Source organism: Bartonella sp. HY328, from assembly GCF_025449335.1.
Classification (GTDB): domain Bacteria; phylum Pseudomonadota; class Alphaproteobacteria; order Rhizobiales; family Rhizobiaceae; genus HY038.
In genome coordinates, this window is the sequence record NZ_CP104883.1 from 2,631,001 (window position 1) to 2,688,671 (window position 57,671).

Genomic DNA, 57,671 nt, shown 5'->3' on the forward strand with positions numbered 1-57,671 from the left:
CGCCGCACAATCTACCATTCCGCTTATTTCCGCCGTTGGCCATGAAACCGATTGGACTTTGATTGATTATGTGGCTGATATGCGTGCGCCAACCCCAACGGGAGCCGCAGAATTTGCAGTGCCGGTAAAAAGCGATCTTGAAGCGCATATTGCCACTCTTAATGCACGCCTAGAAAGTATTATGCGGCGTAATTTTGATTATCGCCGCCAAAAATTAACTGGGCTTGCCCGCGCACTACCATCGGTTGACCAATTATTTGCGCTGCCGCGCCGGCGTTTCGATGAAGCAGCACAGCGTCTCAACCGCGCGTTGATAAATAATCTTGCGCAAAAGCAATATCGCTTTGAAACAAGTAAAAAGCGTTTTTCAGCCAATACTATATCGCGCCTCATCGATAATAAAAAACGCGAGTTTGCCCTTATTAGCAAGCGCCTAAACCCAGATATTTTACACCGCCAAAGTAAAATGAGTATTGAGCGACTTGAACACTATCAAAAGCAAATGACCAATGCTTTTAAACGAATTATTGAACGGAAAAAACAAAGACTTGTTGAGCTTAATCGCCTTATGGCAAGCTTATCTTATACGCGCATTTTACAACGTGGCTTTGTGTTGGTTGTTGATGAACATAAAAACCCTATAAAAAGGGCAACTGACACACACGCCAATCAAGCTGTAACCTTGCGCTTTGCAGATGATGAAAGACAAGCAACCATTGGCGGCTTCACAAGTCAAATTCAATCAAATGTTACAAAGGTGCAAAATACAGGCGCTTTAAAACAGGCAGCAATCAAGCAAGAGAAAAAACCAAAAGCCACCAAAGCGGACAAACCTACAAAAATAACCAAAGCTGATAATGACAAGCAAGGTTCACTTTTCTAAAAGCTTAAGTCGAGGATTAATATGAGCGATGATAATGGTCTAGTTCAAGGCTTTGACGGCAAACTCCGTTGTTTTTGGGCAGGCAGCAATGAAGATTATATTGCTTATCATGACCATGAATGGGGCTATCCCATGCATGACGATATTCGCTTATTTGAAAAGATCTGCCTAGAGGGCTTCCAAGCTGGACTATCATGGTACACAATTTTAAAAAAGCGCGAAAACTTTCGCCGTGCCTTTGATGGTTTCGACTTTAACATTATTGCAAATTATGATGACAAAAAAGTTGAAGCACTGCTAAGCGATAGCGGGATTGTGCGCCATCGTGGTAAAATAAATTCCGTTATCAACAATGCCAAATGCGCCTTGAAAATAGTGGAAGACAAAGGTTCCCTTGATAGCTATTTTTGGTCATTCAAACCGCCAAAATCTGAGTTATTTGCCACTTATGATCTTGCGACATTAAAAGCAAATCCAGTCAGCGAAGCATCAAAACGCCTATCAAAAGACCTAAAGAACCGCGGATTTTCATTTGTTGGGCCCACCACAATTTATGCATTTATGCAAGCTATGGGCATGATTAATGATCATATTGATGGATGTTTTTGCCGGCCAATATTGGCTAAGATGCAAAGTCAATAAACTTGCCTATTTTTAATGCATTAGCCTTTTAACAGCTTAAATTTTACGCAAAACTTATTCATCAAACACCAAATAAAACCATAACTCATTAAAAATATTATATTTTTTAAAACTGGCATGAAACTTGTTATAGAAAAGACAAGGGCGCATGCGTCCATTGCTTTCAATGGAGAGGTTTTATGGTGAAATTCAAACAATACATTGCCTTTTTGGCAATTGTTCTTTTTTCAAGCTTTGGGCTTGCATTTATTGGCCCTGCTTTTGGCCAAGAAGTTGCTGCGCAAGTAACTGAGCAAGTGGCTGAGGTAGCAAAACCCACTCTCGATACTGGTGACACAGCTTGGATGCTGGTATCGACTGCCTTTGTACTGCTTATGACAATACCAGGCCTTGCACTGTTTTATGGCGGTATGGTGCGTAAGAAAAACGTACTTTCTACCATGATGCATAGTTTTGCGGTTTGTTGCTTGGTAAGCGTTTTATGGTTTATTATTGGCTATTCGCTTGCCTTTGGTGAAGGCAATGCTTATTGGGGCGATTTAAGTTACCTCTTCCTGCATGGCATTACAATTAATTCGCTATCCAATACTATTCCTCAATATTTATGGGTGGTTTTCCAAATGGCATTTGCCATCATTACCCCTGCCCTTATGACCGGCGCCTTTGCTGAGCGCATGAAATTTTCATCTCTATTAGTTTTTATGGGCGCTTGGTTACTGCTTGTTTATACACCAATTTGCCATTGGGTATGGCAGCCCAACGGCTTTTTAGCCCAAGATGGTGTTTTAGATTTCGCTGGCGGTACAGTTATTCACGTGAACTCTGGTGTTGCAGGTCTTGTTGCAGCCATTATTATTGGCAAGCGCAGTGGCTATGGCACAACCAATATGGCACCGCATAATTTAACCCTTTCTATGATTGGTGCGTCACTATTATGGATAGGCTGGTTTGGATTTAATGCAGGCTCTGCTGGTGGTGCAAATGGACTTGCAGCTGTTGCCTTTATCAACACACAAATTGCAACAGCCGCTGCAGCTCTTGCTTGGATGTTTGTTGAATGGTCCATGTCAAAGCGTCCCAGCGTTCTTGGTATAATTTCAGGTGCCGTTGCTGGTCTTGTTGCCATTACCCCAGCAGCTGGTTTTGTCAATCCAACAGGCGCGTTGATAATCGGCCTTATTGGCGGCGGTGTTTGTTATTTCTCGGCTGTATGGCTAAAACGCTTGCTCGGCTATGACGATTCCCTTGATGCTTTTGGCGTTCATGGTGTGGGTGGTATCGTTGGCGCATTGTTAACGGGTGTTTTTGCTGATGCTGCAATTAACGAAGCCGGTAAAGATGCTAGCGTCTGGATTCAATTTGTTGGCCTTGTTGCCGCAATTGTTTATTCCGCTATTGTCACCGCAATTATTCTTTATGCGATTAAATTTACCATTGGCTTACGTCCTACCAAGCAGCAAGAAATTGAAGGGCTTGATATTTCGCTTCACGGCGAAACAATCCACTAATAAAACCAAATTAAAAGGCCGCAAATGCGGCCTTTTTTTAAATTTTCTTTACGCTAGGCTTATATAGTCAATAGGCACAAAATCGGTTAGCCAAACACCATTTTCCGCTTGCCAAAAAGCAATGCCATTTTCATGCATTTTTGCGGCATCAATATGCAAAATAACGGGTTTACCATGGCGTTGCGCCACTTTAAAAGCGGTTACTTCATCCAAGGATAAGTGTACTTTTTGCCTGTTTCCCGGCTTAATGCCCTCGCTTAAAATTGAACCGACACTCGTTTCAGCCGTGCCATGAAATAAAATTGCAGGCGGCGTTGACGCTTCCAATGCTAAATCAACCGCAATGGAATGGCCCTGGGCGGCACGGATGCGCTTTTTATCATCGGATAAGGTAAAGCGCTTTTTATCGCTATCACGCACCACATCAAACAAGGTTTGGCGATTAAACACCGTGCCATAGACAGCTGCTTTTTCTAGCAGTTCATCAACATTAGCCCAACCGTTTTCATCTAGGGTCAAGCCAATCTTTTGCGGCTCATGGCGCAAAATCAAACTTAAAAATTTACTTATATGTTTATTCATGCCATGGCGTTACATTAAAAAATTGGCGTTTTTTTGACCATCTTTTGGCAAAAAATATAAATATAAAATAAAAGGCCGCTTAAAAGCGGCCTTCAATATAATTATATGAAGCTAAAATTAGCCAATAGCCATCAGTTTAGCATTACCACCGGCGGCAGCAGTATTAACTGAAATTGACAATTCTTCCACCAACCAATCAAGGCAATAAGCGCTATCTTGTGCTTCCATCTCAGCTAAGGTTGCTGCTTGTGTCAAGAGCAATGGACCAGGAAGACCAGCAATGCGCTTCAAGGTTTTGGTGACAAACTCACCTTCACCTTCAATCAAAACGCCAGCAAATGCGCCATCAGCTGCCCAATTATCACTCCACATAATTTGCGAGAAGATTGATTGCGGCAAGTTTGGCAAGCTTTTTTGCAAATTAGAACCTGCATCAATAACCACCTGGTTACCTGTTGCCAGAACTGTTGCAATTTGACGATAAAGCCCTGCTTCACTTTGTGGAACAATCAAAATCTTACCACGTGGGTGCAAGAGATAACGATTTGTTTCACCAACTGGACCTGGCAATTCAATATCAAGACCAAGGCGTGATTTAACGCTAATCAAGCGGGCAAAACCTGCTTCCGCTTTTCTGTTCTGCCCATCAAGCCAAACAGAAAAATCAGTAAGAATAGCGTTAGAATAAGTAGCGCCTGGAAGATTTGGTTCTGGCTGGTTCGCTAATAAGCGGCCAAGATATAGCGCGCCACCAGCTTTTGGACCAGTGCCTGAAAGACCGCGACCACCAAAAGGCTGCGAGCCAACAACCGCACCAATAATATTGCGGTTAACATAAATATTGCCAACCTTAATACGGGAAATAACATCGGCAATGGTGTCATCAAGACGCGTATGCAAACCAAAAGTTAGGCCATAACCCGACGCATTAATATCATCAATAAGCTGATGCAGATTGTCACGCTTATAACGGATAATATGCAAGACAGGACCAAAAACTTCACGCTTTAATTCACTCATCGCGTTTAGTTCAATAATGGTTGGCGCAACATAAGTACCAAATTTGGTTGCTTCTCCCAATGCCAATTGCTCAATCTTATTGCCCATAGCGCGCATGGTTTCAATATGGCGATTAAGATTATCTTTCGCTTCTTGGCTAATAACTGGCCCAACATCAACATTGATCACATCAGTACGACCAACACGCAATTCACTTAATGCGCCTTTTAACATTTCAAGAATGCGGTCTGCTACGTCTTCCTGCAAGCAAAGCACGCGCAATGCCGAACAACGCTGACCAGCACTATCAAAAGCCGATGCAATAACATCAAACACCACTTGCTCAGCAAGAGCTGATGAATCAACGATCATAGCATTTTGACCACCCGTTTCCGCCAAAAGTGGAATTGGTTTGCCATTTGGCAATAAACGCGTCCCAAGTTCAGCCTGAATGAGGCGAGCAACTTCGGTAGAGCCGGTAAACATAACACCAGCAATCTTATCACTTGCAACCAAAGCTGCACCAACATTGCCTTCACCGGGCACAAGTTGAACAACATCTTGCGGAATGCCTGCTTCATGCAAGATACGCACGCTTTCGGCTGCAATCAAAGGTGTTTCTTCTGCAGGCTTTGCCAAAACTGGGTTGCCAGCAACAAGAGCTGCACATACTTGACCAGTAAAAATAGCCAGTGGGAAGTTCCAAGGGCTAATACAGACCACAGGCCCTAAAGGAAGGTGTTTTTCACCAATGGTAGAGCGAGCCTCAGCCGCATAATAGCGCAAGAAGTCAATAGCTTCACGCACTTCAGCAATAGCATTAGGGATCGATTTACCAGCTTCACGGGCAATTAATGCGAGCAAAGTTGGCATACGCTCTTGCAATAAATCTGCGGCTTTTTCAAGCATGGCTGCACGCTCGTTTGTTGGCACCTTATGCCAAGTGCTAACCGCATTTGCTGCACGCTCTACACTTTGCTTAACTTCATCAAGACTGGCTTCAACAACTTCGCCCACAACATCGCGCTGATCAGCAGGGTTAAGCACTGGTTTTGCTTCGTTGCTATGCTTATCACCAAAAGGTGTTGCCACCCATTTTTGCGCCGTACTTACTAAAAAATCCTTGCTTAATGCGCTCAACACATCTTCATTAGAAAGATCAAACCCAGCCGAATTTTTACGGCTTGGTGCAAACATATCCTCTGGTGAGAAAAGTGCATCATTTTGACTGCCAGGATTTGGCATGGCGCGAACGACATCGACAGGGTCAGCAATCATTTCATCAACAGTGACAGACATATCAGCAATGCGATGAACGAATGACGAATTAGCACCATTTTCAAGCAAGCGGCGAACGAGATAAGCAAGCAAGGTTTCATGGGTACCAACTGGGGCATAAATACGGGCTGGACGTTTTAATTTGTCATTGCCAACCACTTCTTCATAAAGTGGCTCCCCCATGCCGTGCAAGCATTGGAACTCATACTTATCATTGGTATAATCAGGACCAGCAATATTATAAATAGTCGCCAAGGTTTGCGCATTATGGGTTGCAAATTGTGGGAATACTGCATCTGGTGCATTTAACAATTTGGTCGCACAAGCAATATAGGAAACATCGGTGTAAACCTTGCGCGTATAAACGGGATAGCTTTCAAGCCCATCCAATTGCGCGCGCTTAATTTCAGAATCCCAATAAGCCCCCTTAACCAAGCGCACCATCATGCGGTGGCCAGAGCGGCGTGCAAGGTCAATTACATAATCAAGCACAAATGGGCAACGGCGGCCATAGGCTTGCACCACAAAGCCAATACCATTCCAACCAGCAAGATCATTATCAAAGCAAAGGCTTTCAAGCAGATCAAGCGAAATTTCCAAGCGATCTGCTTCTTCAGCGTCAATATTAAGGCCAATATTATATTGCTTGCTTAGCAAAGCTAATTTTTTAACCCGCGGCAATAATTCACCCATAACACGATCAGCTTGTGAGCGCGAATAGCGTGGATGAAGCGCAGAAAGCTTAATCGAAATACCAGGGCCTTCATAAACACCCTTGCCGTTGGCAGCTTTGCCAATAGCATGAATAGCAGTTTCATAATCCTTATAATAGCGCTTTGCATCATCTTCAGTAGTTGCTGCTTCACCAAGCATATCATAAGAATAGCGAAAGCCTTTTTCTTCAACAGCTTTTGCGCGCTTTACAGCTTCATCAATGGTTTGACCACGCACAAATTGCTCACCCATCATACGCATGGCCATATCAACGCCTTTACGTACCACTGGCTCACCACAACGCTGAATAAGACGGGTAAGTGACGATGATAGAGTATTTGTATCAACAGTAGAAGTAAGCTTACCCGTTACAACTAAGCCCCAAGTCGCCGCATTAACAAAGAGCGAGCGGCCACCACCAATATGCGATTTCCAATCACCACCGGTGATCTTGTCACGAATAAGCGCATCACGGGTTGCCTTATCAGGAATACGCAATAATGCTTCAGCAAGACACATAAGGGCAATACCCTCTTGGCTTGACAAAGAATATTCATGGATCAAACCTTCAACGCCGCCGCCTTTTTTCTTGGCGCGCAAGGTTTCAATCAATTTTCGTGCTGTTGCAGCAATTTTACCTTTTGTTTCAGCATCAAAAGTTGCTGCTTCCAAAAGCGGAGCCAAGCATTCTTCTTCAGCGCGACGATAGGCGCTTGTAATATCTTCGCGCAAGCTGGTTGGCTTGGCAATTGGCGGAGCATAATGTGCAAAAACAGGCTTAAAATCATCAGCACTCATAAAAATCACCCAAAAAAAGAGGTTAAACCGGGGGAAACCCGTTGATATTTGGATTGGCGGCATATTTACTAAATTTATAAATGGTGCTTAGCCAAAGAATTGCAACGGCCAATAAGTTAGCTTTTAAAGGTATTAGCGACCTTTTAAAACAGCCATATCAGCCAAAATTTGAGCATATATTTTCTGCTTGAATATTGAAAAAGAGCAGAGAAAAAATACCCATTTGTAGAATACTTATAGCACGAGAAAATCATTGCCTTAAACTAAAGATTAGCATATTATTAGGTAAATTCACTAATTTCACAATTTTAATTAGGAAAAATCTTGAGTAAAATCATACATAATGGTGAAATCGACCGGATTGACAATAAGATCATAGATGCTTTAGTTGAAAATGGCCGAATTTCTATAACCGACCTTGCTGAAAAAGTTGGACTTTCAAAAACGCCCTGTCAATTACGTCTAAAAAAACTGACGGATGATGGCGTTATTACCGGCTTTCGCGCTATTTTAAACCCTGAACGCATGGGGCTTGACCATATTGCTTTTGCCGAAGTAAAACTAAGCGACACACGCGAAGCGGCGCTTTTACAATTTAATGCTGCGGTTAAAAAGATTCGCGAAGTTGAAGAATGCCATATGATCGCTAGTAATTTTGACTATTTATTAAAAGTACGCACCAGCGACATTAAACGCTACCGCATTGTGCTTGGCGAAAAAATATCAACACTGCCTTTTGTCGCGTCAACGTCAACCTTTGTTGCCATGCAAAATATTGTTGATGCTGGCTTTAAACGATAAGCATAACATTTAATACCGCCAAAGCGCTGCCGATATAGCAATAGCTGCATAAACGATCATTGCACCTAGCGCGGCTTAACTTTACCCGTTGATTGGCGAATATGTAATTCTGGCTTAATAAGCTCGTGCCCATCAAGCACTTCTTTTCCATTTAATAAATCAAGCAGCGCAAGGGCAGCGCGTCGGCCAACCTCACGCTGGCCGTTCCAAACAGTGGTAAGCGCAGGAGTTGCGATGGCAGCTTCCTCTAAATCATCATAGCCGGTAACCGAAATATCTTCACCAACTTGCAAACCGGCACGGGCAATGCCATTCATCAATCCAATTGCTACAAGATCATTCCAACAAACAGCAGCAGTAGGCCTATCTTTTAGCGCCAAAAATTGCGGTGCAGCTTCAAAGCCTGCTTGCTTAGTACGCGGTCCAGAAATTCGCCATTCCGCCTTGGCTTCAAGGCCAGCTTTTTCCATGGCATTAAGGTAGCCTTGATAACGGTCGCGCCCCGTGGAGGTAAAGTCTGTACCGCCAATCATAGCGATTTTCTCATGACCTAGCGAAATGAGATGATTGGTCGCAAGAGCAATACCAAAAGCATCATCACCGGTAAAAACTGGTGCTTCAATGCCATCAATGCGGCGGGCAACAAAAACGACTGGCAACCCATTTTCTTGCGCGATGAGAATATCTTTTGGCGGCGTACCAATTGCCGGCGACATGATAACACCATCTGCTCCCAATTGCAGCAATGTTTCAATAAAATTACGCTGCTTTTCTAACTGGTCATAATGATTGGATAAAATAAAGGTTTGCCCTGAACGATCAAGCTCGGTTTCGATTGAACGTAGAATTTCCGCAAAAAACGGATTCATAATATCATGGACGACGACGCCAATAATACCAGAGCGTGAAGTTCGTAAACTAGCGGCACGACGATTGTAAATATAGCCGATATCGCGAGCAAAGGTTTTAATGCGATTTCGAGTTTCTTCGGCAACCAAAGGACTATCGCGTAAAGCAAGTGAAACTGTAGCCGTTGAAACATCCAAAGCTTCCGCAATGGTTGACAATTTAATCTTTTGTGCCACTGTTTCATCCTCCACGTGAAAACACTCATCATCTCTATTTTTAGCTATAATCGTTTTTTCAGTGAGTTCCAGTCAAAATTGTTCCCTGCAACGATTGTTTGCTGCTTTTCTTACAAGCTTACTGCAAAATCTTTTTAAAATGCGCGATTTTTTCGCAAATTTGCTGAATGAGTAGTGAATATGATTTGGTATTTTTTTACATTGTGAAATTGAACTGCACATTAACAAGCCAATAAAGCGATAGCGAGACCACTCATTTATCCAATCTGGTGAAAAATCTCTTTATCATTGATACAATCATTGATAAAAAATGCTATAAAATTTCATGGGTTAATTTATAATCATAATTAAAATAGCAAAAGCTCGTAATAGTAGCTTGAAACGGAGCAAAAAATGTCTTTTTTAAAAAAACTTTTCGGTGGTGGTGATAAAACTCCAAAGGAAATCAGCTCTGATCCAATTGATTATAATGGCTTCACCATCAAAGCAACACCCTTTGCCGCCGACGGCCAGTTCCAATCTTGCGGCGTTATCAGCAAAACCATCAATGGTGAAATTAAGGAGCACCGCTTCATTCGTGCCGATAAATTTGCCAGTACGGATGTTGCATTTGATATGATTCTCATCAAAGCACGCCAGATAGTTGATGAACAAGGCGATAATATTTTTAATTAATCGATAAAGCTACCAACGCAATATTAAAATATTTCCTTGCATATTTTATTACCAGCAAAGCTTGCTTTTAATAAAATATAGCCGTTAGCAATTCAAAAAGCTTTTTGTTATAGAATGGGCTTAATAGCTATTTTTTAACATAAGCCGCTTTATCTTGGCGACTTTTGTTGAATTGCATCTATATAGCTGGTCAATGATTGGATTAAGGATAACATGCCTACAATACGCCGCTTATTTTTAATTTTATTGACCATTATCGCTGCATTTTCTGGCGCGATCTACGCACTTGCCTATATGGTAAAGCCCAAAACTGCAGAACTCACTATCACAATACCCAATGACAAATTAAATTTGCGACCATGGGGTGAAACGCGCGCGCAACCTACCCTTGAAAACCCCTCCTTGGAAAATGCTGCTGATAGTTCTTCAGATAGTCCTATTGAACCCTCCCATTAAAGATTGGTTGGCCTTATGACCAATATGCAATCATCGCGGCTAATTGACCGTTTTTTAGAAATGATGAGCGCCGAACGCGGCGCGGCGGATAACACACTTGAAGCCTATAATCGTGATCTTGAATGGGCTGACCAATTGCTTAACGCGATGAATAAACAGCTTTCCAATGCTATGGAAAGCGATATTGAGAAAATTTTGCAAAGCATGAATATTGAAGGTTTCAGCCCAAGTTCTCAAGCGCGCCGTTTATCAACCTTGCGACAGTTTTATCAGTTTCTTTATGCAGAAACTCTGCGCCAAGATGATCCAACAGCCCAAATTGATGCGCCAAGCAAAGCCAAAAATTTGCCCAAAATAATGAGTGAGGCGGAGGTTGGATTATTACTTGATTTGGCAGAGGAAGAAGCAAATTTACAAGATTTAAGCGACGCCGCTCGCTATCGCAATTTTCGCAATTATGTGTTACTTGAAATGCTATATGCAAGCGGCCTTCGTATAACAGAATTGGTGAGCCTAACTTTAAGGTCAGTCGAGGGGAATCCACAATTTATTCTGGTTAAAGGTAAAGGCGCAAAGGAACGCTTAGTACCACTTTCCAACAAAGCCCGCCAAGCAATCGAAAAATGGTTATCTATACGCAAGACAAAAGCACAAGACAAAAGTCCATTTTTATTTCCAGCGCAATCCGACAGCGGTTATATTGCCCGTCAAGTTGTGGCGCGTGAACTTAAGGCGCTGGCAAGCCGCGCCCAGATAGACCCGCAAAAAATGTCGCCGCATGTCCTGCGCCATGCCTTTGCCAGCCACTTACTCCAAAATGGTGCAGATTTGCGTGCAGTCCAACAATTATTAGGACATGCCGATATTTCAACAACCCAGATTTATACCCATGTCTTAGAAGAACGCCTCCAAAAATTGGTCAATAGCTTTCATCCCCTTGCTCAAAATGACAATAAAGGGTAAAAATAATAAAATTTGCCATGGAAAGGGCGTTTTTTTGTTTTCTTTTAGGCTCCATCATTGTTAAAAGAAAACAAAATTGTTTCAAACAGTTTAGCCTTTAACGCTTGCTTCATGAAATAAGCATAGAAGATAGCTCCAAAATTACTCGTGTGGATTAAATAGTTGATGTATAATTACCTTGATTTTGAAAAACCGGTTGCAGATCTAGACGCCCAGATTTTTGAGCTGAAAAAGCTTAGCCAAGAAAAAGATAGCGTTAATATGAGCGACGAGATTGACCGTCTTGAAAAGCGCTCCGCACAGGCTTTGCGTGATCTTTATAAAAAATTGACCCCATGGCAAAAAACACAAATCGCGCGCCATCCTGATCGCCCACATTTTTTGGATTATGCAAATCATTTATTTAGCGATATTACACCTTTAGCAGGTGATCGTAAATTTGGTGAAGATGAAGCATTGCAAGCGGGCTTTGCTCGTTTCCAAGGTGAGGCCATTGCTTATCTTGGCCTTGAAAAAGGTCATGACACCCAAACACGTTTAAAATATAATTTTGGCTCTGCTCGCCCTGAAGGTTATCGTAAAGCCGTTCGTATTATGGAAATGGCCGAACGTTTTAATCTTCCTGTCGTCTCAATCATTGATACTGCTGGTGCTTATCCTGGCGTTAGTGCTGAGGAACGCGGTCAAGCCGAAGCTATTGCCCGTTCAACAGCGGAAATGTTAAATCTTAAAGTTCCGGTTGTTGCTATCGTCATTGGTGAAGGCGGTTCTGGTGGTGCAATTGCTATTGCTGCCGCTAACCGTGTTTATATGCTTGAGCATTCCATTTATTCGGTTATTTCGCCAGAAGGCGCAGCTTCCATTCTTTGGCGTGATGCAACACGGGCAAAAGATGCGGCAACGAATATGCGCATTACCGCCCAAGATCTTTATGAGTTAAAGATTATTGATGGCATTATTCCAGAGCCTTTAGGCGGCGCGCATCGCGACCGTGAGGCGGTAATGGATGCAACAGGTAATATTATTGCTGCAGCCCTTAAAAGCATGGCTGACAAGGATGGTATTACCTTGCGTGAAGAACGTCGTGAAAAATATTTAGCAATTGGGCGCAATCTTTAATCATCGCATGGTTTTGATTATTTAAACAAATACTATAAAAATTTCATAAAAAAAAGCGCAGGAAATATGAACATTTCCAGCGCTTTTTTCATATTAAAATGAATGTAATTTTTGGCTTAATCTTGCTAATCTACAATGTGAAAAATAAATAAATTAGACCAAGTCACTGCCTTAACAATAGCTTATATGGATAAAGAATTCCCATAAATTTCATCGGCGCGTTTTTCAAAAGCCGATGTCATTTTTTGAAAAGCCATATCAAACACTGATCCAACTAAGATCGTTAACATACGGTTTTTAAATTCATAATCCATATAAAAATCAACATCGCACCCTTCCCCACTCTCTTGAGGTGAAAAAGTCCAACGATTTTCAAGATGCTTAAAAGGCCCGTCAATATATTTAACGTCAATAATACCTTGATTGCGGTCAAGCAAAACTTGGCTAGTAAAAGTCTCACGGATGAGCTTATAACCAGCTGTCATATCAGCAACTAACAGCACTTTATCATCTTTTTCGCGCTTTTGTCTAATAACCAGCGCTTCGCACATAGGAACGAATTCAGGATATTTTTCTACATCAGCAACCAGATCAAACATTTGATCTGGCCTATGCGCGACAATCATTTTAGTTGAAATTCTAGGCATTAGCGTTTGGCTGCAAGTTGCGCAGCACGGGCTGCTTTTAACATCTCAAAATCATCACCAGCATGGTGTGATGAACGGGTTAATGGGCTTGATGCCATATGCAAAAAGCCTTTGGTTTTACCAATTGTAGCATAAGACTTAAATTCTTCCGGTGTTATAAACCGAATAACCGGATGATGCTTGCGCGTTGGCTGCAAATATTGGCCAATAGTCATGAAATCAACATCGGCGGAACGTAAATCATCCATCAATTGCAAAATTTCATTACGCTCTTCACCAAAACCAACCATAATGCCAGACTTGGTAAAGATAGACGGATCAAGCTCTTTTACCTTTTGTAACAAACGAATAGATTGGAAGTAACGAGCACCGGGGCGCACCTTCAAATATTTGCTTGGAACAGTTTCCAAATTATGGTTAAACACATCAGGCTTCGCAGCCACCACAATTTCTAGTGCGCCATCCTTATGACGAAAATCAGGGGTTAGCACTTCAATGGTGGTTTGCGGATTGGTGGAACGGATTGCAGTGATGACTTTAGCAAAATGCACAGCACCACCATCAGCAAGATCGTCACGATCCACCGAGGTAATCACCACATGCTTTAAGCCCATTTGTTGAATTGCATCAGCAACACGCTGCGGCTCACCTTCATCAAGCGGCAAAGGAATACCAGTGGTTACATTACAAAATGCGCAAGCGCGAGTACAAATTTCACCCATAATCATGAAGCTGGCATGGCGTTGATGCCAACACTCACCCATATTAGGGCAACCTGCTTCTTCACAAACGGTAACAAGCTTGTTGGTGCGAACAATATCGCGAGTTTCTGCATAAATCTTCGAGGTTGGTGCTTTTACCCGAATCCAATCTGGCTTTTTTAAAACCTCATTATCCGGCTTATGCGCTTTTTCAGGATGCCTTGCCCGTTTTTGAGCAACAGTATTGAGCACCGTAACCATTTTTATTCCTCTTCCGGCAATTGCTTGAGCCAATTTACCAAAGCATTATGCGAAATTAAAGCGAATTTATTTTATCACTTTAAATAGATATAATCTCTGTAAACAACAAGTAGTTGTGCATATATCCCACGTTTTATTGAATGCCAAGACCAAAGCAATGTTAATATCACTGCTTTGGCGTTGATATGATCTATATAACTTTAAGCATTTAAAACCATACCGTATGCGTCCAAAACACTTTCCTTCATTGCTTCAGAAAGGGTTGGATGCGGAAATACTGTATGGATAAGTTCTTCTTCCGTTGTTTCAAGATTCATTGCAATAACAAAACCTTGAACCAGCTCAGTTACTTCTGGACCAACCAAATGAGCGCCTAATAATTCGCCAGTTTTTTTATCAAAAATTGTTTTGACCATGCCTTGATCTTCACCAAGAGCAATGGCTTTACCATTAGCGGCAAAACTAAAGCGCCCAACCCGAATATCGCGCCCAGCTGATTTTGCTTTTGCCTCGGTTAAACCAACTGATGCAACCTGTGGATTGCAATAGGTACAACCAGGGATTTTACCCTTATCAAGCGGATGAACATTTTTAAGACCTGCAATTTTTTCAACGCAGATAACGCCCTCTTCTTCTGCCTTATGGGCAAGCATTGGCGGACCAGCAACATCACCAATAGCATAAATACCTTCAATATTAGTGCGGCTCCATTGATCAATAGCAATACAACCACGATCAGTTTTAACACCAACAGTTTCTAAGCCGATATTTTCAATATTGCCTTGTACGCCAACAGCTGAAATCAACCGGTCTGCTGTAATCGTTTCAACTTTACCATTGGCTTCAACATGCGCGGTAATTGAATTTGCGCTCTTATCAACTTTAGTAACTTTAGCCTCAGTAATAATTCTGATACCGCGTTTTTCAAGCTGCTTACGAGCAATAGTCGAAATTTCCTGATCTTCTACAGGCATGATCTGCGGCATTAATTCAACAACGGTAACCTCCGCCCCCATATCACGATAGAAAGACGCAAATTCAATACCAATCGCACCAGATCCCATAACAACGATGGATTTAGGCATGCTACTTGGCACCATTGCTTCAAAATAGGTCCAAATTAATTTGCCATCAGGTTCAATTCCTGGCAATGCACGCGGACGTGCACCCGTTGCCACAATAATATGCTTCGCCTTATACGTGCCCTCACCCAAAATATTTTTAGGCGCTGCATTTTGCGGCTGGTGGGCAGGTTTTGAAGGCTTGCCAACAATAATTTCAGCAGGTTCTTGCCCTTTTGCACCTTTGGTAAGTTTAGCCTCACCCCAAATAATGTCGATTTTATTCTTTTTCATCAAGAAACCGACACCAGCAGTTAATCGAGCTGAAACACCGCGGGAACGTTTTACAACAGCGTCAATATCAGCACTGATTGTACCATTAAGAGTAAGACCGTAATCTTTAGCGTGTTCGCTTAAATGCTTGACTTCAGCCGAACGCAAAAGTGCCTTGGTTGGAATACAACCCCAATTAAGACAAATTCCACCTAGATGCTCACGCTCAACAATTGCGGTCTTAAAGCCTAATTGGGCAGCGCGGATAGCCGTAACATAACCACCTGGGCCAGAGCCGATAACAATAACATCATAACTTGCTGACACGCTTCTACTCCATCAAAAAAATTAGCCGGAATGCTTTTGATTAAATAAGGCGTGAGTGGAACCCACTCACGCCTAAGATTTTAAACCAGCATACTCATTGGGTTTTCAATCAACCCTTTAAATGTTTGCGCCAATTGTGCAGCCAGAGCACCATCAACCGCGCGATGATCGGTAGAAATTGTTACCGACATGACATTTGCAATCGCTAAAGCACCATCTTTCACCACGGCGCGCTGAATACCTGCACCGATGGCGAATATGGTTGCTTGTGGCGGGTTAACAATTGCCGAGAATGATTTAACACCAAACATTCCCATATTGGAAACGGAGCTAGAACCACCTTGATATTCTTCTGGCTTTAACTTGCGTTCACGCGCACGTTTTGCCAAATCTTTCATTTCATTTGAAATGGCAGAAAGAGATTTTTCATCGGCATGACGAACAATCGGCGTAATTAAACCATTGGGTATAGATACGGCCACACCAATATCGGCATGCTTATGGCGGATCATCCCTTGATCAAGCCAAGAAACATTAGCATCAGGTTGTGCTTTCAATGCCATAGCCACAACCTTAATCACCATATCATTGACGGAAAGCTTATAGGCTGGTGTAGTCCCTGCATCATTTTTAACCATTGGTGCAGCACTATTAAGTTCAGCACGTAGCTTTAACAATGCATCGAGCTCACAATCAACCGTCACATAAAAATGTGGCACAGTGAGCTTTGATTCAACAAGACGGCGCGCGATTGTCTTACGCATCGTATCATGCGGCACAACCTCATACTCGTCTTCTTTAAACAGCTTAAGCACAGCATCGTCTGATGGCGCACTAATAATTGGCGCAGCGCTTGCTGGCGTTTGCGCAGCAGCATTAGCAGCAGCGTTTGAAGCAACTTTGGCTGTGCCCGATTGTAATGCAGCTTCCACATCACGCTTAATGACACGGCCATGGGGGCCAGTACCAGCAACAGTTGCAATATCAAGTCCACCATCTTTTGCTAAGCGCCGTGCCAAAGGTGAAGAAAATACCCGATTGCCTTTGCCTGCATTGCTTTGAGTAGAAATATCTTGAGTGGCATTAGCTTGAGCAACGGAACCTTGTGCGTCTGCAGTCTGCGGTGTTGGTGCTGATTGCTGTATCAATGTTTGATTATCACTTGCAACAGCCACATCTTTTACCACATCACTTGATGTAGAGGCATCAGCTGCCTTTGCTGCGGCCGCAACATCTTCACCATCAGCGGCTAAAATAGCAATGACAGAGTTTACTTTTACGCCTGCACTACCGGCTGGCACTAAAATTTTAGCAACCACGCCTTCGTCCACGGCTTCAACTTCCATTGTTGCCTTATCGGTTTCAATCTCGGCAATAACATCACCCGAAGTAACATTATCACCTTCTTTTACCAACCATTTTGATAGAGTACCCTCTTCCATAGTTGGTGAAAGTGCCGGCATTGTAATTTTTATCGGCATATTACAATCTCCATCAATTGCTATAGGTGACAGCTTTTACAGCTTCAATCACGTCTTCCATGGTTGGTAAGGCAAGCTTTTCAAGATTGGCCGCATAAGGCATTGGCACATCTTTACCGGCAACTGTCATGATTGGCGCATCAAGATAGTCAAAGGCTTGTTGCATCACCCGTGTTGCAATTTCCGTACCAACAGATGATTGCGGGAAACCTTCCTCAACAGTTACCAAACGTCCAGTCTTAATGACCGACTGGATGATGGTTGGTAAATCCATTGGGCGGATAGTACGCAAATCAATTAATTCTGCGTCAATGCCTTGTTTGGCCAATTCATCAACCGCAAGGATTGAGTGTTTCATACCAGCACCGAAAGATACGATCGTTACATCATTACCTTTTTTATGAATGCGAGCCTTACCGATTGGCAAGACAAAATCTTCCATATCAGGAACTTCAAATTGCTGGCCATAAACCAATTCATTTTCAAGGAAAATAACTGGATTTTCATCACGAATTGCAGCTTTTAAAAGCCCTTTAGCATCGGCCGCCGTATAAGGCATAACCACTTTTAAACCAGGAATTTGGCTATACCAAGCAGCATAATCTTGTGAATGCTGCGCACCAACACGAGCCGCTGCTCCATTTGGACCACGAAACACCATCGGAGCCGACATTTGCCCACCAGACATATAACGCGTTTTTGCCGCCGAATTAATGATCTGGTCAATTGCCTGCATGGCAAAATTAAATGTCATAAACTCAACAATTGGCCGCAACCCAGCAAAGGCTGCGCCAACGCCAAGACCTGCAAAACCTTGCTCGGTAATTGGGGTATCAACAACACGCTTTGCACCAAATTCTTCAAGCAAGCCTTGGCTAACCTTATAAGCGCCCTGATATTCGGCAACTTCCTCACCTATAAGGAAAACCCTATCATCGCGGCGCATTTCTTCAGCCATAGCATCGCGTAAAGCATCGCGCACAGTGGTCATAACCATTTGCGTACCAGCAGGAATTTCAGGATCGTTTTCAACTTCAACAGCAATTGGGCTTGCAGCAATTTTTGCTGGTTGCACTGAAGCTTCACTTTGCGCAGCCACTTGATCTGCTGCTGGTGCCTTATTTTTATCTGCAGGATTAACAGCTTTTCCTAAATCAGCCTCAGTTTCACCATCTTCAAGCAAAATCGCGATTGGCGTATTAACTTTAACACCTTCGCTACCCTCGGGTACAAGAATCTTGCCAATAATACCTTCATCGGCAGATTCTACTTCCATTGTGGCTTTATCGGTTTCAATTTCAGCAATGGTATCGCCCGGCTCAACCTTATCGCCTTCTTTTTTCAACCATTTAGAAATTTTGCCCTCTTCCATTGTTGGTGACAATGCAGGCATAAGAATATCAATAGACATGTTAGCAAACCTCCTTAAACCAGAATATCCGTCCAGAGTTCAGAAACATCTGGCTCAGGATCATTCTCAGCAAATTCAGCTGCATCAGCTACAATTGCTCTGACATCTTTATCAATGACTTTTAAATCTTCTTCACTTGCCCAACCATTATCCATAAGGCGTTTTTTCACCTGATCAATTGGATCATGCTCAGAGCGCATTTTTTGCACTTCTTCCTTACTGCGATATTTTGCAGGATCAGACATAGAATGGCCACGATAACGATAAGTTTGCATGTCTAGGATAATTGGCCCATTACCACCGCGCGCCCAAGCCATAGCTTCTTCAGCCGCAGCAGCTACTGCGCGTACATCCATACCATCAACAACGATACCTGGAATTTCAAAAGAAAGACCGCGCTTTGAAAAATCAGTTTCTGCAGAAGCGCGCGAAACAGACGTTCCCATAGCATAGTGATTGTTTTCAATTACATAAATAACTGGCAGCTTCCATAGAGAAGCCATGTTAAAGCTTTCATATACCTGCCCCTGATTGGCTGCACCATCGCCAAAGAAAGTCAATGACACATTGTCATTACCTAAATAGCGATTAGCAAAGGCAAGACCAGTGCCAATTGGTACTTGCGCACCAACGATACCATGACCACCATAAAAATTCTTTTCTTTGGAGAACATATGCATCGAGCCGCCTTTCCCCTTGGAAAAGCCACCTTGACGCCCAGTTAACTCCGCCATCACACCGCGCGCGCTCATGCCAGCTGCTAACATGTGACCGTGATCACGGTAAGAGGTGATAATCTGGTCACCTTCCTTGGAAACCTTAAGCATGCCAACAACGACAGCTTCTTGTCCAATATAGAGATGGCAAAAACCGCCAATCAACCCCATGCCATATAATTGGCCAGCTTTTTCTTCAAAGCGGCGAATCAATAGCATCTCTCGATAAGCGTTTAGCTCTTCTTCTTTGGTAAATTCTGCCGGACTTGGTGTCGGCATGGCATTAGACAAAGCGCTTTCTACAAGCTTGGTAGGCGCCTTTTTTGCTTTTGCGACCATCTTTAACTCCCTGTGATAGGTATTCCTTAAAATACGCTGTCAGAAAGAAAGTTACAAGTCTTTTAAATCAGTTAACAATAGAGATAAGCATTTGTTTTTAAAACAAATTTAAAATTAACCTAATTTCGGTTAATTCGATTTATCACCTTGTGAAGTTATTATTGTCAATTCATTGGGGTTGGAAACACTAAGATTCCTGCGCGCCCATTCATCAAGCATATCTTTTTCAATCTCACCATCGCGCAAGAGAGAAACTTTCAATTCCATCATCTTTCGTTGCGTTTCAAGCTTATGAAGTTCTCCGTCAAGCAAAACAATGTGTTTATCGACATTTTCACGCGAATATAGACCATATTCACCATGGTAAATATGATATGAGAAATAGCACAATACCGCTACGGTAATAATTGGCAAAATAAAGCGACCACGATTGGTTCGGCGTTTTTGTTTCGTCCACATTTAATCATATTACCCTTAACTTGCAAAACTCCAGACAAGAATTCATTGGCATATACTATCATTTGCATAAGCCTTTGACATTTGACTGTTTTTTTAAGCTAGCAGAATATGCTTAACACCTGATTACCAACCGCATAGAAAAAGCATTATTCCGTTAAATGCTTATTTTTCATGCAAAGGATAGAGCGACCAGATAGAGTGCGGATCATTCAACATTTTATCGCAGGTTTTTATATATTCTTCCATTTCGCCAAATGATGCTGGCATGGTTTCGTCATCAAAATCATACCAAAAAGCGCGGCCAAATAGAAAAGCATCGGCAAATTCACCCCAATTGGCATATTGGCTACGCGCTGCTATTAAAGCCGCATTACAAATTGACCATGCATTTTCTTCATTTACATAATTTAACACAACCGCATTACGAGTTACTCCAACAAGACGTGCCATGTCCCAGGCTAAAACAGATTGAACCGGCGCTAACTGCAATTGCCTGATAAAATCGCTATCCAACATCATGATCAATTTTTCATAATAGTTTTCAAGTCCTTCTTCCTCAAAAGTTGAAAAATATTCAACATCTTCATTCATTTTATCAATTGATGGTTGCATGCACATAGCGTTAGCCCGCGGCGCCACCATGTCAAAATAATAGCGGTGACCTTCATTAAGTAGCCAATCAACAATCTCATTAAAGCTATCACTATCAACAATGCCCCAGCCTGCCTTCATACCACTTCTTAGCCTGCGCTTCCCTTCATTGGAAGCAAGTTGCTGATATTGATTAAGACTACCTTCACTATAAGGTGCATCAAGCGCAAGGGCTGTTATTTCTTCTTTTGTCAAACTCGAATTTAATTGTTTAGCGCTAGGGGAAAATAGCGTTTTCAACCTTTAGAAAAAAGAAAGCCTTGCAAAGAATTTGCTTACAAAACAAATTAAATAACTTATCCTATTACTTAATGAAAACACCCTAATAAGCAATAAAAATTAAGACAAGCGCCTAACTTTATCGAAAATCAGGGTTGAATGATACATGCTGGCCGATATTGTGACAAAATCCAATAAGACCCATATTGGGTTGCCTTTGCAAAGCGGTGATGAAAAAAAGTTATAGATAGGTGCTTGCAAGCTGCATCCAAACTATCGGCATACAGCTTGATTTAATAGCGCTTATAGATATTTAAACGCTTAGCTAAAAGCGTCTCTATGACCAACTTATTGGATGCAAAGGGTATTGTTTTGCGCCTTAAAGACAAACCATCTTTAGATGGTTATCAGCCTCGCGCAGCATTGCTACTTGCTTTAGCGGCACAAAGGGCATCAAATTCAGTCAAGACCGAAGATAATTCATTTTCTAAAACTATTGTTGATTGTTCACTAATATAGTCGGCAAGATCCTGCGGTATCCCTGTGTAAGTTATATAACCAACAGTGGAGCGAATGGCATCAAAAATGTTTTTTACAGTTGTTTCGCGGGCTAAGGGCGAACCATCTTGTGCTAAAAGCATGATAAAAAGTGTTTTGCTGATTGCTGAATGGACATTGATTTGGCATTGTTGATAAATTGAATTCTGCCGAAGCACTTCAATTTTTTCGTCTAAGGCTCTTAAGTTTGCAGATATTTCCGCATTTTGCGTATGCATTTCGATTATAAATCCCCGTTATCTATAATAAATAACAAAGATATAATCTATTTATATTGATTTCAAGTAAATAAATTCGATTAAATTATATTTAAATATATTATTTAATTGTTATTTTATTATATTAAAAACGCTAATACAGCTATCTATAAAGTATATTTTTAATAATATATTTATTAATTCAATATTATTATTTATCGTAGCAAAAGCTAAAATTATGAAAACTATAAAATTATATAATGATATTATCTTTGAAAAACTGTTGCTAAAAAATAAGGCCTTAAAATATTGGCAAGTTGCCATAATATTAGGCAAAAAATCGTATGAAATTAGATTCTAGAGCCCCTATTGATCCGCGTCCTCAATTTAAAAAAACTAAGAAACCATAAGACTTTATCTATTACCCACTATGGTTTGTCGATTTATCAATAAACATACACCATGACATTTCCAACTCATCATGGGCAAAATGTGTACAATCGTAAAAATTGGGGGCATCATTTATAAATTTAAAATGGCGATATTCATTGCTGCGCCCATCATTTTCAACATAAATAATATTGCCAAGGACTTTCCAATTTACTTTATTAGAACCCCCTCCCTCAAACATGCCGTACCACCGTGTTAATTTTAGTAAATAGATTTCATCTTTTTTAAAACAAATCGTTACTTGAACTTGGATATAGATATAAAATACAAACGATTAAAATTTGGAAGTATTTCATCTACTTTGTCCCCAAAATATCATTGAAATACATGGCTGCTGTTTAACAAATTTGGCTCTATCGACCCTACCAATCATGCCAAATAGGCTATCAACCAAATTCAACCCTGCATTTTTGGCAACACCTCAAAAAACAAACATGGTTTCAAATTTTCAGAGGTATTCTATTCAAACTGGGCAAAATAATATTTTCGACTTTGTAGCCTCACGGTTGTAGAACAGCCCAATAATTTTTATGAGGCATAAGATAAATGCGCATCTAAATAAAAATCCCAAAACTTACTCATAAGTTTTGGGATTTTAACATTTAAAAAATGAAACCTTTTAAATCGTAAAAACACGCTTTGGCTGGAATTTGCCTTGTGCTATAGCACCAATTGCGAGCACCTTACCTTTAAAAGTAACACAAGCTTCATCTGTTTCAAAAATTGCTTCACGACCACGTAAAATAATTGGATTGCCGGTGCGTATACGCTGTGCTTGGTCTTCACCAATAGCATATTGCGGCAAACAATCTAGTGCAGCACCAGTTTCAATTAAAAGGCTATCAATGGCTGAAAAATCACGGCGCTGGAATGGTTCGCCTTCTTCCCTTGGTTCCGGCTTTGGCGGGCAAGCTGCTTCAAGCTCTTCCAAGGTTACAAAATCTTCATCAGTGAAAGGCGCAACTTCAATACGGCGCAATTCAGCAATATGACCATAGCAACCAAGTTCACGCCCCATATCACGCGCCAATGAGCGCACGTAAGTACCTTTGCCACATTCAATTTCAAACAGAGATGAACCATCTTCATTCATTTCTAAAATAGAAATAGCATCTATTTCAACTTCACGGGCTGGTATTTCGACACTTTCACCATCACGCGCCAAATCATAGGCACGATTTCCATCAATTTTAATAGCAGAAAATTGTGGTGGTGTTTGCAAAATTACGCCGGTGTAATGAGGTAATATTGCTTCAATTTCTTCGCGAGTTGGGCGTTTATCACTTGTTTTAGTAACTTCACCCTCAAGATCATCGGTATTACGCTCGGCTCCCCAAGCAACAGCAAATTGGTAGACCTTGGTACCTTCCATGACATAAGGCACAGTTTTAGTGGCTTCACCCAAAGCAATTGGCAACAGACCTGATGCCAATGGATCAAGCGTACCAGCATGACCGGCCTTTTCGGCGCTAAACAACCATTTTATTTTTGAAACCGCCTCAGTTGATCCCATACCTTTTGGCTTGTCTAAAATTACCCAACCGGAAACCGGCCGACCTTTTCTTTTACGCTGGCGTGCCATTAAATTATTATCCTATGCCAAATTTATTATTTATTATCTTCTTCGTCGTCATCTTGGTGTAAATCGCGCATCACTTCTGGAGAGCGCAATAAAGCATCAATTTTAGAAAAATTATCAAAACTTGTATCAAGTCTAAAGCGAAATTGCGGCATATATTTCATTTGCCGCAAAATACGTGATAACTCGCCACGAATAAAGCGCACATGTGAATTTAATTGCTTAACGACAGCGTCACCGTCAACATCGCCAAGAGGTGCAACATAGCATGTGGCAATTTTTAAATCCGGCGACATCCGCACTTCGCAAACAGAAAGAACCACTTTTTCCAAAAATGGATCACTTAACTCTCCACGTTGTAAAAATTGAGCTACAGCATGACGAACCTCTTCACCAACACGAAGCTGGCGCTGTGTGGGCCCAGAATGTTTCATTGCATTACCTTTCAACCAGCTCATTAAAACCACGAGCTGTAATAGCATTTTTGATTTTAAATTTGCCCAGAGACGAGAGTCAGGACCTATTAATTTAAATGAAATAAAAGCGCTTTACATCATAATAAATGCAAAGCGCTCCCTATTTTATTGTAACTTATTGCTGTTTATAAATTATTACATATGGCAACAGGACAATATTCCAACATGCCATATATATTTTTATATCTTACAAGGTACGGGTGATATGCTCGACGCGGAACGCTTCAATTGTATCACCGGCGCGAATGTCTTCGTAATTTTCAAAGGCCATACCACACTCTTGGCCCATATTAACTTCGCTGACTTCATCTTTGAAGCGCTTAAGGGTCTTAAGCTTGCCTTCATGAATAACAACATTATCACGAATAAGGCGTACACCGGCACCACGTTCAACTTTACCATCAGTAACAAGACAGCCTGCAACCTTACCAACCTTGGTGATATTGAAGACTTCACGAATTTCAGCATTACCAATAAAGGTTTCGCGGCGTTCTGGTGAAAGCATACCAGACATTGCTGATTTAACATCATCAACGAGATCGTAAATGATATTATAGTAGCGAATTTCAATACCTTGGCTTTCAGCAGCATCACGCGCTTGCTTATTGGCACGCACATTGAAACCAAAAATCGCAGCATTGGAAGCAACAGCAAGAGCCACATCGCTTTCAGTGATACCACCAGCCCCCGAATGGACAATGCGAGCACGTACTTCATCGGTACCAAGTTTTTCAAGCGAACTTACAATTGCTTCAATCGAGCCTTGAACATCGCCCTTGATAACCAATGGGAAGTCCTTGATGCCAGTTGTTTGCAATTGGTTCATCATCTGCTCAAGCGATCCACGTGAACCAGCCTGTTTTGCAACGGCCTTATCGCGTGACAAGCGTTGACGATATTCAGAAATCTCGCGTGCTTGCGCTTCATTTTGAACCACAGCAAACCGATCACCAGCTTGAGGTGTACCCTGCATGCCAAGCACTTCAACCGGAGTTGAGGGACCTGCTTCTTTCATATGTTCACCGCGTTCGTTTACGAGCGCGCGAACGCGTCCCCAAACATCACCAGCAACAAATATATCGCCGGGGTGCAGTGAACCTTTTTGTACAAGAACCGTGGCAACAGGACCACGACCACGATCAAGCTTGGCTTCAATAACCACACCTTCAGCGGTACGTTCAGGATCAGCTTTAAGATCAAGCACTTCAGCTTGTAAAAGAATGGCATCAAGTAGTTTGTCAAGATTGGTTCCAGCTTTTGCAGAAACTTCAACTTCCAATACTTCACCGCCCAAACTTTCAACAAAAACGTCGTGTTGAAGCAATGCCATACGCACTTTTTGTGCATCTGCCTCTGGCTTATCAATCTTATTGATAGCAACAATAATTGGAACGCCAGCAGCTTTCGCATGATTGATAGATTCAATCGTTTGCGGCATAACACTATCATCGGCTGCAACAACTAGAATTGCAATATCAGTGGCTTGCGCACCACGGGCACGCATCGCTGTAAAGGCAGCGTGACCAGGTGTATCAATAAAGGTAATTTTATGGCCGTTCTTTTCAACCTGATAAGCACCAATATGCTGGGTAATACCACCAGCTTCGCCTGAAACCACATTAGCATTACGAATAGCATCAAGTAGCGACGTTTTACCATGATCAACGTGACCCATAATCGTTACAACTGGCGGCCTTGATTCAAACTTGCTTGCATCATCTGCCATATTGAAGATACCTTCTTCAACATCAGATTCCGACACGCGCTTAACCGTATGGCCAAATTCTGATGCGATTAACTCAGCAGTATCTGCATCAATAACATCGCCCGGCTTCATCATCTGCCCTTGTTTCATCAAGAACTTGATAACATCAACTGAACGCTCTGCCATACGTTGGGCAAGCTCCTGAAGTGTAATAGTCTCTGGCAAAACAACTTCGCGCGAGATCTTTTCACGAACCTCTTGGGTTTGCGAACGCTTGAATTTTTCTTGACGGCGACGCATTGCTGCCATCGAACGGCCGCGTGTTTGACCAACATCTTCAAGATTGGATGTAAGTGTAAGCTTACCACGACGACGTTCATCCGCACCTTTAACAACTTTCGGTGTGCGAGCGGCTTCCACCTTACTAGGTGCTGCACCACGTTTCACGCCATTACGACGATCATCTTCATCAACTTCAACACGTTTTACCGGTTGGGTACGCGCTTTTGGTGTAAGAATTGGATCGATAACGGTAGAGGCATTATCATCAACTACGCGATTACGAGCCTGCGGCGCACCTTCTTTAATACGAGCACCATCACGACCAATACGTGCAATACCGCCTTCACGCGCTTGTGGTGGCGTATGGCGATTTGGAGTGTTGCCACCACGTGCATTATCGTTACCGCGGCCTTGCGATGCATTGCCCTGAGGACCATTACCGCCACGACGTTGTCCAGAACGATCACTATTGCGATCATTACCACGATCTCCACTGCGGTCACGATCATTATTGCGACCTTGGGCGTTTCTTGGCTGCTCTGTCCGAGCTATATCATTTTTAGGCTGCGGCTTAGCAGCTTCCGCCTTAACAACAGGAGCTTTTGCTTCTTCTGCAGCCTTACGAGCGGCTTCTTCAGCCTTTTGCTTAGCTTCTTCTGCGGCCTTTAGTTTTGCTTCTTCCGCAGCTTTACGCTCAAGCTCAGCATTTTCCAATGCGCGTCTTTTAGCATCAGCCTCAGCTTGGATGCGCTCTTCTTCAGCTCGGATACGTGCGCCTTCTAAAGCGCGCGTACGTGCTGACATTTCAGCTGTAGAAAGCGTATTAGCTTTTTGCTTACCACGTTGAGGGGCCGCAGTTTCAATCGCTGGCTTAGGCCGCGGTGCAATATGCGGCTTAGCTACAACCTGTGTTACGCTTTCGGGGCGTTCATCAGGGCGTGTAACCTTACGCCGTTTAGTTTCAACAACAACAGCTTTCGTACGGCCGTGGCTGAAGTTTTGCTTGACCGTACTATGTTCGACACCAGTACGCTTAAGCGTCAGTGTTTTTTTGTTTGAGCCAACTTGGCCCTGATCATCATCTTTTTTATCGGTCATTCCGTTTCCGCTTCCTTCGCGACATCTGCCGTTTTATCGTCCCAGTTCATCAGGCTATCGCCGCGATAAAGCAGCAATTTTCGCACTTTTTCCATGAACCCCTTCGCTGCCATGCCTTTTAAGACTGCAGCATGCATCACATTATTACCACCAAAAGCTAAACTCATTTCATCGCCGGAGAGAATATCCACTACCGGCACGGCACCCAATCCTTGTCTTTCAGCTGCAAAAATTGCCTGCGCAATTTTCCGCTTTCCATCTTCTGCTGCATCTTGTGCATGCAATATTAATGTGGCATTTCCAGAACGAATGGCACTATCGACTTTCATCGCACCACTTACTATGCAGCCGCCACGTCGGCTTACTGCGAAACTACCAAGAACTGCCTTTTTTAATAATTCATCTACCAAATCCGCCAAGGTTTCTTCAACCACAACATCTTTTTTAAATGCTCTTGAAAATGCTTTGCGTCGCATCGCTTCTTCAAGAGTAGCGCGTGAAGCTAAAACCCATGCACCACGCCCTGGCAAATTGCCCTTGATATCGGGAACAACAATACCATTTAAACCGCTTACAAAGCGAATCATATTTGCGTTGGATCCGCTTTCTCTTGTAACTATACAAGTTCGGTCATTCATAAATATTATAATTTCCCTTATTTATCGATAGGGTTTTCACCCTATCGCTTAAAACATCATTCACTCAAGCTATTCTTTATCCGCCGACTGTAAATTTTCATCGCCTTCAGCTTCATGTTCAGCTTCTTCTGAGATCGCTTCTTCGTCACCAACTTCGGCGGCAATTTCTTCTTCTGTTAGCCAACCAACCATGACGCGAGCAGCAACAATCATTTGCTCAGCCTCAGTGCGACTTACCTCAAAATTAGAGAAAACACCTGGATAATTGACCGTTTCATTGCCCTTACGTTCACGCCAGCCAACAAGATCATCTGCCGCATAACCAGCAAAATCCTCAACAGTCTTAACATCGTCTTCACCAACAGCAACCATCATTGCGGTTGTCATATTGGGAATTTCACGCAAATCATCACTGACGCCAAGCTCTTGACGTTTTGCATCAAGCTCTGACTCAATACGCTCAAGATAATCACGCGCACGTTGTTGAATTTCAACTGCAGTATCTTCGTCAAAACCTTCAATTGAGCTTACTTCATCAGCATCAACATAAGCAATTTCTTCTATCGATTCAAAACCTTCAGAAGCAAGAACCTGTGCGACCATTTCATCAACATCAAGCGCTTCCATAAACAGATTGGAGCGCGTGTTAAATTCTTTTTGGCGCCGTTCAGACTCTTCCTTCTCGGTTAAGATATCAATATCCCAGCCGGTAAGCTGCGAGGCAAGACGTACATTTTGACCGCGACGACCAATTGCAAGACTAAGCTGATCGCTTGGCACAACAACTTCGATGCGTTCTGATTCTTCATCAAGTACAACCTTTGCAACTTCTGCTGGCTGCAACGCGTTAACGATAAAAGAAGCTGGCTCTGGTGACCAAGGTATAATGTCAACTTTTTCACCTTGCAACTCAGTAACAACCGCTTGCACACGACTACCACGCATACCAACGCAAGCACCAACTGGATCAATTGAAGCATCACGAGACACAACGGCAATTTTAGCGCGTGAACCTGGATCACGAGCAACTGATTTAATCTCGATAATACCATCGTAAATTTCAGGTACTTCCATGGTGAATAATTTGGCCATGAATTGTGGATGGGTACGGGATAAGAATACCTGCGGACCACGTTGCTCGCGGCGCACATCATGCACAAATGCACGAATACGATCACCATAACGGAAGGATTCACGCGGAATAAGCTCATCACGACGCAAAATAGCTTCGCCACGACCAAGATCAACAATCACATTGCCATACTCAACGCGCTTAACTGAACCAGAAATAATCTCGCCGATTTTGTCCTTATATTCTTCATATTGATGATCGCGTTCAGCTTCGCGCACCTTTTGTACGATAACTTGTTTTGCAGACTGAGCTGCAATACGACCAAAATCCATAGGAGGCAGAGGATCGGATAAAAACTCGCCGAGCTTTGCATCAGCCTTAACTTTTTGCGCATCTTTCAATGAAATTTGCGTTACAAAATCATCAACCCTATCAACGACTTCAAGCAAACGCTGCAACTTGATTTCACCCGATTTCGAGTTAATCTCGGCGCGAATATTTGTTTCTTGCCCGAACCGTGAACGCGCAGCCTTTTGAATAGCATCGGCCATAGCAGCAATTACAATTTCACGATCGATAGACTTTTCACGAGCGACAGCATCCGCAATTTGCAGAAGTTCAAGTCTGTTAGCACTCACAGCCATCGGGTTCTCTCCTTATCTGGTTGTCGCAACGCCCCCAACAAAGCGAGGCAATTTACGTCATTTTGCTTTTTAAGACTGCTTGGAAGCATCCTTGCCGTCAGCATTTTCTTTATCTGCCACATCATCGCCACCCAATTCATCTTCAGGAATAAGCGATTGACGCAAAGCCTTATCTTTACGCAAAGCATCGCGAATAAGATCATCTGTCAATATAAGTCTTGCATCACTTAAAAGATTAAAACCAATTTTAACCGACAATGCTTCACCATAGGCGGCCTTGTCTGTTCTTATAGTAAAGCCATCACTATCCACTGATTCGATATGACCACGGAATTTGCGGCGCCCATCAACCATTTCACTGGTCTCAACTTTAGCAATATGTCCACGCCAATTAACAAAATCGGATTTACGCACGAGCGCACGATCAATACCAGGGGATGAAACTTCTAAATGGTATTTACGTTCAATAACATCTTCAACATCAAGTACAGGAGAAACCGTACGACTAACAATTTCGCAATCATCAATGGTCATTGTGCCATCGGCGCGCTCTACCATAATTTGCAAAGTAAGACCATTAAGGCCTGAAAGATTAATACGAACGATACGATAGCCAAGTGGCTTCAAAACTGGTGCAATAACAGCATTAACACGTGCTTCAACCCCAATTTCTTCAAACAAACGAGGTTCATTTATATCACTCACAGGCATATTATTGTCCTGTTCATCACTGTGATCATTTACCATGTCACTGGTATTATTTGTCATCAATAAGTCCTGTATCAAGATGTTCCGTTAAAAAGCTTAAAGCTTTTTAAAACAGTAATATTTCAAAAATATAAGATTTCATTCATCAAGCTTTAGATTCACAAATTTAATGATTTAAAAGCTAAACAAAATACTCTCTTACCTTGATTTAGGTAACAAAAAAGAGCGGGTCCAAGATGGCCCACCCTTGTCAACGTGATCAAGAATTTATCCTTATGTACTCTATTTCCCTCTTTATTTCAAGGGGGGATAAGTGATAAGCGCGAAACACCACATATTTCTTTCCAATTACCTCACTATTTTAACCGCGATAATTGTCATAACTTTTGGTGAGTTCCTTAGATGCCATACAATTAAGCCGTTAATCCAGTCCAATTTTTTCCAGCACCATTATCTTACCAAGATGTTTAATATATTGGCTGTTGTCTACCTCCTGACAACTCGTACCAGTAAAATATAAATTAAAGCGTGGTTAATTTTAACCCTGCATGCGAGCGTCTATGGCTTCCCGTTTTATTGCATGGGAAGCAATATCTTAGCTCGCTTTACCTTAAATTAGAAACATGTGACTTTTCAATCAACCATTTTTTTGGGTAAACAAACTAGAGATACAGACAACGAGACAACTGAAGACAACTTATAAGCACAGCGCATGCAAAACACCAAACGCAAAGCAGCAGCTTATATAAGGTTGAGGGTTTTTAAATGGTATCAATTGATATTTTTTTGCAAGGCAACCAAATTAATGCAATTGCTAAGGCAATAAAAACAGCGAAAGCGTCACGCCCTACTATCACAGCCCCACACGGACTATCGTAAGGAATCCAAATAAAACTTAACACAGCCTAGGATAAGCATATTTTAATTAATGACATTAGTATATTTTTATAATATAACTTTTATTTGATAATACCGAAATATATCATAAGAATTTTTATGTTGCAGAGGTAAAACTCTGCAATAGCAAGGTGTTTGGCTTAACGCCCCCCGCTTGAAGCTAAATACCTTGCTCCTCATTTTATTCAGCTGTATTTAATTCAACATATTTGAATTGGGTATGCAGATAAAATGACTGCTTGTTCTTAGCACAGGAACAGCACAGGATATCTGGTTTGTCACCCCGAACGGCCAGGTATCCTGTTGGTTCCGTGACATAATTCTAACCAATTAGATCGATAATATTTATAAAAATCAAAACCAATTTTTTGGCAGTACTCAAGATCAATGCCTATTGATTTTTTATCGCCTGCATTTTATTATGACGCCGCTCATTAAAAATAAGCCAAAGATTTCGAATATAGATAAATAAGCCTGCGCCCTGCCCTAAAATGAACACTGGCTCTTTACGGCTTATGGCGTAAACAAATAAGATTAGACCACCGCCAAGCGAAAAGAACCAAAATGCAACCGGCACTATTGATCGCTTCGCTCGTTCTGATGCCAACCATTGCACAACAAAACGCATGGTAAACATAAGCTGTCCACAATAGCCTATTACTGCCCACCAATCCATTTGCGCCACAAAAACTTCATGGAACCAATCGCCAAGTGCATTAAACATTTTAGTTATTCCCTTTGACTTCGTCTAATTTGGGGGCTTCATCTAATTTTGTCGCTGGGTTTAACTTTATTTCGCTAACCTTTGGTACAATTTTAAATCTACGGCGTAGCCACCATACTCCAAACAGATCAAGAACACCAACTAAGGCGCGATCCAAAATGCCATAATTTGACTTGCCGTGCACCCGCTCGCGATCAATAACATCAAGATGTCCAACTTGATAGCCTTCACGCAGAACAAGGGCGGGCAAATAGCGATGCCAACCATTAAAGTAAGGTAGTTTTTTGAAAATATCAGCACGTACTGCTTTTAACCCGCAGCCAGAATCGCGCGTGTTGTCCTTCAATATAGCTTGGCGCAAACCATTGGCCATACGTGACGAAAATTGCTTTAACTTTGTGTCGGTGCGCTTCAACCTTTGCCCTGCCACCAAACCCAAGCTTTCACCACCAGCAATGAGCTTATCAACAAGTTGCGGTAAGTAAACTGGGTCATTTTGCCCATCACCGTCGAGGCTAACAATAATACTGCCTGATGCAGCATAAACACCTGAACGAAGCGCACAGCTTTGCCCAGATGAGCGATCATGGCGAATATGGCGCAGAGGTTTTCCGTCCTCCATACGCGAGGCCAAAAGCTTTGCTGTTGCATCAGTGGAACCATCATCGACCACCAGCACTTCATAGTTGCGCCCAGTCATTGCAGTGTCAATTTCGTCTAATAAAAAACCTAGGTTTTCAGCTTCATTACGGCAAGGTATGACAACAGAAATTTTCTTATCTGGCAAAGATATTATCCTTGACTTTATAGCATAAAGCCACGAATTCTATCTGGCCTAATGCATTGGGTTAAATAAATTTATAAGCATCTATAAAGCACAATTTGGTAAAGAATAACTTTTAATCCAATCTTTTGCTTATGGCAGTTATCTTTTAACCTAGCGATTTTGCACTCCAATATTATAACAAGACGCATATTTTACATATTATCATAAGCTGAGCTGCATTGGTAAAAACAGTTCCATCTTGGCTATAGGCGTCTTTTTTCAGCATTTCTTCGATTTGTAAAGTTTTTTTAGCAACAATTGATGTTTTCAGCCATTTTTCACTGGTCGAGCCAACAAAACCACCTCAATATCATATGATAATTATTTGATCATCATCTGTTTTTTGCGCGGTGAAGCACTGTAACCACTCACCAATAGTAAGATTTTTAATCATATTATAATGCCCTTGTTGATTGGAAAGGCGCGTTAAAAATGGGCTGGGGACATCTGAGCCCAAACGAAATTTTTCATATAAGAGATGGTATCTAATTAGGCTTTTGCTCAACTTGCTAAAAATAGCAGCTTTATCAACAAATATTTTGGCCGCAGGTGGGATTTTCAAATGTGGCATTGCACTTAACCATGTGCCGATAAGGCCAGGCGCATAAATACAAACGCCATTATTTTCAGGAAGATCTTCGTGTAGAATTTCGCTCTTGCTTAGCGCATAAAAACACGTTGTAAAATTGCTCAGCGAAAGTGGAATTTTTACACCATAAGGTATGAGAAGCACTGCGTCCTTAACGTCAACTAGTTTAAAATCATCCATGTTAATTGCAGTTTAAATCCATTTGGTTAAATTTTATAGCTATTATAAACAAAGAGTTGCGAGCTCACTACAGATTTTCTGAGAAAATTGTTAAATTGAAAAAAAATCAAGCAAACGCAAAAAAATATGAAAAAATACTTGCCGAACAAAAAAAATTGCGACACTATGTGATGTAATTAGCAAATTCAAATCCATAACAGTTTTAGGATTTACACTTTCACGTCTGGCGAATAATTGTAATTTTAAACGCCGTTTTAAATCCTATTCATTTTTGTAAATCTGAAGGTGAGAGACTTTTTCTTTCACCGCATCAGAGGGGAAAACCGGGTGACGGAAATATCCGCACCCGGTTTAAAGTGGTTATTCCCATGATTAAACTTTTTAAGAAATTATGCTTTTTAGGGTGTTTCTGCCAGCGAATAAATTAATTTACGCCGCAAGATAAGCGCATCACTACGACCATCGGGTGAGCGATAATAGCCTGCGCGTCTGCCTACTTCTTCAAAACCAAATCTTTTATAAAGTGTTATTGCAGCAATGTTGTTTTCGTCAACCTCTAAAAAAGCACTTTCAATGCGGTGGTGATAAAAATGACGTAACAAAGCATGCATAAGCTTTCGCCCAACGCCATCACCGCGATGATCTTTATCTACGGCAATTGATAAAATTTCAGCCTCATCCGCAACAAGTCGTGCCAATACAAAGGCTACCATATTATCAGGCTGCTTTATAGGACGGGCGGATAAGCCAAAAATAGTGCTATCTTGCAAAAAATTGTAAAAAGCATTTTCATCCCAAGTCTCAAAAAATGAACCTGCATGCAAACGATGCAAAGCCTCCACATCGTCGAGAATTAAAGGGGCGATGGCCATATTGCGTCTCATAAAGGGTAATCTGGTCATGCTCGTCCTAAATCAAATTTTACTAATATATGCCAACTCAAAAATGCATTTGAATAAATCACCCTTTATCCAAATCTATGAATTTGCGCTTCATATCATAATTGTATATAATTTGCATCCTATTGAATACTGGCTTTAAATTTTTGTAAAATATGCAAGCCTATATCGCTCTATTAGCGCTTCAAACACTTTACAGGCGCGATATTAAGTCGATCAAATAAACTAGCCAATATATAATTATGCAATAAAGTCAAAGCATTATACACTGGACAATAAAAATTGCTCATAAAGCAATAGTTAAAATGTATTTTAAAGGAAAAATAAGTGGTACGGTTGATAGGAGTTGAACCTACGACCTCTGGTGCCACAAACCAGCGCTCTAACCAACTGAGCTACAACCGCACAAAGAATATTAAATTCTGTTTGCGTGACATACGTAAATTCACACTCATTTGCAAGAGCTTTATTCTATTTTTTTTAAATATCCTGTTAAAAATATAAAGATTGGCGGCACCTTGATGGGAAATTTATGCATATAAGCCTTTTAAAACAGCAACAAAAGTCTTTAAACTTAGTCAGTAAAATTGTAAAGAATCGATATAATAATGCGTAGCAATGTCTTTTTATAAGGACGACTTAGGATCACCTACTTCAAATGATATAGCAGCAATATAACCAACTACTTTAAATAATGCTTGTTTTGATTATACGCGAACAGAACCCAATCAACAAAATTTAAGAACGAAGCCTTTAAATAGATATATTACATAGAACTAAAATCATATTTCAGATCCATAACTTAAACTTTAGGGTGACATTTTTTAACTAAGCATCTTTTCGTTTCCCTTTTGTTCACTTATTATGATTACCATGCTATACAAAGAGCAGATAAAGGCATGGTTTAAAAATGATTCGAATTGTTGGCATAGATCCAGGTTTACGCAATACCGGCTGGGGCATAATTGAAAGTGAAGGCAATAAGCTTAGTTTCATTAGTGCTGGCACGGTTAAATCTAATGATAAAAGTGATCTTGCTTCAAGGCTTTGCCAATTGCATGATGGTTTATATGAGGTATTGCGCAAATTTGTGCCGAATGAAGCCGCGGTTGAGCATACTTTTGTTAATAAGGATGCAACCGCAACACTCAAATTGGGTCAAGCACGCGGCATTGCCATGCTGGTGCCTGCTCTTTATGGCTTGCCTGTTAGTGAATATGCGCCTAATGCTGTTAAAAAGGCAGTAATTGGTGTTGGTCATGGCGAAAAACAGCAAATCCACATGATGGTAAAGGTTTTAATGCCCCGCGCAACCTTCGATTCCAGCGATGCGGCAGATGCCTTGGCAATTGCTATTTGTCATTCCCATAATCGCCAAACATTGGCATTAAAAGACCGCATGCGGGTAAGTGCATAAAGGTGAACATATGATTGGTAAGCTAAAAGGTATTATTGACGACATTGGCGATGATCATATCATTCTTGATGTCCATGGTGTGGGCTATGTTGTCTTTTTATCTAACCGCACGCTGGCGACCTTAGGCTCGTTAGGGGAAGCGGTAACGCTTTTTATTGAAACCCATGTACGTGAAGATTTTATTCGTCTTTATGGTTTTACCACCAAGCTTGATCAGGAATGGTTTAAAATTTTGCAAAATGTGCAAGGCGTTGGTGCAAAAGTTGCCCTTGCAGTTATTGCAACCTTGAGTGCTGGCGAACTTGCCAACGCTATTGCCCTGCGCGACATTGCGATGATTTCACGCGCCCCCGGGGTTGGCAAAAAAGTAGCAGAGCGTATGATTACTGAATTACAAGGCAAAGCACCAGCTTTTTCAACCATTAGCAATGAAAATTTTGGCATGCTTGAAGATATTGGCAATGCAAGTGCCCCCTCCTTTGTTGCTGATGCTGTTTCGGCACTTACTAATCTTGGCTATTCACGCGAGCAGGCAGCCAATGCCATCGCAAGCGCCTTGAAGCAAGCTGGAGAAGAAGCTCCGTCTGCCACCCTAATCCGGCTTGGGCTTAAGGAATTATCAAGGTAAATAAATATGGAAAAGCCCGATAGATTGATTGCAGCCGATAAACGCGGTGAAGATGCAGATACAAGTTTACGCCCGCAAACCCTTGATGATTTTGTTGGTCAAGCTGCAGCGCGCGCTAATCTTAAGATTTTTATTGAAGCCGCGAAGGTGCGCAATGAAGCATTGGATCATGTTTTATTTGTTGGCCCTCCCGGTCTTGGTAAAACCACCCTTGCACAAATCATGGCAAAGGAATTAGGCGTTAATTTTCGTTCAACCTCGGGTCCTGTTATCGCTAAGGCTGGCGATCTTGCTGCGCTGTTAACCAATTTAGAAGAACGAGATGTATTGTTTATTGACGAAATACATCGTTTAAGCCCAGCGGTTGAAGAAATTCTGTATCCTGCGATGGAAGATTTCCAGCTGGATCTTATCATTGGTGAAGGACCAGCCGCACGCTCGGTCAAAATTGACTTAGCACGCTTTACTCTTGTTGCCGCCACCACCCGTCTTGGCCTGCTCACTACGCCACTGCGTGACCGCTTTGGTATTCCAGTACGTCTTAACTTCTATACGGTGGATGAATTGGAACTCATAGTACGGCGTGGTGCCCGTATTATGAGTATGCAAATTAGCGATGATGGTGCCCGCGAAATTGCCCGCCGCGCTCGTGGCACGCCGCGTATTGCTGGCCGATTATTGCGCCGCGTGCGTGATTTTGCCTTGGTGGCAAAAACCAATATTATTGATAGTAAAATTGCCGATGAATCCTTATCGAGGCTCGAGGTTGATAATCTTGGGTTAGACCAACTCGACCGCCGCTACCTATTTATGATTGCCCAAAATTTCGGCGGCGGCCCCGTAGGTATTGAAACCATTGCCGCAGGATTATCAGAGCCGCGCGATGCTATTGAAGATATTATCGAACCTTACCTAATCCAACAAGGCTTTATCCAGCGCACACCGCGTGGCCGTGTGTTGACGCAAAATGCATGGCGGCATTTGGGTCTGCGCGCGCCTGAAAATATGATTGGCGCTGCTCAAATTGGACTTTTTGATGATGAAGAAAGCAATTAACCCTGCTTTACGTCATCCGTCAAAAACGCAATAGAACCGCAAAAACAAAAAGAGAAATAACTATGATAGATATCAGCGACACTCAAAAAAATATTGCCTTTTGCGGCGAAATTAAAGACGGTATTCATCAGCTAATGGTGCGGGTTTATTATGCAGATACCGATTTTTCAGGCGTCGTCTATCATGGGCGCTATCTTGAGTTTTTTGAGCGCGGCCGCACGGAATTTTTACGCCTTTCTGATATTCACCATCACATCATGGCAGAAGCTGGCCCCAATGAAGCAGTGGCTTGGATTGTGCGCCGCATGTCGCTTGATTTTGCCTCACCTGCTAAAATCGACGATGTTTTATGTGTTGAAACCACAATCAGCCATGTAAGTGCGGCACGGGTTAAAATGCAGCAGCGAATTTTACGCGGTGATAAATTATTGGTTGGCGCCGAGGTGGAGGCAGCAATTATCAATGCTAATGGCCGCCCTCGCCGCTTACCCCTTGCATGGATAGAGCGCTTTCAATAAACTTGATCTATTTATTGAGCTAATAGCCTCCCTAAGGCTGACGTTGCCGTTGTTTATACCACAAGATACACTGTTAAATGTCCTAAAGAATGGCATTATGGATGCCAAAAAATTAAAAGGATTCTGTGATGTTACCAGAAAAGATGACTGCTATTGAAATCAGTGCTTTTGGCGATCCGTCTGTATTAAAGCCTTGTGAAGTTCCCATCCCCAAACCTAAGGCCAATGAAATATTGGTAAAAATTCATGCTGCTGGCGTTAATCGCCCCGATGTTGCGCAGCGTATGGGCGTTTATCCTGCCCCTGATGGTGCTTCCCCCCTGCCCGGGCTTGAAATTGCTGGCGAGGTGGTCGCCATGGGTAATGAGGCAAAGCGCTTTAAATTGGGGGCACGTGTTTTTGCACTTATTGCCGGTGGTGGCTATGCGCAATATGCCACCGTTGATGAAACTATGGCCTTGCCAATGGCAGACCACATGGACTATGTCACAGCTGCTGCAATTCCTGAAACATTCTTCACTGTTTGGAGCAATGTGTTTGATCGCGGCGGCCTTAAAAATGGTGAGACATTGCTTATTCATGGTGGCAGCTCGGGCATCGGCACAACGGCCATACAACTTGGCAAAGCCTTTGGTGCAACAGTCATTATCACCGCAGGATCCAAGCAAAAATGTGATGCCTGCCTTACGCTTGGTGCAGACCATGCAATAAATTATAAAGAACAAGATTTTGTCACAGAAATAAATCGCATTACGGAAAAAAAGGGCGTTAATCTTATTCTTGATATGGTTGGCGGTGACTATACCGAGCGTAATTATAAGGTTGCTGCCATTGAAGGGCGCATTGTGCAGATTGCGTTTTTAAATGGCCATAAGGCAACTATTAATCTCAATGATCTTATGCGAAAGCGATTGATTCATACAGGCTCAACTTTGCGTGCTCGCGAAATACCCTTTAAAGCAGCAATTGCCCGTGAATTAGAAACCCATGTCCTACCTTTATTGGCAACAGGAGCAATCAAACCATTAATTGATGCAGTCTTTCCGCTAAGCAAAGCAGCAAGTGCCCACAGCCTTATGGAAGAAAGCAGCCATATCGGTAAAATTGTTTTAAAAATTATTGAAGATTAATTAATACATAAAATAAAACGCCGATTTGAAATTTCAAATCGGCGTTTTTCATTCGAAAACACTGCACATTTACACTGTATTCTATCAGTATAAAAATTAGAATTTTTTACATTCGAATATTAATTAATGATTTTATGGGTAAACTTAGCCTATTGAATAAGCCTTTATTTTAAATACCATCCTGCTGTATCTTATTGCCATCTTTGTCAGTAAAATTACCAGTAAGGATTAGGATAAAATCAATTATGGTCCAAATACCAGTAATAAATAAACCAAAAAAAGTACAGGTTAAAACAAGCATCAAAATGCCGGTACCAACTTTACCAACCATAAACCGATGGACACCAAAAACACCAAAGAACCAGCATACAAGGGCTAAAACGAGCTTGGATTTTGCATTACTTGTTTGTAACGGAAAAATGCTTTTCGCCTCATTACCATGCTCAATAAAATCAACTTGCAGACCAGCATAAGGCTCTGAATTACCAGCCCAATCAAGACGTACAAACTCATAACGATTGCCATCTTGGCCGGAAATCATGCCGCGATTTTGTTCAAAACTAAGAATTGTTCCGCGCATAGTAACTCCTTATGCGTCAAAATTTATAATAAGTCTTTATACGAATAGAACAATTCATATGCAATAATAATATATAAAAATTTAATCTTACAGACGATTTCCTATGAATAAAATTTCAAATTTTAATCATTCTAAAATATATAAACAATATTATTGCTTTGAGCTTTCAATAAAATAGCAAATAATTATTTTTAGTAAATGCTAATAAATTATTTTACAAGCAGCTTTCTGCCGCTTCCTCAACCTGTTCCATATCCTTATCGGATAATCCAAAATGATTACCAATTTCGTAAATAAGAATTTGTGTAATAATGTCGCCTAATGTTTCAGGATTTTCTGACCAATAGTCGAGTATCGCACGGCGAAAAATTGTCATCCGATTTTGCTGTTCACCTGTTGGGAAACTAAACCGCTCACCGATGCCATTGCCTTCAAAAAGACCCAGCAATTCAAATGGCGAATCCAACCCCATATCTTCGATAATTTGGTCTTCAGGAAAATCTGTTACATTAATAATTAAATCCCCACATAAAGCGCGGAATTTTTCCGGTAATTGAGCATAAGCCTCAATTGTAAGAGAATCTAGTTCGCCAAGAGACGGGGCAAGCTTTACTTTCCAATCTCGGCTTTGGTCGATACGCGCCATATAATACTTACTTTCAAACCCATCAGGCAATTTTGTTTGATATATCGCGTCGGTTTGAAATTACCAATAGTTTTAATCCAAATCGGTAAAGAAATACGAGGAATATAAACAAGATTACATTTTTTATGACGTATAGATTAACGCCAGCGTGACATCCAATACGGAGCTATACAAAAAATAATTTTCAACGATGATATTGTATAGGATAAATTTAAGCCAGAGCTAAACAAAATCAAGGTACAGAACAACAATATGTTCTGTACCTGTTAAAAAAATTATATATTGCGCATCTATGCCCAGGGATGAATTTGCGCTTCACTTTTTTCAAAGGTATCAATTTCAGACACTTTTTGCAAAGTCAAACCAATATCATCAAGACCATTAAGCATACAATGACGGCGGAATTCATCAATAGAAAATTTAACAACACCGCCATCTGGTCGTCTAATTTCCTGCGTTTCAAGATCAACACTTAATGTTGCATTTGATCCCAGTGTTGCGTCATCAAGCAAAGATTCTAGCTCTTCTTGCGATACCTTAATTGGCAAAATACCGTTTTTGAAACAGTTATTGTAAAAAATATCGGCAAAAGATGTCGAGATAACACAACGAATACCAAAATCTGCAAGTGCCCAAGGCGCATGCTCGCGCGAAGAGCCGCAGCCAAAATTATCACCTGTTACGAGAATTTGCGCATGTTGATAAGCAGGTTGATTAAGCACGAAATCAGGATTATCAGAACCATCCTCATTATAGCGCAGCTCTGCAAAAAGACCTTTTCCAAGCCCAGTGCGTTTAATCGTTTTAAGATAATCCTTTGGAATGATCATATCTGTGTCGATATTGACAATTGGCAAGGCAGCAGCAACGCCAGTGAGCTTTGTAAATTTTTCCATATGTCTACCCTCAATGGCTGGAATTTTAAACTCTTTTACTACTCTTACAGTAACAAGTCAAAATTCTTTGTTTAACAAATGGGATTTTTAGAACAATTCGCAAGAAGTATAAACCCTTTTTTACAAATTATTTTATTTATCCCATTTATCAACCCAACCAGAATTTAATTTCAAGATAGATCAGATATCATCAACCGAAAATTCAAGCGGTGAAGCTGGTTGGCTTTTTGCAATCGGTGTCAACCGCTCAAATGCCCAATAGACTTCATTCACCTTGGCAATATCGCAAGAGATTACAATTTGCCGAGTTTTAGTTGGGCCTTTAAGGCCGCAAAAATAAATAGAGTCTTCCAAGTGATGTGGTGCATCCGTTTGAAAACTCCAAATGTCAGCTCCCATGACCTCTAAGCGCAATGCGCCATTTTCGCGGCGACTAACCTCGACATCTGGATGCAAATGAAAGCGGATGGTGGCTATATTTTTTGACCCCTTAAAAGATTGAGCCTTGTTAGCTTTCAAAAATGAATCGGCACCTTCCAAAACCATGCCATCATTTGACAACATCATGGTGCGTTGATGCAATAGATTAAAGCTGCGAGCATAGCCATCATGAAGCGCAATAAAACCTGCTTGCCCGTCTTGCTCAAGCCGTTTAACAATCACCTTGGAAGGCCCAGAGGTAATAGCGCTATCTGCACGCCCAAGCCGGCGAAACCGACATGAAGAAGTATCATTAATGGTTGCAGTCGAATGAGCAGCAGTTAACCGGCCAAAAAACCGAAAATCTTCCGGTCCATAAGGATCAACACCGCAATTGACAACGAATTTTTTAATGCCTGATGACAATTCAAAAGACAGACACCCTGCATTAGCTGTCTTAGAAATCGCGCCATTTGGGGTCTTACCCGTATCGGCAAGAATTGTTGTACCACCTGTTGCCAAGCGCTGATAACCTGAATGAGGCGCATGACTAAACGGATTGCCTGCTGTTTCATCGGATTGCAAAATAATATCAAGACGATCGGATAGTAAAGGACCAACACCGTTAAAATTGCCAATACTTTGATCGCGATGCTGAAAAAAACGCAAGGCAGGCAGCATACGTTCAACTGCTGCATGTAAAATTTCCGGCACTTCTTCTCCGCCTTGAGCAAAGCAATGACGCAGTGCAATAAGATGCGATAAAAGCATTAATAAAATAGCCGGATTTCGCGAAATATGACCACCATCAGGCAAGATTTGCCTTTGCAATTCACGTTCTAACTTGCCAATTGTACGTTTTGCAACCCTTGGCGAAACAGGTAGAGCTAAAGCCGCCATGGTAAGCGCAACATGGGCAAGCAAACGATGTTCAGTCATATCCATGGTTTTAACAACGGTGCGTAAATAACGCACCTGTAAACCAAGCGATCTTAAAAAACGCTTTTTAAATGCTGCATTGCCGCTTTCATAAAGAATATCGGAATAGGTGAGCCAAGAAATAATACGCCCAGCCGTGACCGCACCATCCCAAATATTGCCTTGTATACGCTTGCCACAAATGTCAATCCAGTCACTTAAAAGCGAGCGTGCATGGGCATTGGCAAGTTCAGTTTGTGCGGCTGCCATATGGCGTAACCAACTAAAATCATGCAAAGCATTTTGCCACTCTCTTGTGGGGGGCACAACGACAAACGGCGAAATCGAACCCGTTTGAACAATGCGGCCAGCAAGCGGAAACCGACCATGATAAAACTCGTGGGCAAGATATGGATCTGCCAAATGTAAATCAATTGGACGATTTAAAATCTGTTGCGGCGTAAAGCCACTAAAACGCCACCGGAAGAACGGGCCAACACTAAGACGGCGCGCCCAACGCTGCACAGCCATAGATGCAGGCGAAGTTTTAAAATCCAAATTGTCCGCGAGCATGGATGTCACAGCTGGATCTCCCGTCATTGGCTGGCCGATAAGGCAAGCAGATTATCAAATCAAATCAGTGGACCATTAGATTGATCCTCTTTCCTTTATAATATCTATAGACTTATGGTGAATGAATAGTTAACAGCATTAACTTTTCAATTAGTTCACAAGGTCTAAAATCTAACTTTGATAGAAAAGCTATGAACATTATTATTGTTGTATGACGGTTTATATTGCAATGGTTTAATGCAATTGGCATTTTTGGATACCAGTAAAAACTAAAAAACGCTATTTAAGGGAGTTGCCTTAAATAGCGTAATATGTGTGATATAAATTTCATGCAAATATGGCCAATAAAGGAGCCTTAAAAAGAAGGCTTAGCAATTGGCACTGGTACTTTCCAATCAGGCACCTGCCCTGCTTTTAAAACAGGTGGTGCGGCAAGCAAACGGACGGGAACTGCAGCAATATTATTTATATCTAATGCTGTCATAAAAGGCGAGGAAAACTGAATTTTCCCATCTTCATCGCGATATTGTAAACGCTCCTGCCAAGCGGTTTCAGTGCAAATCGTCTGGCGCAAATCCGTGGCTTGTGATAATTTGCTGCCATAGGGGCGCAATGTCACCAATGTTAATTGCTGCGAACCTGGGGTCTTAAAGCCATCATTTAATAATTGCGCAGATAAACCTTCTCTTTGATCAATTCGCTCTGCGCCAAGAACGACCGCGACAAGAATCCGCCCTTTTCGGGTTGCGGAAGCTGCAAGGTTAAAGCCAGAGGAACAGATAAAACCTGTCTTCATGCCATCTGCACCATTGAAACGGCCAATCAGATTATTAGTATTAGGCACTAACTTAGCACCATTGCCATAATCGATGGCGGGGATATTGAAATAATGAGCATATTGCGGAAATTCACGGCGGATTTGCGCTGCTAATACCGCTAGATCACGAGCTGTTGAATAATTAGCAGGATCTGGCAAACCACTTGCATTAGCAAAGTGGCTACCGATCATGCCAATTCTTGTTGCTTCCGCATTCATGCGCGCAACAAAAGCTGCATCTGACCCTCCAATTGCGGTACCAATTGATGTGGCTATATCATTGGCTGACTTTACCATCATGATTTTCAAAGCCGTATCAAGAGTTAAGGTTGAGCCGGCCTTATAACCAGACTTACTTGGCGGCAATTGTGCAGCAGTTTGCGTGATACGAATAGGTGTTTCAAGATCGATTTCACCGCGTTGTAAAGCGCGAAATGTCACATAAGCGGTCATTAATTTAGTAAGAGACGCAGGATACCAGCGATCAAAGGCATCTTTATGAGCAAGTACCCGACCGGTCTGTGCATCCACAACAATATATGGATTAGCAAAAGCGGAAGAAAAAGAAAAAGCAGCTAAGCCAAGCGATAAAATTAAAGCTAAAAATCTAAACATTAAACTATTTCCAATTACCTTCAACGCATTTATTATAATTATTTGGTCGAAATGCCACTGACATAAATTTTTTATGTAATTACCTTAAAAACCATTTTAATAATTTATAAGATATTTATGAAACGAATTTTTAAGTAAAATAACAAGAACCATAAGCACCATTTACTGCATTGCTTTACAATCCAACATTTCATCACGCAACAAAACTTTACTTTATCGCGACTATAGGGCAAATGTGGCAATTATCTAACCAAAAGCCAGCAATAATGTATATTTGTTAATTTTTAGCCACCACTTAAGATTTGAAAACGCACAATCAAACAAAAAACAGCAATAGCAATTGATTATAATCAATATTTTAGCAAGGTAAATATATTTGCTCTAAAAACAAGTAAAAAAGGACGCAAATCGAGTGAATTTTTGCATATTTATGCGCAAAATTAGTTGTTTTTTTGATGAAACATGCCAATATCTATAGTGTAAGGGCAGAAAAGTACAATAGCATTTGAGCTATATAATGGGGATGGGAAGCAAAGCTAATCATCACCGTAAGTGGTAAAATGTTATCGACAAAAGATCTGACCATTATTGGTAAGCAGGTAAGGAGTCTTGCAAATGTATGAGAAAATTTTAGTTGCAACAGATGGGTCAGAACTTGCTGAAAAAGGCGTTGATGCAGCAATTGAGCTTGCAGTGAAAACAGGTGGTGAGTTATTTATCGTAACCGTTACCAGTATGATGCCTTCTTATGGTATTGTTATGGGCGCAGAATGGGCATCAAGCCCTGGGGCTTTTGAAGATTTCCGTAAGGAAATGGAATCAAGTGCAAAAAGGATTCTTGAATCTGCTTTGAATAAAGCCCATCAGCTTAATGTAAAAGCACAGGGTATCCATGCGGAAAATCAATTGGCAGCGGCTGGTATTGTTGATGCAGCCAATGAGCATGATGCAGATCTCATTATTGTTGCCTCCCATGGCCGGCGTGGTGTTAACCGTCTTATTCTTGGTAGCCAAGCCTCTGAAGTGATGGCGATGAGTGAACGCCCTGTTATGATCATTAAATAAAAATATTTAATTTAAATATTTGATTTTAAAGCGCTGTTATTTAGATATAGCAGCGCTTTTTGCTGGTATGAAGCATATTTATCAATTTATTCCATCAGTTATTTAAATATAAAAAGCAGCGCTGCATGATGCAAACGCTGCTTTAATATTTTCAACTAAAATAAGTTATTAGTTGCAAGGCGCTTGATATACGCGGCCATAAGCATCGCGATAGTTACAATATTGAACACCATTACGTGTTTGGGCTACACCAAGAAGGGTACCTGCAGCGCCACCAATAGCTGCACCAGCAAGCGCGCCACGACCAGAACCAGTAATCGCACCACCGGCAAGCGCACCAAGCGCTGCACCACCCACACCATAACCAGCAGTACGCTGTTCTTGCTGGGTACAACCAACTGCTGCAAAACCCATAATTGCGGTAACAGCGATAACTGAAATACGTTTCAACATAATAAATACCTCTCTCAAATCAATATCTGATTTCACCATCATGTGTTGATAATACGGCTAAAACAAGACAGAATAAATAGCCAATCAGTCAACTTTTTTGTTACCATGAAATCATGCTTTATCCCAAACTTAATCTATAAGTGATGAACAATTGATGAATAAGTATGATATGTTGCAAATATTGGCGAGTTAAAAGCAATAGTCAGCTAATTATTCGTTCAAATTAGCAATAAGAATACCAGATCCGCTTTCAAATGAAACAAAAAGCGTTCCTTTAACCCTATTGGATAAAGTAAGCGAAGAGCCAAAATCCAATTGCGCATTTTGCAATTGCCACTGGGCGCCTTGAATGGAAAATTCTGACATTTGCGAAAATGCAATGATGCTAAACAGCGTATCATTAGGCAAATCAAGCGCATAATCGCCCGGCGCAAGAGGAACCCCCTCCTCTGTGCCACTTGTCAATAAAATTTTGATACCCTTTTGCGCCATAGCCGCAGCCATAGTCATATGCAGCAATGCATGATCACTGCGACTACCACCAAAAGCACCACATAATATTATTTCATCTGCCCCTTCAGCCAAAGCAACATGAACGGCAATTTCACCATCCGTCATGTCTTTTTCAACGGGATAAGATTGACGACGAAGTTCACTATAACGGGCAAAATCAGCTTCTTGGGTCGAATCAAAATCACCTAACCATAAGAAAGGTTCAACACCCAATGTTTCAGCATGTCGAATACCACTATCAGCAGCAATAATAGTACTCCCAGCAATTTGCCCCATCAATCGCGGCGTTACTTCTAACTGCCCACCAAGAAGGATTGTAATTTTTTTCATTTTTAGCCTTGATTGAAATTTGCGTTGCAGTCTTAAATAGAATAATCTATTTAATCTTATAAAGACAAAAAAACACTGCGCAAATAAAAAAACAATTTACTTTTAAAATCTTACATTTAATTGCAAATGAAAATTTGTAGCGCTATCTGTATCCCAAAAAGCAAATATGCATTTTTAAAAAATCAACTAGATAAGCAAAAGCTATATCAAAAACTTGGGAATAATTTCCTTGGGAATTTAGCGAGATAAATAGTCGTACATCTACAACCATCATTTTCGAATGATGCGACCAAAATATCAGTAAATGGTTAAGTGATATAAGAACAAGCTTAATCATTGATGGCTATGCGTATTTGCTGGGCGCGTTGGATGAAGATTACTTCGACGTGACTGTTATGATAACAACACAGAACACCAAGAGCATTTTAATAATGCTTACTATATTTGGTTAACAGACTGACAATTCAATTATTTTTTAGAATATCGGTTAGTGTCAGATTTATATGAGCTCATATCAAACATTGCCAGCAAAACCAATTTTTTTGCAATGCTAATTAAAGCCAATATTTTTGTTACAGCAGTTTAACTATCGTTATGAAAATCGAGATAAAAAAAACGCGCCAGAATAGGTGTGATAAATTGGAGCTTATACATAAACATTCTGGCGCGCGCCGATCATGGGAATGATCATGATCGGAAAACTTTTAAATCAGCTTAGCAACTTTAATGGGCAAGCATTTCATCAGCAATTTGCTTGGCATTTAATGATGAATGGTAATAGGTTGGCCAATGATCCATTTCTTTTAGCAATTCAGCGCGGTCATTACCCATGTAAAGATGGTAATGTTCCGCTTTCGCTGGGAAAATACCATGATCGCTAAATTGGATAAATTGTGGTGCATCTGCATCGCCAGAGGTTTTCTTGAAAATAAACCTTACACCGCGATTGCCCTTTTTATAGGTAAGTATTTCGTGACCATCATTTGCGTAATCACCGCTATAAGATTTACCATCCTTATAATAGGTAACCTTACTGCCATCAATAACAATACGATTAATATCGGTATTATAACCTGTTTTATAATAATCACGATATTCCTCAATTGTTTGGGGGCCTTTTTTCGCTTTGGCTTCCAAAACAGATTCAAGCGAACCATCCATCAAATACGGATAAACGGACTGCCAATCACCATCCCAATCAGTAAGTTCGCGCGCTTTTACTTGGTCATCTTTAAAATAGCCCTTATAAATTGGATCACTGTGGCCGTGCTCTTCATCATGCGCATGGGCGTGCGAATGTTCGTGAGCATGATCATGTTCTGCGGCTGCAACCTGCTGCGCGCCACTATTTGCAAAACTGGCAACTGGAGTTAAAAGAAGTGCTGTTGCACCAAATGCACCCACGCATTTTGAAATAATATCAGACATAAACCAAGCCTCTTTCATAAACAAAAAACTGCGACAAACTAAATGTTATAAAATAACATAACATGTTTATGTCATGAAATTTCTTTTGGCAAGAGCGAACATAGTATTTTTTTAACGAACACATGTTTTTTTAAATCTATGAACAATGAAAGTGAAGCTAAAAGGAATGCCGTGCGACGCGGAACAAAATTATAAATAAGAATTGTATTATTATTATTGATGACAATGCTAAATTTAAATTAAACGGCTAGCTTTAGCTTTCCGTAATAACAATTGCTTTGCAAAAGCATTTAATAAAGAATGGGTTATTTCAAATTAGCAAACACATATTTATGATGGCTGCACTGTTGAAGATGTCGATATTTATCATAGCTATGATTTAACTATTAATGAAAACTTACCACAAGTTTCAGAAATAATGTCTGGCAATCAACGCCTTTATTAAATTCCAATTAAATTTTTAAACATGAAAAATAGATACTGCTTTGGAAAGCGTGATTTTGATACGCTTTCCAAAGAGCTAAAATGGATTAAAGCTTAAAGTAGGTCATTTAGCTTTGGTACAATATCAAATAAGTCACCAACCAAAGCGTAATCTGCGATCTGCATGATTGGTGCTTCTTCGTCCTTATTAATCGCAACAATAATGCCTGAATCTTTCATACCAGCCAAATGTTGTATAGCCCCGGAAATACCAATTGCAATGTAAAGTGCAGGTGCAACAACCTTACCCGTTTGGCCGACCTGCCAATCATTAGGGGCATAACCAGCATCAACCGCCGCACGACTTGCCCCAATTGCAGCACCTAATTTATCAGCAAGCGGCAATAATAACTGCATGAACTGCTCTTCTGAACCAAAGGCGCGCCCACCTGACACAATAACTTTAGCAGAGGTGAGTTCAGGACGCTCATTAGCCGTAACGTCGGCCTTGATAAACTGCGACAAGCCTTTATCTTCCGGCGGCCCAACCGCTTCAATTCTGGCATTGCCATTTTCTTCAATAACACCACTAAAAGCGGTTGTGCGCACAGTGATAACCTTTTTATCCTCATCGCTTTTTACCGTCTCAATAGCGTTACCAGCATAGATTGGGCGCTTAAATGTGCAGCTATCAACCACTTCTACAATGTCTGAAATCTGCATCACATCAAGCAAAGCGGCAACGCGCGGCAATATATTTTTACCCCTAGAGGTTGCTGGGCTCAGCAAATAATCATAAAAATTACTGCGTGATAGCATGAGATCGGCAACAGGCTCTGCCAACTGGTGCTCAAGATGGGGCGCATCCCCTACCAATACAGCTCTAACCCCAGATAATTTAGCAGCAGCAGCAGCAATATTACCAACATTATGTCCGGCAACTAAAATATCAATATCACCACCGATTTTTTGCGCAGCAAGCAATGTCTTTGCGGTTTGTTCGGAAAGGTTCACACTATCATGTTCAGCTAAAATAAGAATCGCCATTTTTTTCCCTTCCTTAAAAAATTCCAGCTTCATTTTTTAGTTTAGCCACCAGCTCTTCGGCGCTTGCAACTTTGATGCCAGCTTTGCGCCCTTGCGGCTCTTCAACATTTAAAATACTTAGCCGTGGGCTTGCATCAATACCAAGTTCTTCAAGACTGGTTTCATCAATCGTTTTTTTCTTAGCCTTCATGATATTAGGAAGAGAAGCATAACGGGGTTCATTCAAGCGAAGATCAACGGTTAAAACAGCTGGCAGCGTCACTGCAATTGTTTCAATACCACTATCCACCTCGCGAGCAACAATTGCCTTTTCTCCGGCAATTTCCAGTTTAGATGCAAAAGTTGCTTGTGGCCATGCTAATAATGCAGCAAGCATTTGCCCCGTTTGATTGCTATCATCATCAATTGCTTGTTTACCAAGAAAAACCATATCAGGCTTTTCATTTTCAGTGACGGCCTTTACCGCTTTAGCTACATTTAATGGCTCAACAACACTACCGGTTTTAACCAAAATAGCGCGGTCTGCGCCCATCGCAAGGCCTGTACGCAAAACATCTTGGGCAGCTTGTGGACCAACTGACAACAAAATCACTTCATTAAAAACACCAGCTTCCTTTTGACGGATAGCTTCTTCTACCGCAATCTCGTCAAATGGATTCATCGACATTTTGACATTAGCAAGATCAACACCTGAACCGTCGCTTTTTACACGGACTTTAACATTATAATCTACGACACGCTTCACACAGACCAAAACCTTCATGCTGGCATTATCCTTTCCAATTTGAGTGTATCTAATGCACCAGAATGTAAAGCTTATTGAAAAACACTCCGATTTAAGGCGCATACAACACCCAAGAAAAATCTTTAAATATAAAACCTACTAAACCTATTCTGATACCCTATGTAAAGCGCGAAATATCTCTTTACCAAACTCTTTTTGAACAAATTTACCATTTAGTGCGCGGCTTTAAGCAATTTTCGTAATTATTTGGGTTAACAATAGGAAAATATAGCTATTTAAAATAGGAGATTTTATTTTGCAGACTAAAAAACACTATCTAAAGAAAAATTATTTTGCCGGAAAACTAATTTATTTAACATTAATCAAGTGATTTAGCATTTAAAATTAAACTAATAAACTGTAAGAATGCAAATAGGAATAAAGGCAAAAAAATAAATATATTGTATATTCTTTAGGTAGTGTATATATAAAAATATTTTAAATTAATAACTCACATTTTATTGTTTAAATCTTTTAATATTAAATAAAACTATTTCGTTTTATTAAATTTAAATGATATAATTTCATTTAATTCAGTTACCATCTAAGTAAATCAATATTTTTTCTATTTGAATGTTCTTCATGTAAAACGCATTCTATTAAATCAGGATTTATTCATTTATGTTTACTATAAGACAAATGCGTTATTTTGAGGCTTTGGCTAACACTCGTCATTTTGGTGCAGCGGCGGACAAGGTTGGCGTTTCCCAACCAGCTTTATCAGTGCAAATTGCGGAGATGGAAAAATCTATAGGCCTTTTGCTTTTTGAACGTATGCCAAAAGGCGTTATATTAACAACTACTGGACGCGACTTTTTGCCAATTATTCGTTCTATATTGAAGCAAATGAAAACACTTGATGAGATGTCCTCACTGTATCGCGGTCCGTTTCATGGAATTTTACGTATTGGTATTATTCCCACTCTCGCCCCGTATCTTCTACCTAGCCTTTTACCAGTCATCAAACAAAACTACCCCAATCTTTCATTAGAATTACGTGAAGCGAAAACAACGACATTAGCAAGTGAATTAGCGATCGGCAATTTAGATTTAGCATTAGCTGCCGAACCTTTTCCTATAGATGCAGTAAAATCTAAACACTTATTTTCTGATCCGTTTTACCTTGGCACTTCAAAACAAGAGCAGCGTTACGATAACGGCGTAGATAATGTCGATGATATAGATATTACACAATTACTCCTGCTTGAAGAAGGCCATTGTTTACGTGATCAAGCGCTTGATATTTGCAGCACCAATAATTATTTGCAAGAATATGGCGCAACCAGTCTTACCACGCTATTGCAATTAGTTGCTAATGATTTTGGCGTAACGCTAATTCCACAAATTGCTTGTATCGATGATAGTAATTTAAAAAATTTGAAAATTTTAAATTTCAAACATAGTCATCCTAAACGTGACATTTCATTATTTTGGCGAGAGCGCAGTCCTCGTGATAAGGAATATGAACAATTTGCTCAAATTTTGATTAATATGGTAAAGCCACTACAAAAAAAAGCAAATCAAAATATACTACTACAGGAATAATGCCTTTAGTTAAGCTGATGAATAATTTTGCTTAAAAGTGCAAATTGAAAGCACATCTTATTTAGATTTATCAAAAAAGCCTATTGGTTAATTTACCAAATAGGCTAATTTATTATATATGTTTTGTCATCAAAAATATTTAATGCATCAAACCCTTACCAAACCACATTTAAGCGCAATATGGCAAGGGTTTATTTTTGCAGTTACCGATTAATTCAGCGTGAAACTAACACCGGCACCAACACCAAAATCACCTCCGGCAGATGTAGCTGTAACATTAGCGCGTACTTTACCTGTTTCAGATGTGTAGCCAGCACCTACTGCAAAAGCACCTTCACTCTTCCAGAAGCCACCACCAGCTGCAATACTTATCTTGCCAGGAGTTGAATCAAAACGTAAGCTAGAGGCTGCAAGTCCGATAGCGGCAGCTTGTCGTGCTTCTTTACGAACATCATTAATACTACCGTTAAGCTGATTAAACTTAGCATCAGTATAATAATTAGCTTGTTCAACCGAATTCTGAGTCATACTTTCAATTCTTTGATCAGTATAAGCTTTGGAGTCATTAAGGGTGACTTGCATTTGCTCCTTAGTATAATCATAAAGCTGACCACCATTTACCGCCTGCTTTGAATCTTTCTCAATCTTACCATCTGCCACATTATTAATAACAACTGGCTTACTGGCATCAGCTCCTTTCAGACTAATTGAGTTGGTTTTATTACCATTTTCGTCCTTATCATAGGTTACAGCATTAGTTGCAACATCATTGACGTTACTTTGAATTTGATCAATCCTTTGATTAGTGTCCCAAAGCTGTCCGCCATTTACTGCGTCTTTTGAGTTTTGAGCGATTGTACCATTTTCAACATTAACAATCTTGTTTGGTTGGTTATTCTTGGATCCGGCATCATAACCACCAGCACTTTCGTCATAACGCAACGCATCCTCATCTGGACCCATATTATCTATTTGGCTTTGCACATCACTGACACGTTGGTTAACATTATCAATGCTACTGCTAACACCAGTAAGGGCATCACCAACATTTCCATAATTTGCGCTGGTTTTATTGCCGCTTGTATCAATTTGACTAATCACAAAATTAGGAGCGGTCCAAGTACCATTGATAAAGGCTGCACCAGCACCGAGGAAACTTGCTATTTGACTATTTGATGAGTAGAGTTGTCCACCATTTACTGCATCACTTGAATTTTCTTCCAATGAACCATCTGCAACATTTGTTATTTTACTCTTGGTTACTTCACCATCGACTGTACGGCCTGCGTTAAAAGCACCTGCTGTATCATCCCAAAGCAATGCATTGGAACTAAGATTGCTTACATTGCTACTAACTGCTTCCACCTTATCATTTACAACATTAATGTTGGTATCTAACTGGGTTAATGCACTGTCAACACTATCATAAGTCGAAACTAATGAACCAGAACGCAACATCCGCGCATCATTAGCAACGATGGTTGAAATCTGAAAGCTTGGCAACACACCATTCGCAAGATCAGCACCGCCACCAAGTGCGCTTGAAGTAAGATTTGCAACTGAGTTTATACTCTCATTGGTCGAATATAATTGCGAACCATTGATAACATCGGTTGAATTTGCGCTTATATCCCCTGCAGCAACATTGGTGATTTTACTAGCGGTTGATTCACCATTGTCATTAATGCGAGAAGCATTAAACGAATTTATTGTCGTATCCCATTTGAGTGCATCGGTGTCTATACTATTAATCTGCCCCTTAATTGCATTTAAACTTGTATCAACACCGCTAAAGGCTGAACTTACATTATCATAGGCTGTACCTTGAATGCTAAAGCTTGGCGCTGTACCATCTGTAATATCACCGCTGCCAAGTGCCGCGTTAATATTTGTAGCATGGTCATTAACCTTGCTATTAAGCGCAGTCACATTGCTATTGGTTGTTGCCAAATTTGCATTGGTTGTATCAAGATTAGTATTAGTCGTTGCTAAATTGGTATTGGTTTCGTTTAATTGCTTACCAGTTACTGCATCTGTTGAAGTTTCTGATAAGGTTGCATCAGCAAGATTAGTTACTTTCTTACTCGCAGCATTAATACCTAATGTGGTCACACTTGGACCATTAGCAATTGTAAGACCAGTTGCGCTAAGGGCCGTTGAGCCATCACCAACAGTAATTGCAAGGCCATTAGTGTTCAACAAAGAATTACCGGCTGTAACACTGGTTACATCAATATTTTCTGCAAGTTCAAAACTGATATTATTGTTATCTGTTCCTTTTGTAACCAATAAATTACCAGAACTTCCAGCACTAAAATCAACGGTTGCACCATTACCGATCTTGGTAGAATTTTCACCACCAACGGAAAGGCTCCAAGAAGCGCCACTGATTGCATCACTTAACTGACCATAATTTACCGCGTCACTATCTGCAGTACCATTGGCAACGCCAGTAATTTTTTGAGATGAACCATTACGGGTCGCCGTAAATACACCGCCGCTATATTGTAAAGCATTGGCTTGTAGGCTAGCAATATCGGTCGAATTTGTCGCAATATTAGTCGTATTGGTTGCAATATTATCCTTGTTCGTGGTGATTGCGGTATCAGCTGCAGTCAATGCAGCAGCAACGCTGTCCTTTACAACGCCTTGAATGCTAAAGCTTGGCGCTGTACCATCTGTAATATCACCGCTGCCAAGTGCCGCGTTAATATTTGTAGCGTGGTCATTAACCTTACTATTAAGCGCAGTTACATTGCTATTGGTCGTTGCCAAATTTGCATTGGTTGTATCAAGATTAGTATTAGTCGTTGCCAAATTGGTATTGGTTTCGTTTAATTGCTTACCAGTTACTGCATCTGTTGAAGTTTCTGATAAGGTTGCATCAGCAAGATTAGTTACTTTCTTACTCGCAGCATTAATACCTGATGTGGTCACACTTGGACCATTAGCAATTGTAAGACCAGTTGCAGTAAGGGCTGTTGAGCCATCACCAACAGTGATTGCAAGACCATTAGTATTCAACAAAGAATTACCGGCTGTAACACTGGTTACATCAATATTTTTTGCAAGTTCAAAACTGATATTATTGTTATCTGTTCCTTTTGTAACCAATAAATTACCAGAACTTCCAGCACTAAAATCAACGGTTGCACCATTACCGATCTTGGTAGAATTTTCACCACCAACGGAAAGGCTCCAAGAAGCGCCACTGATTGCATCACTTAACTGACCATAATTTACCGCGTCACTATCTGCAGTACCATTGGCAACGCCAGTAATTTTTTGAGATGAACCATTACGGGTCGCCGTAAATACACCGCCGCTATATTGTAAGGCATTGGCTTGAAGGCTAGCAATATCGGTCGAATTTGTCGCAATATTAGTCGTATTGGTTGCAATATTATCCTTGTTCGTGGTGATTGCGGTATCAGCTGCAGTCAATGCAGCAGCAACGCTGTCCTTTACAACGCCTTGAATGCTAAAGCTTGGCGCTGTACCATCTGTAATATCACCGCTGCCAAGTGCCGCGTTAATATTTGTAGCGTGGTCATTAACCTTACTATTAAGCGCAGTTACATTGCTATTGGTCGTTGCCAAATTTGCATTGGTTGTATCAAGATTAGTATTAGTCGTTGCCAAATTGGTATTGGTTTCGTTTAATTGCTTACCAGTTACTGCATCTGTTGAAGTTTCTGACAAGGTTGCATCAGCAAGATTAGTTACTTTCTTACTCGCAGCATTAATACCTGATGTGGTCACACTTGGACCATTAGCAATTGTAAGACCAGTTGCAGTAAGGGCTGTTGAGCCATCACCAACAGTGATTGCAAGACCATTAGTATTCAACAAAGAATTACCGGCTGTAACACTGGTTACATCAATATTTTTTGCAAGTTCAAAGCTGATATTATTGTTATCTGTTCCTTTTGTAACCAATAAATTACCAGAACTTCCAGCACTAAAATCAACGGTTGCACCATTACCAATCTTGGTAGAATTTTCACCACCAACGGAAAGGCTCCAAGAAGCGCCACTGATTGCATCACTTAACTGACCATAGTTTACCGCGTCACTATCTGCAGTACCATTGGCAACACCAGTAATTTTTTGAGATGAACCATTACGGGTCGCCGTAAATACACCGCCGCTATATTGTAAAGCATTGGCTTGAAGGCTAGCAATATCAGTAGAATTTGTCGCAATATTAGTCGTATTGGTTGCAATATTATCCTTGTTCGTGGTGATTGCGGTATCAGCTGCAGTCAATGCAGCAGCAACGCTGTCCTTTACAACGCCTTGAATGCTAAAGCTTGGCGCTGTACCATCTGTAATATCACCGCTGCCAAGTGCCGCGTTAATATTTGTAGCATGGTCATTAACCTTGCTATTAAGCGCAGTCACATTGCTATTAGTCGTTGCCAAATTTGCATTGGTTGTATCAAGATTAGTATTAGTCGTTGCCAAATTGGTATTGGTTTCGTTTAATTGCTTACCAGTTACTGCATCTGTTGAAGTTTCTGACAAGGTTGCATCAGCAAGATTAGTTACTTTCTTACTCGCAGCATTAATACCTGATGTGGTCACACTTGGACCATTAGCAATTGTAAGACCAGTTGCAGTAAGGGCTGTTGAGCCATCACCAACAGTGATTGCAAGACCATTAGTATTCAACAAAGAATTACCGGCTGTAACACTGGTTACATCAATATTTTTTGCAAGTTCAAAGCTGATATTATTGTTATCTGTTCCTTTTGTAACCAATAAATTACCAGAACTTCCAGCACTAAAATCAACGGTTGCACCATTACCAATCTTGGTAGAATTTTCACCACCAACGGAAAGGCTCCAAGAAGCGCCACTGATTGCATCACTTAACTGACCATAGTTTACCGCGTCACTATCTGCAGTACCATTGGCAACACCAGTAATTTTTTGAGATGAACCATTACGGGTCGCCGTAAATACACCGCCGCTATATTGTAAAGCATTGGCTTGAAGGCTAGCAATATCAGTAGAATTTGTTGCGATATTAGTCGTATTGGTTGCAATATTATCCTTGTTCGTGGTGATTGCGGTATCAGCTGCAGTCAATGCAGCAGCAACGCTGTCCTTTACAACGCCTTGAATGCTAAAGCTTGGCGCTGTACCATCTGTAATATCACCACTGCCAAGTGCCGCGTTAATATTTGTAGCATGGTCATTAACCTTGCTATTAAGCGCAGTCACATTGCTATTAGTCGTTGCCAAATTTGCATTGGTTGTATCAAGATTAGTATTAGTCGTTGCCAAATTGGT

49 protein-coding genes and 1 tRNA gene (2 of these 50 only partly in view) are annotated in these 57,671 nt (G+C 41.0%); 15 read left to right on the top strand and 35 right to left on the bottom strand.

Annotation, left to right across the window (positions count from 1 at the left end; translation table 11 throughout):
• The 3 genes from xseA to N5852_RS11285 form a co-directional block, all read left to right on the top strand.
• A protein-coding gene (xseA, locus tag N5852_RS11275) for an exodeoxyribonuclease VII large subunit (RefSeq protein WP_262097883.1) crosses the window boundary here: on the top strand, positions 1-883 show its 3' portion. Its footprint begins 713 nt before the window's first position; 883 of the gene's 1,596 nt are visible here — the last part of the coding sequence; its start codon lies off the left edge, out of view; the stop codon is at positions 881-883.
• A 21-nt stretch (positions 884-904) separates the two neighbouring features.
• A complete protein-coding gene (locus N5852_RS11280) occupies positions 905-1,525 on the top strand; it encodes a DNA-3-methyladenine glycosylase I (protein ID WP_262097884.1) in 621 nt (206 codons plus the stop codon).
• 344 nt (positions 1,526-1,869) lie between these two features.
• The gene (locus N5852_RS11285) at positions 1,870-3,033 is read left to right on the top strand and encodes an ammonium transporter (protein WP_262099751.1); all 1,164 of its coding nucleotides are present in this window, start codon (positions 1,870-1,872) and stop codon (positions 3,031-3,033) included.
• Positions 3,034-3,081: 48 nt separating this feature from the next.
• Here the strand turns inward: N5852_RS11285 and N5852_RS11290 are convergent, their stop codons facing one another.
• Positions 3,082-3,615, bottom strand: coding sequence for an RNA 2'-phosphotransferase (locus N5852_RS11290; protein ID WP_262097885.1), 534 nt, complete (start codon positions 3,613-3,615; stop codon positions 3,082-3,084).
• A gap of 117 nt (positions 3,616-3,732) precedes the next feature.
• Positions 3,733-7,404, bottom strand: a complete 3,672-nt coding sequence (gene putA, locus N5852_RS11295) for a trifunctional transcriptional regulator/proline dehydrogenase/L-glutamate gamma-semialdehyde dehydrogenase (protein ID WP_262097886.1) — start codon at positions 7,402-7,404, stop codon at positions 3,733-3,735.
• A gap of 324 nt (positions 7,405-7,728) precedes the next feature.
• On the opposite strand from putA, the gene N5852_RS11300 reads away from it, so the two are divergent.
• Entirely contained in the window at positions 7,729-8,205 is a 477-nt protein-coding gene (locus tag N5852_RS11300) for an Lrp/AsnC family transcriptional regulator (protein WP_262097887.1), read from the top strand.
• 65 nt (positions 8,206-8,270) lie between these two features.
• Here the strand turns inward: N5852_RS11300 and N5852_RS11305 are convergent, their stop codons facing one another.
• Complete coding sequence (locus N5852_RS11305) at positions 8,271-9,290, bottom strand: LacI family DNA-binding transcriptional regulator (protein ID WP_262097888.1); 1,020 nt, start codon at positions 9,288-9,290, stop codon at positions 8,271-8,273.
• 393 nt (positions 9,291-9,683) lie between these two features.
• Between N5852_RS11305 and N5852_RS11310 the strand changes: the two genes are divergently transcribed.
• The 4 genes from N5852_RS11310 to N5852_RS11325 all read left to right on the top strand — a co-directional run bounded on the left by N5852_RS11310 (position 9,684) and on the right by N5852_RS11325 (position 12,503).
• The gene (locus tag N5852_RS11310; protein WP_262097889.1) at positions 9,684-9,965 is read left to right on the top strand and encodes an HlyU family transcriptional regulator; all 282 of its coding nucleotides are present in this window, start codon (positions 9,684-9,686) and stop codon (positions 9,963-9,965) included.
• 213 nt (positions 9,966-10,178) lie between these two features.
• Positions 10,179-10,421: a hypothetical protein gene (locus N5852_RS11315; protein WP_262097890.1), complete on the top strand. Its 243-nt coding sequence runs from the start codon at positions 10,179-10,181 to the stop codon at positions 10,419-10,421.
• 24 nt (positions 10,422-10,445) lie between these two features.
• The gene (locus N5852_RS11320) at positions 10,446-11,384 is read left to right on the top strand and encodes a site-specific tyrosine recombinase XerD (RefSeq protein ID WP_262099752.1); all 939 of its coding nucleotides are present in this window, start codon (positions 10,446-10,448) and stop codon (positions 11,382-11,384) included.
• A gap of 165 nt (positions 11,385-11,549) precedes the next feature.
• On the top strand, positions 11,550-12,503 hold the full coding sequence (locus N5852_RS11325) for an acetyl-CoA carboxylase carboxyltransferase subunit alpha (RefSeq protein WP_262097891.1): 954 nt from the start codon (positions 11,550-11,552) through the stop codon (positions 12,501-12,503).
• 182 nt (positions 12,504-12,685) lie between these two features.
• Here N5852_RS11325 and N5852_RS11330 read toward each other — a convergent pair whose 3' ends face one another.
• The 21 genes from N5852_RS11330 to N5852_RS11430 all read right to left on the bottom strand — a co-directional run bounded on the left by N5852_RS11330 (position 12,686) and on the right by N5852_RS11430 (position 34,976).
• Positions 12,686-13,150 carry a type II toxin-antitoxin system RatA family toxin gene (locus tag N5852_RS11330; RefSeq protein WP_262097892.1) on the bottom strand — a complete coding sequence of 155 codons (465 nt, stop codon included), beginning with the start codon at positions 13,148-13,150 and terminating at the stop codon, positions 12,686-12,688.
• Positions 13,150-14,112 (bottom strand): lipoyl synthase, encoded by a 963-nt coding sequence (gene lipA / locus N5852_RS11335; protein WP_262097893.1) that lies wholly within the window; start codon positions 14,110-14,112, stop codon positions 13,150-13,152. Before lipA ends, N5852_RS11330 begins: the two co-directional genes overlap by 1 nt.
• Positions 14,113-14,312: 200 nt before the next feature.
• Positions 14,313-15,773, bottom strand: coding sequence for a dihydrolipoyl dehydrogenase (gene lpdA / locus N5852_RS11340; RefSeq protein WP_262097894.1), 1,461 nt, complete (start codon positions 15,771-15,773; stop codon positions 14,313-14,315).
• 80 nt (positions 15,774-15,853) lie between these two features.
• The gene (locus N5852_RS11345; protein ID WP_262097895.1) at positions 15,854-17,254 is read right to left on the bottom strand and encodes a pyruvate dehydrogenase complex dihydrolipoamide acetyltransferase; all 1,401 of its coding nucleotides are present in this window, start codon (positions 17,252-17,254) and stop codon (positions 15,854-15,856) included.
• A 13-nt stretch (positions 17,255-17,267) separates the two neighbouring features.
• Positions 17,268-18,665 (bottom strand): pyruvate dehydrogenase complex E1 component subunit beta, encoded by a 1,398-nt coding sequence (locus N5852_RS11350; RefSeq protein WP_262097896.1) that lies wholly within the window; start codon positions 18,663-18,665, stop codon positions 17,268-17,270.
• A gap of 14 nt (positions 18,666-18,679) precedes the next feature.
• Complete coding sequence (gene pdhA / locus N5852_RS11355; protein WP_262097897.1) at positions 18,680-19,720, bottom strand: pyruvate dehydrogenase (acetyl-transferring) E1 component subunit alpha; 1,041 nt, start codon at positions 19,718-19,720, stop codon at positions 18,680-18,682.
• Between the two features lie 129 nt (positions 19,721-19,849).
• Entirely contained in the window at positions 19,850-20,179 is a 330-nt protein-coding gene (locus tag N5852_RS11360) for an FtsB family cell division protein (protein WP_262097898.1), read from the bottom strand.
• 162 nt (positions 20,180-20,341) lie between these two features.
• On the bottom strand, positions 20,342-21,025 hold the full coding sequence (locus tag N5852_RS11365) for a DUF1266 domain-containing protein (RefSeq protein WP_262097899.1): 684 nt from the start codon (positions 21,023-21,025) through the stop codon (positions 20,342-20,344).
• A gap of 431 nt (positions 21,026-21,456) precedes the next feature.
• Positions 21,457-21,825 carry a hypothetical protein gene (locus N5852_RS11370; protein ID WP_262097900.1) on the bottom strand — a complete coding sequence of 123 codons (369 nt, stop codon included), beginning with the start codon at positions 21,823-21,825 and terminating at the stop codon, positions 21,457-21,459.
• 400 nt (positions 21,826-22,225) lie between these two features.
• Complete coding sequence (locus tag N5852_RS11375; RefSeq protein ID WP_262097901.1) at positions 22,226-22,435, bottom strand: hypothetical protein; 210 nt, start codon at positions 22,433-22,435, stop codon at positions 22,226-22,228.
• A 438-nt stretch (positions 22,436-22,873) separates the two neighbouring features.
• Positions 22,874-23,836, bottom strand: coding sequence for a tRNA pseudouridine(55) synthase TruB (gene truB / locus N5852_RS11380; RefSeq protein WP_262097902.1), 963 nt, complete (start codon positions 23,834-23,836; stop codon positions 22,874-22,876).
• Positions 23,837-23,862: 26 nt separating this feature from the next.
• Positions 23,863-24,267 (bottom strand): 30S ribosome-binding factor RbfA, encoded by a 405-nt coding sequence (rbfA, locus tag N5852_RS11385; RefSeq protein ID WP_262097903.1) that lies wholly within the window; start codon positions 24,265-24,267, stop codon positions 23,863-23,865.
• A 229-nt stretch (positions 24,268-24,496) separates the two neighbouring features.
• The gene (infB, locus tag N5852_RS11390; RefSeq protein ID WP_262097904.1) at positions 24,497-27,394 is read right to left on the bottom strand and encodes a translation initiation factor IF-2; all 2,898 of its coding nucleotides are present in this window, start codon (positions 27,392-27,394) and stop codon (positions 24,497-24,499) included.
• Positions 27,391-28,032, bottom strand: coding sequence for an RNA-binding protein (locus tag N5852_RS11395; protein ID WP_262097905.1), 642 nt, complete (start codon positions 28,030-28,032; stop codon positions 27,391-27,393). Before N5852_RS11395 ends, infB begins: the two co-directional genes overlap by 4 nt.
• Positions 28,033-28,101: 69 nt before the next feature.
• Positions 28,102-29,748 (bottom strand): transcription termination factor NusA, encoded by a 1,647-nt coding sequence (nusA, locus tag N5852_RS11400; protein ID WP_262097906.1) that lies wholly within the window; start codon positions 29,746-29,748, stop codon positions 28,102-28,104.
• A 69-nt stretch (positions 29,749-29,817) separates the two neighbouring features.
• On the bottom strand, positions 29,818-30,459 hold the full coding sequence (rimP, locus tag N5852_RS11405) for a ribosome maturation factor RimP (protein WP_262099753.1): 642 nt from the start codon (positions 30,457-30,459) through the stop codon (positions 29,818-29,820).
• A gap of 1,285 nt (positions 30,460-31,744) precedes the next feature.
• Positions 31,745-32,077, bottom strand: coding sequence for a lipid-A-disaccharide synthase N-terminal domain-containing protein (locus N5852_RS11410; protein WP_262097907.1), 333 nt, complete (start codon positions 32,075-32,077; stop codon positions 31,745-31,747).
• A 1-nt stretch (position 32,078) separates the two neighbouring features.
• The gene (locus N5852_RS11415) at positions 32,079-32,864 is read right to left on the bottom strand and encodes a glycosyltransferase family 2 protein (RefSeq protein ID WP_262097908.1); all 786 of its coding nucleotides are present in this window, start codon (positions 32,862-32,864) and stop codon (positions 32,079-32,081) included.
• A 349-nt stretch (positions 32,865-33,213) separates the two neighbouring features.
• On the bottom strand, positions 33,214-33,672 hold the full coding sequence (locus N5852_RS11420) for a hypothetical protein (RefSeq protein ID WP_262097909.1): 459 nt from the start codon (positions 33,670-33,672) through the stop codon (positions 33,214-33,216).
• A gap of 398 nt (positions 33,673-34,070) precedes the next feature.
• Positions 34,071-34,574 (bottom strand): ribosomal protein S18-alanine N-acetyltransferase, encoded by a 504-nt coding sequence (gene rimI / locus N5852_RS11425; RefSeq protein WP_262097910.1) that lies wholly within the window; start codon positions 34,572-34,574, stop codon positions 34,071-34,073.
• 325 nt (positions 34,575-34,899) lie between these two features.
• A tRNA-His gene (locus N5852_RS11430) sits at positions 34,900-34,976 on the bottom strand.
• A gap of 505 nt (positions 34,977-35,481) precedes the next feature.
• On the opposite strand from N5852_RS11430, the gene ruvC reads away from it, so the two are divergent.
• From ruvC to N5852_RS11455, 5 genes are all read left to right on the top strand, one after another.
• Positions 35,482-35,988: a crossover junction endodeoxyribonuclease RuvC gene (gene ruvC, locus N5852_RS11435; RefSeq protein ID WP_262097911.1), complete on the top strand. Its 507-nt coding sequence runs from the start codon at positions 35,482-35,484 to the stop codon at positions 35,986-35,988.
• Between the two features lie 10 nt (positions 35,989-35,998).
• On the top strand, positions 35,999-36,616 hold the full coding sequence (ruvA, locus tag N5852_RS11440; protein ID WP_262097912.1) for a Holliday junction branch migration protein RuvA: 618 nt from the start codon (positions 35,999-36,001) through the stop codon (positions 36,614-36,616).
• Positions 36,617-36,622: 6 nt separating this feature from the next.
• Positions 36,623-37,672 carry a Holliday junction branch migration DNA helicase RuvB gene (ruvB, locus tag N5852_RS11445; RefSeq protein WP_262097913.1) on the top strand — a complete coding sequence of 350 codons (1,050 nt, stop codon included), beginning with the start codon at positions 36,623-36,625 and terminating at the stop codon, positions 37,670-37,672.
• 62 nt (positions 37,673-37,734) lie between these two features.
• On the top strand, positions 37,735-38,190 hold the full coding sequence (gene ybgC / locus N5852_RS11450) for a tol-pal system-associated acyl-CoA thioesterase (RefSeq protein ID WP_262097914.1): 456 nt from the start codon (positions 37,735-37,737) through the stop codon (positions 38,188-38,190).
• Between the two features lie 128 nt (positions 38,191-38,318).
• Positions 38,319-39,320 (top strand): NAD(P)H-quinone oxidoreductase, encoded by a 1,002-nt coding sequence (locus tag N5852_RS11455; RefSeq protein WP_262097915.1) that lies wholly within the window; start codon positions 38,319-38,321, stop codon positions 39,318-39,320.
• 169 nt (positions 39,321-39,489) lie between these two features.
• Here the strand turns inward: N5852_RS11455 and N5852_RS11460 are convergent, their stop codons facing one another.
• From N5852_RS11460 to N5852_RS11480, 5 genes are all read right to left on the bottom strand, one after another.
• On the bottom strand, positions 39,490-39,900 hold the full coding sequence (locus N5852_RS11460; RefSeq protein WP_262097916.1) for a TM2 domain-containing protein: 411 nt from the start codon (positions 39,898-39,900) through the stop codon (positions 39,490-39,492).
• 214 nt (positions 39,901-40,114) lie between these two features.
• On the bottom strand, positions 40,115-40,546 hold the full coding sequence (locus tag N5852_RS11465) for a metallopeptidase family protein (RefSeq protein ID WP_262097917.1): 432 nt from the start codon (positions 40,544-40,546) through the stop codon (positions 40,115-40,117).
• A 290-nt stretch (positions 40,547-40,836) separates the two neighbouring features.
• Complete coding sequence (leuD, locus tag N5852_RS11470; protein WP_262097918.1) at positions 40,837-41,442, bottom strand: 3-isopropylmalate dehydratase small subunit; 606 nt, start codon at positions 41,440-41,442, stop codon at positions 40,837-40,839.
• A gap of 180 nt (positions 41,443-41,622) precedes the next feature.
• The gene (locus N5852_RS11475) at positions 41,623-43,380 is read right to left on the bottom strand and encodes a heparinase II/III family protein (RefSeq protein ID WP_262097919.1); all 1,758 of its coding nucleotides are present in this window, start codon (positions 43,378-43,380) and stop codon (positions 41,623-41,625) included.
• A 328-nt stretch (positions 43,381-43,708) separates the two neighbouring features.
• Positions 43,709-44,785, bottom strand: a complete 1,077-nt coding sequence (locus N5852_RS11480) for a D-alanyl-D-alanine carboxypeptidase family protein (protein WP_262097920.1) — start codon at positions 44,783-44,785, stop codon at positions 43,709-43,711.
• 615 nt (positions 44,786-45,400) lie between these two features.
• On the opposite strand from N5852_RS11480, the gene N5852_RS11485 reads away from it, so the two are divergent.
• Entirely contained in the window at positions 45,401-45,850 is a 450-nt protein-coding gene (locus N5852_RS11485) for a universal stress protein (protein WP_262097921.1), read from the top strand.
• Between the two features lie 168 nt (positions 45,851-46,018).
• Here the strand turns inward: N5852_RS11485 and N5852_RS11490 are convergent, their stop codons facing one another.
• The 5 genes from N5852_RS11490 to N5852_RS11510 form a co-directional block, all read right to left on the bottom strand.
• A complete protein-coding gene (locus N5852_RS11490; protein WP_182418763.1) occupies positions 46,019-46,303 on the bottom strand; it encodes a YMGG-like glycine zipper-containing protein in 285 nt (94 codons plus the stop codon).
• 210 nt (positions 46,304-46,513) lie between these two features.
• Positions 46,514-47,146 (bottom strand): thiamine diphosphokinase, encoded by a 633-nt coding sequence (locus N5852_RS11495; protein ID WP_262097922.1) that lies wholly within the window; start codon positions 47,144-47,146, stop codon positions 46,514-46,516.
• Between the two features lie 723 nt (positions 47,147-47,869).
• Complete coding sequence (locus N5852_RS11500; RefSeq protein ID WP_262097923.1) at positions 47,870-48,574, bottom strand: ZinT family metal-binding protein; 705 nt, start codon at positions 48,572-48,574, stop codon at positions 47,870-47,872.
• Between the two features lie 537 nt (positions 48,575-49,111).
• A complete protein-coding gene (locus N5852_RS11505) occupies positions 49,112-50,044 on the bottom strand; it encodes an electron transfer flavoprotein subunit alpha/FixB family protein (RefSeq protein WP_262097924.1) in 933 nt (310 codons plus the stop codon).
• A 13-nt stretch (positions 50,045-50,057) separates the two neighbouring features.
• Positions 50,058-50,807: an electron transfer flavoprotein subunit beta/FixA family protein gene (locus N5852_RS11510; RefSeq protein ID WP_262097925.1), complete on the bottom strand. Its 750-nt coding sequence runs from the start codon at positions 50,805-50,807 to the stop codon at positions 50,058-50,060.
• A 642-nt stretch (positions 50,808-51,449) separates the two neighbouring features.
• Here N5852_RS11510 and N5852_RS11515 point away from each other — a divergent pair.
• Positions 51,450-52,373 (top strand): hydrogen peroxide-inducible genes activator, encoded by a 924-nt coding sequence (locus tag N5852_RS11515; RefSeq protein WP_262097926.1) that lies wholly within the window; start codon positions 51,450-51,452, stop codon positions 52,371-52,373.
• Positions 52,374-52,583: 210 nt separating this feature from the next.
• Here the strand turns inward: N5852_RS11515 and N5852_RS11520 are convergent, their stop codons facing one another.
• Positions 52,584-57,671: the 3' portion of a YadA-like family protein gene (locus N5852_RS11520; RefSeq protein ID WP_262097927.1), read on the bottom strand. 1,656 nt of this gene lie beyond the right edge of the window; the window shows 5,088 of its 6,744 coding nt (coding positions 1,657-6,744); its start codon lies beyond the right edge, outside the window — the gene reads right to left on this strand; the stop codon is at positions 52,584-52,586.

Bases quoted from the DNA above. Each gene is read 5' to 3' on its own strand.
- N5852_RS11280 (WP_262097884.1), top strand. From the start codon at position 905: ATGAGCGATGATAATGGTCTAGTTCAAGGCTTTGACGGCAAACTCCGT.
- N5852_RS11285 (WP_262099751.1), top strand. From the start codon at position 1,870: ATGCTGGTATCGACTGCCTTTGTACTGCTTATGACAATACCAGGCCTT.
- N5852_RS11290 (WP_262097885.1), bottom strand. From the start codon at position 3,615: ATGAATAAACATATAAGTAAATTTTTAAGTTTGATTTTGCGCCATGAG.
- putA (WP_262097886.1), bottom strand. From the start codon at position 7,404: ATGAGTGCTGATGATTTTAAGCCTGTTTTTGCACATTATGCTCCGCCA.
- N5852_RS11310 (WP_262097889.1), top strand. From the start codon at position 9,684: ATGTCTTTTTTAAAAAAACTTTTCGGTGGTGGTGATAAAACTCCAAAG.
- N5852_RS11315 (WP_262097890.1), top strand. From the start codon at position 10,179: ATGCCTACAATACGCCGCTTATTTTTAATTTTATTGACCATTATCGCT.
- N5852_RS11320 (WP_262099752.1), top strand. From the start codon at position 10,446: ATGCAATCATCGCGGCTAATTGACCGTTTTTTAGAAATGATGAGCGCC.
- N5852_RS11325 (WP_262097891.1), top strand. From the start codon at position 11,550: ATGTATAATTACCTTGATTTTGAAAAACCGGTTGCAGATCTAGACGCC.
- N5852_RS11330 (WP_262097892.1), bottom strand. From the start codon at position 13,150: ATGCCTAGAATTTCAACTAAAATGATTGTCGCGCATAGGCCAGATCAA.
- lipA (WP_262097893.1), bottom strand. From the start codon at position 14,112: ATGGTTACGGTGCTCAATACTGTTGCTCAAAAACGGGCAAGGCATCCT.
- N5852_RS11345 (WP_262097895.1), bottom strand. From the start codon at position 17,254: ATGCCGATAAAAATTACAATGCCGGCACTTTCACCAACTATGGAAGAG.
- N5852_RS11350 (WP_262097896.1), bottom strand. From the start codon at position 18,665: ATGTCTATTGATATTCTTATGCCTGCATTGTCACCAACAATGGAAGAG.
- pdhA (WP_262097897.1), bottom strand. From the start codon at position 19,720: ATGGTCGCAAAAGCAAAAAAGGCGCCTACCAAGCTTGTAGAAAGCGCT.
- N5852_RS11360 (WP_262097898.1), bottom strand. From the start codon at position 20,179: ATGTGGACGAAACAAAAACGCCGAACCAATCGTGGTCGCTTTATTTTG.
- N5852_RS11370 (WP_262097900.1), bottom strand. From the start codon at position 21,825: ATGCATACGCAAAATGCGGAAATATCTGCAAACTTAAGAGCCTTAGAC.
- N5852_RS11375 (WP_262097901.1), bottom strand. From the start codon at position 22,435: ATGTTTGAGGGAGGGGGTTCTAATAAAGTAAATTGGAAAGTCCTTGGC.
- truB (WP_262097902.1), bottom strand. From the start codon at position 23,836: ATGGCACGCCAGCGTAAAAGAAAAGGTCGGCCGGTTTCCGGTTGGGTA.
- rbfA (WP_262097903.1), bottom strand. From the start codon at position 24,267: ATGAAACATTCTGGGCCCACACAGCGCCAGCTTCGTGTTGGTGAAGAG.
- infB (WP_262097904.1), bottom strand. From the start codon at position 27,394: ATGACCGATAAAAAAGATGATGATCAGGGCCAAGTTGGCTCAAACAAA.
- N5852_RS11395 (WP_262097905.1), bottom strand. From the start codon at position 28,032: ATGAATGACCGAACTTGTATAGTTACAAGAGAAAGCGGATCCAACGCA.
- nusA (WP_262097906.1), bottom strand. From the start codon at position 29,748: ATGGCTGTGAGTGCTAACAGACTTGAACTTCTGCAAATTGCGGATGCT.
- rimP (WP_262099753.1), bottom strand. From the start codon at position 30,459: ATGCCTGTGAGTGATATAAATGAACCTCGTTTGTTTGAAGAAATTGGG.
- N5852_RS11410 (WP_262097907.1), bottom strand. From the start codon at position 32,077: ATGTTTAATGCACTTGGCGATTGGTTCCATGAAGTTTTTGTGGCGCAA.
- N5852_RS11420 (WP_262097909.1), bottom strand. From the start codon at position 33,672: ATGGATGATTTTAAACTAGTTGACGTTAAGGACGCAGTGCTTCTCATA.
- rimI (WP_262097910.1), bottom strand. From the start codon at position 34,574: ATGACCAGATTACCCTTTATGAGACGCAATATGGCCATCGCCCCTTTA.
- ruvC (WP_262097911.1), top strand. From the start codon at position 35,482: ATGATTCGAATTGTTGGCATAGATCCAGGTTTACGCAATACCGGCTGG.
- ruvA (WP_262097912.1), top strand. From the start codon at position 35,999: ATGATTGGTAAGCTAAAAGGTATTATTGACGACATTGGCGATGATCAT.
- ruvB (WP_262097913.1), top strand. From the start codon at position 36,623: ATGGAAAAGCCCGATAGATTGATTGCAGCCGATAAACGCGGTGAAGAT.
- ybgC (WP_262097914.1), top strand. From the start codon at position 37,735: ATGATAGATATCAGCGACACTCAAAAAAATATTGCCTTTTGCGGCGAA.
- N5852_RS11455 (WP_262097915.1), top strand. From the start codon at position 38,319: ATGTTACCAGAAAAGATGACTGCTATTGAAATCAGTGCTTTTGGCGAT.
- N5852_RS11460 (WP_262097916.1), bottom strand. From the start codon at position 39,900: ATGCGCGGAACAATTCTTAGTTTTGAACAAAATCGCGGCATGATTTCC.
- N5852_RS11465 (WP_262097917.1), bottom strand. From the start codon at position 40,546: ATGGCGCGTATCGACCAAAGCCGAGATTGGAAAGTAAAGCTTGCCCCG.
- leuD (WP_262097918.1), bottom strand. From the start codon at position 41,442: ATGGAAAAATTTACAAAGCTCACTGGCGTTGCTGCTGCCTTGCCAATT.
- N5852_RS11475 (WP_262097919.1), bottom strand. From the start codon at position 43,380: ATGACGGGAGATCCAGCTGTGACATCCATGCTCGCGGACAATTTGGAT.
- N5852_RS11480 (WP_262097920.1), bottom strand. From the start codon at position 44,785: ATGTTTAGATTTTTAGCTTTAATTTTATCGCTTGGCTTAGCTGCTTTT.
- N5852_RS11485 (WP_262097921.1), top strand. From the start codon at position 45,401: ATGTATGAGAAAATTTTAGTTGCAACAGATGGGTCAGAACTTGCTGAA.
- N5852_RS11490 (WP_182418763.1), bottom strand. From the start codon at position 46,303: ATGTTGAAACGTATTTCAGTTATCGCTGTTACCGCAATTATGGGTTTT.
- N5852_RS11495 (WP_262097922.1), bottom strand. From the start codon at position 47,146: ATGAAAAAAATTACAATCCTTCTTGGTGGGCAGTTAGAAGTAACGCCG.
- N5852_RS11500 (WP_262097923.1), bottom strand. From the start codon at position 48,574: ATGTCTGATATTATTTCAAAATGCGTGGGTGCATTTGGTGCAACAGCA.
- N5852_RS11505 (WP_262097924.1), bottom strand. From the start codon at position 50,044: ATGGCGATTCTTATTTTAGCTGAACATGATAGTGTGAACCTTTCCGAA.
- N5852_RS11510 (WP_262097925.1), bottom strand. From the start codon at position 50,807: ATGAAGGTTTTGGTCTGTGTGAAGCGTGTCGTAGATTATAATGTTAAA.
- N5852_RS11515 (WP_262097926.1), top strand. From the start codon at position 51,450: ATGTTTACTATAAGACAAATGCGTTATTTTGAGGCTTTGGCTAACACT.